A 57,671-nucleotide genomic window follows, 5' to 3' on the forward strand; every position below is an offset into this window, starting at 1 on the left:
CGGCGGGGATAGGCCCGCCGCGACCGTGGCCCCGCGTGGCCGAGACGCCGCGGGGAAACTCACGGAAGGGTTATGCCGCCAGGGCGAGGTCGGTTTCGGTGGCGAAATTGTGGGCCACCAAATCAGCGACGGAGTGAGTAACGAGTTCGTTCCCCAAGGCCGCGAGCAGACCACCATGGGTATCAACACCAGCCTTGGTGTCGTCAATACCATCGACGTGACCGTTCATCAAACCCCAGATAATGTCGTGCACGTCGTTACCTCGCCCTTCAGCAACGTCGCCGAAAATCGGTCCATCGAACGTGAACGTAATCAGCGGGTCCACCATGTGACCTGCCTTGTCCACGCCGGCACCCAGCGTGATCGAGTCCAACTCGCCCCATACCGTATGCGCGGTCGGGCCATCACCCGCGTGGCCGCTGAACGGGGGGAAGAAGTAATGTATGTTTCCCTCGGCCACGAAGGCATAGTTGGGGACCGCTTTGCTGGTGTAGGCGTACTCGGTGCCGTTGAACATGTTGCCGCCGAAGAAGCCTCCCGAATTCGGCATGTTGGTGTGTTCGCCTTCCACACCCGTGCTCTGGAACGCAAGCAGCATGTCCATGAGCGAGCCCTCCATCGTTGCAGCGCTGAGGTGGTCATCGATATAGCTGATGAAAGCAGTCATGGTTGAAATTTCCTATAGGTAAAGATTGCACCGGGAACAGCCTACCCGGCGAGGCCGGCGTCGCAGCCTGCGAACGCCGTACATGCGACAACGCATGTTCCTTGCGCGGGTCGCGATGAGCGGACCCGCAACGATTCCTGTGTTAAAAGCGCACCTCCATCCCCAGCGTCACCGCGCGGCCTGGTGCGAAGGTACGAGCCAGGGCGTCGGAATACCCTTCCACATACATGCGGTTGGTCAGGTTCTCGACCGAGGCCATCAGCTTGACGTTGGCGTTGGCCTGGTAGCTGGCGTACCAATCCCAAGTGGTGTACTTGAACCAGACTTGGGAGCCGCCGGCGTCGCGGTTGTACCAACCTTCACCGCTGTAGTTGAAGCGCACACCGGTATCCAGCTTGCGCTCCAGCAGCCGCACGCCGATTTGGACCATGCCCTTGTCGACCGGCTTGGCGATGGCGCTGTTGAAGACGAAATTGCCGCACTCGACCTGGGCGTCGGCCCACTCCCGCCAGGAGTCATACCCCAGTGCAACGGCGTCGTTATGCTGAGACGGGTAGCTGCCGTCCGCATTGGGCTGGTCATATTTGTTGGGCCCCGACCCCAGGAAGTACAGGTCTTCGCAGAACTTGTTGGCGCCACCCAGGTAATGCGTGTAGCTCACGCCACCGTAGAGCCAGCCGGCGTCATAGCGCCCTTCCAGCTCCAACCCGCGGAACTGGGTGCGGGTGCGATTGTTGACGAAGGCGGTCAGCCCCGGCAGGGGGAGCCTTTCCAGTCCAGCGCCAGGCTGCACCACATCCATCGAGGAGAACATATAGTTGTCGGCTCGCGTGTCGAAATATCCGACCTTGAGCGACAAATTGTCGTCATCCAGCGCGACATCCTTGAATATGGTGTTGACGCCCACCTCCCAGGTTTGGGAGGTCTCGACATCCAACAGGGGATTGGGCAGGATCGTGGCGAATCCCTGCGTGGGATGGCTGCCGACCATCAGCAGTTCATTGATGGCCGGGGGACGCCAGGATTTTCCCCAACTGCCATACAACTCCAGCCAGCGGGCGGGGCGGATGGCGGCGGACAGCGCCGGCAGCAGCTTGCCGGCGCTACGGTCGACGTCGTAATCGTATAGGGCAGGCTGGTCCTCCAGCCATCGGGATGGATAGGCAGTTTCTAGTTCGCGCTTGTGACCGCCAATGCTGCTGAGGTGCTCCACTGAGGTCTTGCCCGTACGTACCCACGTCACCTTGCCGCTAGGGTCGATCTTCCTTTCAAGAGAGTAGAAAAGGTAGGCCGGATCGGCGTCCCACCACGCTTTCAAGGCCGCCAGGTCGCCGGTCCGCGCGATGCGGCAGCCTTCCCTATAAATCTCTCTGTAGTTTTCGTCGCGCGTCAGATTCGTGCCGCCAGCCGCCTGTGCGCACGCCGACTGCTCAACCTTATCCACGGTGCTTTGGTAAATCCGCGTCGTACCCGGCGTCTGAGTCCTGCCCTTGGCCTGGTAGCGCTCATAGCGCAGGCTCGCGGAGATCGTATAGAAATCGTCTTCCAGCTTTAGCTCGGCGAAGAGACTGCCCATGCTGCGGCGGCCTCGCGGATTGAGCGCGTCCTTGCCATCCAGGCCGAAGGGCTGGACCTCACGCCCCTCGACGTGCCAGCGCTGGGTAGAGGTGGTGCGATCCGTGAAGTACTCGATGCCGTAGTTGGCGCTGAGTAGCGCATTCTCTCCCACCGTGAACCGCGACGTGTTGTCCAGTTGAAAGCCAGTGGTTTGGGTGCGCAGGCGGCTGTCCCGATCGAATCCGTACTGTGAACAGATGTCCTTCGCATAAGACGAGAACTTGGTCTTGGTGTTGTCGCACGTGCCGGTGCCGGCGCTGTTCCAGTACTCGGTGTTGATGTTCTCGCGGATCAGCGCTGGATCGGTGACCGAGCCAAATGCGGCGGATTTCGGATAATTCGGTGTCGTGTGGTTCTTGATGCGGGTATCGACGGCATAGAGCTTTACGTTCAAGTCCAGCCACGGGTTGTCGGCCGGTTTGAGCTTGTAGTCCAGCGCGAAGCTGTTGGATTGCGCGTTGGAAGAGCCCAGCTTGCGCCAGGCGGTGCCGCTCTCCTGCACAGCGAGATTGGCGTCCATGGTGTAGGAATAACCCACTTGCGTGCCGACATAGCTGAATTGCAGGGACGAGGCGTCATTCAATTTCCAGCGCGCCTTGAACAGGCTGGAGTCCTGTTCCTGGGCGGCAAACTTCACATCGTTGTATTCGACTTTGCCGATGCCCCTGCCCTCGCTGTCAGTCACCCAGACCGAGTTCTGGCCTGAAGCGCCGCCATATGCGCCAATCCGATAATCCCCAATAGACCGCCGCGACACCGCCGCCATCACTTCCAGGTTCTCGCCTGCGCGCGCCGCGCCCGCCGCGCTGCCGATGAAATTGACGCCGTTCCCCTGATATCCCATCCCGGACGTGCCGCGCAGTTTCAGACCGATTTCCCTACCCTCGCGCAGTACATCCCCGAAATCCAGCGTCCGAAAATCCACGCTCCCCGCCATCGCGCCGGTGCCATGCACCCCATGCACCACGCCTCGCTCCACCACGGCCTCGGACAGGAGTTCCGAATCGACATACATTTCTCCGTTGCGCTGCATGTGTCCGTTCTGCACGAAATCCTGGCGCATGCCGTCGATCATCATGTTGACGCGGCCGAAGTCCTGCATGCCGCGGATGTTGATCGACAGGCCAGGGTTCTGGCGGTTGACGGCGCTGGCGACGCCGGGGGTGTCCTGGATGAGTTCGGCGGCGTGGCGCACCGGCACGCGGTCCATTTCTTCGCGCGTGACGATGCTGACGGCGCGGGGGGCCTGATAGACGCGCTCGTTGACATCGTTGCCGCGCACCACAACGGGCGCCATCGAGTACACCCGCGCACGCGCGCCGGGACCGTTGTCGACCAGTTGCACGTTCGGTCGGACAGCGCCCGCAGTCCGGCGATAGCGGTAGCCGATAGGACTGTTTCCCAGCAACCGGGTCAGGCCGGTCTCGATGCTGAAGCTGCCCTTGAGGGCGACGCTGGTGTAGGCCGACAAATCGACGTCGTTCATGTACAGGTCAACGCCAGCCTGACGCGCGAATGCCAGCACGGCCTGCGCCATCGCTTGAGCCGGGATGTCGAAAACGAACGTCCGCTGACGTTCATCGTCCTGCCGATCGGCGGGCTCCGCCATGCCCGCGGCACGCTCCTGGGTTTGCGCCATGGACACGCACGGTAGCGCCAACGCGCCCGCGGCCAGCATCCGACTCACAATACGGAACGTCACCTGTCTTCTCTTCACTTTCGTCTCTGGTTGTCTCTGATGCAAACGCGCATCATTACCATTAACGTTTGAGAATCGAAGTTCAGTAAAAAAAGTTCGAAAAAGGCAGTTCCCAGAGGGAGGGCGGTGCGGGTACGTCCTGACTTCGTCTTACTCGGGGCCCGACGCTGGCGGCGCGCGCACCGCGATTGGATCGTGCGGTCGGCACGCGAAAGGGTGTCGAATACAAATCAGCGTTTGTTTTTCCGCTTTACCAACCAGGCTTTGTAAAGCCGAACTCGACACTCAAGAAATCGACGCTTTTCAGTACAGCACCGTCACCCCTGGCAGCCGCAGCCGCGCAAGCCGCAGCTCGCTACAGAGCGTGGCCAGCGCGCCGTCGAGGTTATCCAGGTGGAACAGCGCATGCACCGGTCTGTGCGCCGCGGCGCGGTTCGCCAGGATCAACTGGCCCCGCCGGAAATCGCCGATGCGCCGCAGGACCTGCTGCAGGGGTTCGCCGTCGAAGATGAGATAGCCGTCGGCCCAGGCGGCCCCGCGTGCGGGCGCGACGGGGCTGCGCGCGATGCCGGCGGCGTGGCTGAAGGTGGCGCTGTCGCCCGCCGTCAGCGTCGTGTGTGCAATGCCCGCGGTGGGCGGGCGATCCATCAAGAGCGCGACACGATGCTGCAATACGCCCACCCAGCCGTGGCCGGCGTCCTGGCGCCGCACGGCGTAGCGCGTGCCCAGCGCGGTCATGCTGGCGCCCGCGCTTTCCACCACGAACCTGCGCGGCTCTGCCGCCCCCGTAGGCGCCGGCGAGAACACCGCTTCGCCGCGCAGCAGGCGCACCCGGCGGGTCGAGGCGTCGTATTCCACATCGAGCGCGCTGTTGCTGCCCAGCAATACGCGGCTGCCATCTGGCAACGCAAGGGAGCGGATTTCGCCGGCATCGTTGCGATAGTCGGCCAACCAGGGTTCGATGAGGTCCGGCCCATTGATCGTGCCGGCGACGACCAAAGCCGCGCATGCCAGCGCAAACGCGCGCCGGCGGGGCGCCATTGGATACGCTCTGCGCCATGCGGCGGCACAGGCACGCCAGGGGCTGCGCCGTGCCCGCGGCGCCGGCTGCGCAAGCGACGGCGCATCGCGGCAGGCGCCGGCCAGGGCCCAGGTCATTTCGGCATCGGCCAGGGCCGGACCGTGGCGCGCGTCACGCGCCAGCCAATGTTCGAGGCGGCGTTGTTCAACCGGGGTGAGTGCGCCAGCCTCCAGGCGCACGGCCCACAGGCTGGCCTGGCGGCGCAGGCGTCGTTCGCGGTGAATACATGATGGGATCTTCATGCGAGGATTAACGGCCCAGACGCGAAAGACAGTAAAAAAAGTGCCCGAGGCGCGTATTCATTGCGCGGGTTCACGGATCGCGCCCCAGACGTTCACGCATCAGTTCAAGCGCCATGGCCAGGTGCTTCTGCACCGAACTGGGCGAGATATCCAGATAGCGCGCGGCCTCTGCATGGCTCAGGCCCTCGACGCGGCAGAGCCTGAAAATCTGCCGCGTGCGCGGCGGCAGTTCGGCCAGCGTCGCGGCCAGACGCGCCAGTTGCCGGCGCACGTGCGCATGCACGTCAGGCGCGGCGCGCGGATCGCGCACGCCTTCCAGCAGATCGTCCGCCGCCAATTCGGTGCGGGATTGATGGTGATTGCGGCGATGGTCGATGAGCAGGCGATTGACGATGGCGTAGAGGTAGGCCAGCGCGCTGTCGCCCGGCGGGATGTCTTCCTGATGGGCCAGGAGCCGGGCGAAGCAGTCCTGCACCAGATCGGCGCTGAGTTCGGCTTCGCCGGTCTTCAGGAACAGGTAACGGCGCAGCCGCTCGGCATGGGCGGCATACAGGCGCTCGACATCGGGTTGGGGCGCCACTTGCTCGTCGCCGGGAGTCTACTCAGTCGTGATGAGCGTCATTGATGATTGAGCAAGAGACTAGCACCGATAGGGCGCGCTTCCGGCGGCGGTGGCATGAGGACTGGTCGGAGATTTGGCCGAGACCGGCGTTGCGGGCGAACGGCCCGCGCCACGTGCCGAGATCGCCCAATTCTTCGCCTGGACGCCGCGTTACTTGCCGGCGTCGCGCGCCTTGGCGGGCCCGCCCTGCACCTTCCAGCCCAGTTCCGCCGAAATGCGCGCCGCCGCGTCCTTGACCACATCGACCATGTCCCGCATGCGCTCCAGGGACATGTACGGCACGGTGCTGGACACGCTGATGGCGGCGACGATGCCGCTGGATGCGTCACGCACCGGCGCCGCCACGCAACGGATCGACGGTTCGTTGTCTTCCAGGTCGAAGGCGTAGCCATGGGCGGCGTAGTCGCGCATGCGGTCGCGGAACGCTTCCCAGGTCTGGCGGCCGCCGGGCGCGCGCGAGGACACCGGCGCGCCAATGCGATGCATCGCCTTCCATTGCGGCTCTTCGGCGTCGAGCAGTAGCGCCTTGCCCACGCCGGTGGCGGCCAGCGGCATACGGTGGCCGACGCGCGAACGCATCTCCAGCCCCTTCTTGCCGGGGATTTTTTCCAGGTACAGCACTTCGTCGTTGTCGCGCACCGCCAGGTGGATGGTGTCGCCGGTCTCGGCCGCCAGGCTATCCAGGTATGGCCGCGCCAGCGTTGCCATGGGAAAGGCTTCGCGGGCCTGGAAGCCGAGTTCGATCAGCTTGGGGCCCAGCACGTAGCCGACCCCGGCCAGCGAGCGCAGGTAGCGCTCCTGCACCAGGCAACTGGCGAGCCTGTGCGTGGTGCTGCGCGCCACGCCGATGTGGGCGCAGATGTCCTTGAGGTCGCGCGCGCCGGAGGCGACGGCCTGGATCACGCCCAGCCCGCGCATCAGGGTCTGCGTGCCGGCGGGCGCCGCGGCGTCGGGATCGTAGGCGGGAGAGGCGGGCGAGGAATCGGGCATGAGGAAGGAGTGTGAATCGAAACGTGGACCGGGCGGCGAAGACCGGCGGGAGGGCAAGGCAAGCGGTATTACGAGGCAGCGGCAAGGGCAAGCGGCCGGATTGGCTGCGCAAGGCAGCGGCATGCGGAGCTTTTTCAGTCACTGCAATTCCCTATATATGGGATTTAATTCTATATTTTGAGATTTTTCAAGCGCTGATCTAGAATTTTTCGCAGCCCGTCAGCCGCCTTCCCGGCGCGGTCGCGGGCTGACGACAACAAGGCCGGCCAGTCCCTGCATCCCGCGAACGTCGCCCCGCGCGCCCTCGCCCGCAGCGCCGCCGGCCCGAGACGAGACAGATTCTGATGACAACCGGATTACCTGCCCGCGCGGCCTTGATAGCGCTGGACTGGGGCACCTCTTCGCTGCGCGCCTACCGCCTCGATGGCGTCGGCCGCACCCTGGATACCCGCCACTTGCCGTGGGGCATCATGCGCCTGCCGCAGCCCTTGCAGGACGGCGCCGCCACCCCGAGCGGCCAATCGGGTTTCGAACTGGCGTTCGAGCAAGCCTGCGGCGACTGGCTGCGAGCCGAGCCCCACCTGCCCGTGATCGCCTGCGGCATGGTCGGCAGCGCCCAGGGCTGGCAGGAAGCCGCCTACCTGGACGTGCCGGTCGACCTGGCGCGCATCGGCACGCTGCTCACGCGCGTCGAGCGCAGCGGCGCGACGCCGGTGCACATCGTGCCGGGCCTGATCCAGCGCCACGGCCTGCCCAATGTGATGCGCGGCGAAGAGACCCAGGTGTTCGGCGTGCTGTCCGGCCAGGCCGGCGATTGCGCCGACAACGTGCTGATCGGCCTGCCGGGCACCCATTCCAAATGGGTCAACGCGCGCCGCGGCCAGGTCACGCATTTCGATACCTTCATGACCGGCGAGGTCTACGCCGCGCTGCGCGGCCACACCATCCTGGGCCGCACCATGATCGAGGCGCCGGCCGCCGACCTGGCGGCGTTCGAGCGCGGCCTGAAGGTCGCCGGCGTGCCGGCCGGCCGCGCCGGCGTACTGTCGACCATCTTCAGCACCCGCGCGCTGGGGCTGACCGGTCAGTTGGCCGGCGTGTCACAGGCCGACTACCTGTCGGGCCTGTTGATCGGCCATGAGATTGCCGCGCTGGCCGACATGCTGCACCTGCAAGGAGATCTGCCGCGCATCGTGCTGTGCGGCGACGACGCGCTGTGCCAGCGCTACATCATGGCACTGCGGCACTACGGCCTGGGCACGCCGCAACTGGCGCAACGCGCCACCGAGCGCGGCCTGTGGCACCTGGCGGTTTGCGCCGGACTGGTGCCCGCCGCCCCTTCTTCCGAGACCACACCATGACCCATACCGGACTGCAAACCGCCATGGCCCACTGCGGCCTGATCGCCATCCTGCGCGGCATCACGCCCGCCGAGGCCGTGCCCGTCGCGCAAGCGCTGTACGAGGCGGGCTTTCGCCTGATCGAGGTGCCGCTGAATTCGCCGGAACCGCTGGCGAGCATCCGCGCCATGCGCGACGCGCTGCCAGCCGACTGCCTGGTGGGCGCCGGCACGGTGCTGAACCCCGATGACGTGGCCCGCATCAAGGACGCCGGCGGCGAACTGATCGTCATGCCGCACAGCGACCTGGCCGTGGTGCGCGCGGCCAAGGCCGCCGGCCTGGCCTCGTGCCCCGGCGTGGCCACGCCGACCGAAGCCTTCGCCGCGCTGGCCGCCGGCGCCGACGTGCTCAAGATGTTCCCCGCCGAACAGCTCGGCCCGGCCGTGCTCAAGGCCTGGCGCGCGGTGATGCGCCCACCGATCGCGCTGGTGCCGGTGGGCGGCATCACGCCCGACAACCTTTCCACCTACGCCCAGGCGGGCGCCAGCGGCTTCGGCCTGGGCTCCGCCTTGTACAAACCCGGCCTGTCGGCCACCGAAGTCGGCCAGAACGCGCGCGCTTTCATCGCCGCCTGGCAACGCGCCTATCCCGCCCAGGAGACCCAAGCATGAAGATCACCAAGCTCACTACCTACATCGTGCCGCCGCGGTGGTGCTTCTTGAAGATCGAGACCGACGCCGGCATCGTCGGCTGGGGTGAACCGGTGGTGGAAGGCCGCGCCCACTCGGTAGCCGCCGCCGTCGAGGAACTGTCGGACTACCTGGTCGGCAAGGACCCGCGCAACATCGAGGACCACTGGACCGTGCTGTACCGCGGCGGCTTCTACCGCGGCGGCGCCATCCACATGAGCGCGCTGGCCGGCATCGACCAGGCGCTGTGGGACATCAAGGGCAAGGACCTGGGCGTGCCGGTGTCGCAACTGCTGGGCGGCAACGTGCGCGACCGCATCCGCGTGTATTCATGGATTGGCGGCGACCGACCGGCCGACACCGCCGCGGCCGCCAAGGGCGCGGTCGAGCGCGGCTTCACCGCCGTCAAGATGAACGGCACCGAGGAACTGCAGTACATCGATTCGTTCGACAAGGTCGAGAAGTGCCTGGAGAACGTGGCCGCCGTGCGCGACGCGGTCGGCCCCAACGTCGGCATCGGCGTGGACTTCCATGGCCGCGTGCACAAGCCCATGGCCAAGGTGCTGATGAAAGAGCTGGACCCGTTCAAGCTGATGTTCATCGAAGAGCCGGTGCTGAGCGAGCATTACGAGGCGCTGAAGGAACTGGCGCCGCTGACGTCCACGCCGATCGCGCTGGGCGAGCGCCTGTTCTCGCGCTGGGACTTCAAGCGCGTGCTGGCCGACGGCTACGTCGACATCATCCAGCCCGATCCGTCGCACGCCGGCGGCATCACCGAAACGCGCAAGATCGCCGCCATGGCCGAGGCCTACGACGTGGCGCTGGCGCTGCACTGCCCGCTGGGCCCGATCGCGCTGGCCACTTGCCTGCAGATCGACGCCGGTTGCTACAACGCCTTCATCCAGGAACAGAGCCTGGGCATCCACTACAACGCCGCCAACGACCTGCTGGACTACGTCAGCAACCGCGAGGTGTTCGCCTACGAGAACGGCATGGTCGCGATTCCGCAGGGCCCCGGCCTGGGCATCGAGGTCAACGAGGAATACGTGAAAGAACGCGCGGCGGTGGGCCACCGCTGGCGCAATCCCATCTGGCGCCACGCCGACGGCAGCTTCGCCGAGTGGTAGGCCGGTAGAAAAAAGCGAAAGAGGAGCCCCCCTTGACCACCGCCACCCACCCGGGCCTGCAAGACGCCCAACGGCCGACGCGCAGCCGCTATCTCATCATGGTGATGCTGTTCATCACCGTCGTCATCAACTACCTGGACCGCAGCAACCTGTCGATCGCCGCGCCCGCGCTCAAGGACGAATTCGGCCTGGACACGGTGCACGAAGGGCTGATCCTGTCGGCCTTCGGCTGGACCTACGCCGCCATGCAGATCCCCGGCGGCTGGCTGGTGGACCGCGTGTCGCCGCGCGTGCTGTACGCGGCCGCGCTGATCCTGTGGTCGGCGGCGACGTTCTTCATGGGCTTTGCCGGCAGCTTCGTGATCCTGTTCGTGTTGCGCCTGGCCGTGGGCGCGCTGGAAGCGCCCGCCTATCCGATCAACAACCGCGTCGTCACGACCTGGTTCCCGGAAAAGGAACGCGCCACCGCCATCGGCTTCTACACCTCGGGCCAGTTCGTCGGCCTGGCATTCCTGACGCCGGTGCTGGCCTGGCTGCAGCATCACTACGGCTGGCACATGGTGTTCGTCAGCACCGGCCTGCTGGGCATCGTCTGGGGCGTGCTGTGGTACCTGATCTACCGTGAACCGCGTCAGTTCAAGGGCGCCAACGCGGCCGAAATCGAGCTGATCCAGAAAGGCGGCGGCGTCGTGGACCTGGACAAGCGTGTGACCGAGAAGAAGGCCCCCTTCAACTGGAACGACCTGGGCCTGGTGATGAGCCAGCGCAAGCTGTGGGGCGTGTACCTGGGCCAGTTCTGCCTGACCTCGACGCTGTGGTTCTTCCTGACGTGGTTCCCCACCTATCTGGTGAAGTACCGCGGCATGGACTTCATCAAGTCGGGCTTCCTGGCATCGGTGCCGTTCCTGGCGGCGTTCATCGGCGTGCTGTGCTCGGGCGTGCTGTCGGACTTCCTGATCCGCCGCGGCGCCACCGTGGGCCTGGCGCGCAAGCTACCGATCATCCTGGGGCTGCTGATCTCGACCTCGATGATCGGCGCCAACTTCACCGACTCGACGCCGTGGGTGATTTTCTTCCTGGCGGTGGCGTTCTTCGGCAATGGCCTGGCGTCGATCACCTGGTCGCTGGTGTCGGCGCTGGCGCCGGTGCGGCTGCTGGGGCTGACCGGCGGGGTGTTCAACTTCGTCGGCAACCTGTCGTCGATCTGCACGCCGATCGTGATCGGTTTCCTGGTGTCGAAGGACAGTTTCGCGCCGGCCATCGTGTACGTGTCGTCGCTGGCGCTGCTGGGCGCGCTGTCGTACATCCTGCTGGTGGGCAAGGTGGAGCGGATCGAGGCCTGACCGGCAAGCACCGCTGCCGCAATGACGAAGGGCGCCCACGTGGGCGCCCTTCTGCTTTGGATCGTCGTTTTTGCCAGAGTTCCGCGCGAGGGATGGCGATATAATCACGTTATGTTATATCATATCTAACGATAGTCATTCCCAACAGGTCCGGAGGCCCTTCCTTGGCGCCCTCCACTCCCTGCCCCCTCCCCTTGAATTTCCGGCATCTTCGGACGAAGAAGGACTCGCAGTGCTCGAAGCCATCGGCCTGACCAAACGCTACGGCGACCAGATCGCGCTCCACCCGCTGGACCTGCGCATCGAGCCGGGCGAAATCTATTGCCTGCTGGGCGCCAATGGCGCCGGCAAGACCACCACCATCAACCTGTTCCTGAACTTCATCGCGCCAGACGGCGGCCAGGCCCTGATCCACGGTTTGGATGTGGCGCGCGAACCGCTGGCCAGCAAGCGCCACGTGGCCTACATCCCCGAGCAGGTGAACCTGTACGGCACGCTCAGCGGGCTGGAAAACCTGCGCTACTTCGCCGCGCTGGCCCTGGGCGAAGCACCGCCGCGCGCGCGCCTGTTGGAACTGCTGGCCGAGGTCGGCCTCGATCCGGCCGCGGCCGACAAGCGCGTTTCCGCCTATTCCAAGGGCATGCGGCAGAAAGTATGGATCGCCGTCGCGCTGGCCAAGGATGCGCGCGCGCTGCTGCTGGACGAACCCACCTCCGGCCTGGACCCGTCCGCCGCCGCCGAATTCACGCGCCTGCTGCAACGCGCCGCCGAGCGCGGCGTCGCCATTCTCGCCACCACGCACGACCTGTTCCATGCGCGCCAGACCGCCACCCGCGTCGGCATCATGAAACGCGGGCGCCTGATCGAAAACCTGGACGCCCGCCAGCTCGGCGACCTTGACCTGCAGGCCTTGTACCTGGCGCACATGAGGACAGAGGCATGATCCTCCTGATCGCTCTCAAGGATCTGCGCGAACGCCTGCGCGACGGCCGGCTCTACTGGGCCGGCGGCATCGTCGCGGTGCTGTTGCTGACGGCCCTGGCCGTCGGCTACCTGCATCAGCGGGAAGCGCGGGCCGAACAGGCCGCCGCCCAGAACACCGACTACAGCGACTGGCTGCGCCAGGGCGCGCGCCACCCGCACGACGCCGCGCACCAGGGCATGCACGTCTTCAAGCCCGACACCACGCTGGCGCTGCTGGACCCCGGCATCAATCCGTATATCGGCAGCACGGTGTGGCTGCAGGCGCACCGGCAGAGCGAGGTCAAGTTCCGCCCGGCGCAGGACGCCACCGGCCTGCAACGCTTCGGCGACCTGTCGGCGGCGTGGATTCTGCAGGCGCTGGGGCCATTGCTGGTGATCGTGCTGGGCTTCAACGCCTTTTCCGGCGAACGCGAACAAGGCATCCTGCGCCAGACGCTGAGCCTGGGCGTGGCGCCCTGGCGCCTGCTGTGGGGCAAGGCCACGGCGCTGGCCATGAGCCTGGGCCTGCTGTTGGCGCCGGCCGCCCTGGCCGCCATCGCGGCGGTGTGGCTGGCCGGCGGGCGGGCCGATGCGCTGTGGCGCTTCGCCGTGCTGGCGGGCGGCTATGCGCTGTACCTGGCGGCCTTCATCTTCGTGACGTTGGGCGTGTCGGCGGCCGCGCGCTCGTCGCGCGTGGCGATCACCGTGCTGCTGGCGCTGTGGATCGCCAATACCGTGATCGCGCCGCGCGTCATGGCCGAACTGTCGCGCGGCCTGTATCCCAGCCCGACGCGCCTGGAATTCAACCAGGCGCTGCAGGACGACCTCAAGGCCACCTCCGACCGCGTCTGGATGCAGGCCTTCGGCACCACCGAACGCTGGAGCCGCGACGTGCCGCTGAACAAATGGGGCCTGGCGCTCAAGCTCGACGACCAATCCAGCTATGCCGTCTACGACCGCCATTTCGGCCGCCTGTGGGACACCTGGGAGCGGCAGCAGGCCGTGCAGGAAGCGGCCGGCTGGCTGATGCCGCTGCTGGCGGTGCGCGCGCTGTCGGCCGCCATGGCCGGCACCGACTTCGCCCACCACCGCGACTTCACCACCGCCGCCGAACAGCAGCGCCGCGTGATCCAGGACATCGTCAGCGCCGACTTGGTGGCGCACGCCGACACGCTGGAACACCAGCATTTCTCATATCAGGCCAGCCCGTCGCTGTGGGCGCGCGTGCCACCCTTCAAGTACCAGCCGCCCGCGGCCGGCTGGGCCTTGCACCAGGCGCGCCTGAGCCTGTTGATGCTGGGCGCCGCGCTGCTGCTGAGCCTGCTTTTTGCCTGGCGCGCCGTGGCCCGCCAGACCGCCCTGTAGGAGAACACCGGTGCACGATACGCAACTCCGCCGTTTCGGCATGGTCCTGCGGCACGAACTCCGCCTGCTGACGCGCGAGCGCGCGCTGTGGCTGTGCGGCCTGCTGTTCCTGCTGCTGGTGGGCTACGCGGTCTTGAACGGCCTGCTTCAGACGTCGCTGCGCGACGAGGCCCAGGCCGCGCTGGCGCGCGCCGATGCGCAGAACCGCGCCAGCCAGTTGGCGCAGTTGCAGCGCATCATGGACGGCAGCGAAACCCCGACGCCGTTCGGCAACCCGGCCAGCCCCGCCAACATGGGCGGCGGCCTGGGCGCGCACTACGCCATCATGCCCAGCGTGCCGCTGGCGCCGGTGGCGCTGGGCCAGACCGACCTGTTTCCGTCGCAGTTCAAGGTGACCTACGACAGCAAGGTCAACTTCATCCACAACAACGACATCGAGAACCCCTGGCACCTGCTCAGCGGACACTTCGACCTGGCGTTCGTGGTCATCTACCTGCTGCCGCTGCTGATCTTCGCGCTCGGGCACAACCTGCTGTCCGGCGAAAAGGAAGACGGCACGTTGCGCCTGCTGCTGTCGCAGCCGCTGGCGCTGCTGACCCTGATCAGCGGCAAGATCGCCTTGCGCGCCGCAGTGCTGCTGGGCGCGGCGGTGCTGCTGCCGGTGGCCGCGTTGCTGCTGGCCCGCCCCCAGGCGTTGCAGGCCGCCAGCGCCACCCTGTGGTGGGCCCTGCTGGTCGGCGCCTACGCGCTGTTCTGGTTCGCGGCGGTGGTGGCGGTCAACGCCTTCGGCAGATCATCGGCGGCCAACGCCATGATCCTGATGGTCGGCTGGGTCCTGCTGGTGCTGGTGGTGCCAGTGGCCCTGAACCTGGTGGCGGCCTACGCCAGCCCCGCGCCGTCGCGCGCCGAACTGGCCACGCGCACGCGCGTGGCGACGGCGCTGGCAATGCGCGACAACGCCGCGCTGCTCTCGACCGACTACGGCCATATGGACAAGCCGGACGCGCTGATTCCGCGCGACGGCCGCCTGGAAATCACCGGCCGCCCGCTGGGCCATGCCCGCGTCGAGCGCCAGGTGGATGCCGCGATGCAGCCCGCACTGGCGCGCTTCGATGCGCAAATGGCGCGCCAGCAGGCGCTGGTCGCGCGCTACAGCGTGCTGTCGCCGGCGGCGGTGGCCTATGAAGGCATCACCGCGCTGGCCGGCACCGGACAGCGCCGCCACGCGCACTTCATGCGGCAGATCGATGCCTACCACCGGGCCTGGAAGGACTTCTTCCTGCCCCGCATCGAGGCCAGCCGCGCCATCAGCCCCGCGGACTTCCCGGCCATGCCGGTCTTTCATTGGCAAGAAGAAGACCCCGCCACGGTGCGCGCCCGGGCCGCGCACGCACTGCTGCAACTGCTGGCGCCCGCCGCGCTGTTGCTGGCCCTGGCCGGCTGGCGCCTGCGCCGCTACCGCGTCGTCTAGACAGGTTTTTCACCCCCCCCATCGAGTTTCGGGAAAGCGTCATGAAAAGAGTCGTATCCACCGCCGCCCTCGCGGCCTGCACCGCCGTGCCCAACGTCCAGGCCCAGGAGGCCGAACTGCCCGCCATCCGCGTGGAAGCCGCCAGCGATGCGGACAGCCTGCACCTGGACAGCCGCAGCAGCAGCGCCTCGCGGCTGGGCCTGACCCTGCGCGAAACGCCAGCCTCGGTCGAAATCGTGTCGCAACAGGCCATGCGCGAGCGCGGCGCCAGCACGCTCAGCGAAGCCCTGCGCGGGGCCACCGGGCTGGCTGGCGGCGGCCCGCCGTCCTCGCCCACCACGCTGTCCTCGCGCGGCTTCACCGACATCCTGTACCTGTACGACGGCCTGCGCATGTCGGGCGCCGGCTCGACCAACCGGGTCGAGGACACCTGGAACTACGAGCGCATCGAGGTCCTGAAAGGCCCGGCCTCGGTGCTGCAGGGCGACAGCGCCATCGGCGGCATCGTCAACTTCCAGACCAAGCGCCCCGACCGCGACAACCCCTCGCGCGAAGCGATGTTCTCGTATGGCAGCTATGGCAGCACGCGCACCGGCATCGGCCTGGGCGACAACTTCGGCGAGACCGGCGCCTACCGCATCGACTACAGCCACAACGACACCCGCGTCGGCACCATCGACCGCAACGGCAACAAGCTCGACCACCTGACCACCGGCATCGCCTTCGACGTGGCGCCCGCCACCCGCCTGGATCTGTCGTTCGACTACTCGCGCGATACCGGACACGCCTATTGGGGCACGCCGCTGGTCCCGCGCGGCCTGGCCAAGGACCCCACCGGCGTGGTCAGCACGCCCGACGGCCGCGTGCTGGACCGCGCGCTGGCCGGCAAGAACTACAACGTGCTGGACGACCGCAACGAAGCCGAATCCTATTGGGTACGGGCGCGTGTCACGCACCGGCTGACGCCGTCATGGACGCTGCGCAACGAACTGGCGATGAACAAGGTCGACCGTCTCTGGAAAAACTCGGAATCGGCCACCTTCAGCGCCCCCGCCTTCATCGACCGCGACCAGACCATCATCACGCACCACCAGCGCTACCTGATCGACCGCTTCGACGCGACCCATACCGGCACCATCGGCGGCCTGTCGAACAAGTTCGTGATCGGCGGCGAACTGAGCAAGACCACGCTGGACAGCGAACGGCGCTTTTCCAACCGCGCGGCCAGCACCGGCGATGCCCTGCGCGTGTCGCTGTGGAACCCGAACGTGGGCTATTTCAATGACGACCCCGCGCTGATGAGCGGCCCCGGCAATCGCACCAACTACACGACCGAGGTGCGCGGCGCCGCGTTGTTCCTGGAGGATTCGCTCAAGCTGGCCGCCCCCTGGACCGTGGTGGCCGGCTATCGCCATGACCGTATCCGCGTCGAACGCAGCGTCACCGACCTGAACGCGGACACCCACAGCGCCTTCGGCACCCGCTACGCCGCCAACTCCGTCCGCCTGGGCACCGTGTACGACCTGACGCCATCGTCGTCGGTCTACGCCCAGTACACCAACGCCACCATCCCGGTCGGCACGCTGTTCCTGCTATCGCAAGGCAGTTCCTCGTTCCCGCTGGCCAAGGGGCAGCAATGGGAAGCCGGTTTCAAGCAAAGCCTGGGCGACCTGGAGTGGACAGCGGCGGTCTATCACATCAAGCTGGAAAACACGCTTACCCGCGATGCCAACGATCCCCGCGTAACGGTCAACAACGGACGCCAGTCCTCGCGTGGCGTGGAATTGTCCGCCGACTGGCGCATCACGCCGCAGTTGACGCTGTCGGGCAACATCGCGGCGCTGAACGCGCGGTTCGATTCCCTGACCGAGGCCGACGGCACCTCGCGCGTGGGCAACACCCCGCCCAACGTGCCCGAGCGAGTCGCCAACCTGTACGCCAACTACCGGCTCAAGGACCTGCCAATGAATCTCTTCGTCGGCTTGAACCACACCGGCAGGATCTACACCGACAACGCCAACCAGATCCGCATCAACAGCCACACCACGGTGGACGCGGCGATCAGCTACCGCATCCGGCCGGCGCTGATCACCTTCCGCGTGCGCAACCTGACCGACAAGCTCTACGCCTACTACGGCGGCCGCGCCACCAGCCAGGTGCTGCTGGCGCCAGGCCGCACGTACGAGCTGGGCGCCACGTTCGAGTTCTGACGATCAGCAACCCTGAACCGCCAGCTTGCGCTGGCGCTGGTTGGCGGCGCGCTGCCACAGCACCAGCGCCAGCCCGGCGGCGGCGATGGCCGCGCCGGCAACCGGCACCGCGGCATAACCCAGGCCGGCCGAGATCACGCCGCCACCGGCCGCCGCGCCCAGCGCATTGCCCAGGTTGAAGGCGCCCACGTTCACCGACGAAGCCAGGCCGGGCGCGTCGGTGGCGGCGCGCATCACGCGCATCTGCAGGGGCGGCACCACGGCGAAGGTGCCGAAGCCGAAGATCAACAGGCCGATCGCGGCGCCCACGGGGGTCTGCGCCAGCCACGGGAACGCCAGCAGATCGGCGATCACCAGCACCAGGAAGGCGATCAGGCTGCCATCGAGCGAGCGGTCGGCGAAGCGGCCGCCGGCCGTGTTGCCGACGGTGAAGCCGATGCCGACCAGCACCAGCATGGCGGTCACGAAGTTGGGCGACGCGCCGGTCAGTTCGGCCAGCGTCGGCGCCACGTAGGTGTACAGCGTGAACATCGCGCCCGCGCCCAGCACGGTGGTCAACAGCGCCACCAGCACCACCGGGGTCTTGAGCACCGCCAGTTCGTGACGGATGTCCGGGCGCCGCCCGGCTTCGCCCGCCGGCAGCGCGAACCACAGCGACAGCATCGCCACCAGGCCGAGCACCGAGGTCGCGGCGAACGACATGCGCCAGCCGATCACCTGGCCCAGCCAGGTCGCAGCCGGCACGCCGCCGACGTTGGCGATGGTCAGCCCCAGGAACATGGTTGCCACCGCGCTGGCCTGCTTGTGGCGCGGCACCACGCTGGCGGCCACCAGCGAGCCCAGGCCAAAGAAGGCGCCGTGGTTCAGGCTGGTCACCAGGCGCGCCAGCAGCAGCGTGGCATAGTTGGGCGACAGGGCCGACAACAGGTTGCCGAGCGTGAAGATCGCCATCAGCACGATCAGCGCCTTGCGGCGCGACCAGCGCGACAGCGCCAGCGTCATCAGCGGCGCGCCGACCATCACGCCGATGGCGTAGGCGCTGATCAGCATACCGGCGCTAGGGATGGACACCCCCACGCCGTCGGCGATCACGGGCAGCAGACCCATCGGAGAGAATTCGGTGACGCCGATGCCGAAGGCGCCGACGGCCAGCGCCAGCAATGGCAGGCCGGCTTTCACCGGCGGGGTTTCATGGGTGGACATACGGGTTCCTTGGTTGGATGCGCCGACCAGGTCATCCAGAGGCTTCGCGGCAAAGGCCGGGGCGTGGGGCGGGTCTGATCGGAAGACAGGCGGCCAGTATGCCGGGTACACCCTTGCGGAAAAAGCAAGCAAACGTGGAAAGACTTTTGACCTGGAGTCACGAATGACGTGGGGGCCCAGGAAGCGGGCTGGATCAGCCCGGCAATTCCCAGCGCTTGGCGAGCTTGCGGGCATTGGCCCGGATCCACTGGCCCAGACGCTCGATCAAGGTGCTTTCCGTCCCCGCCGAGTTCGGCGGAGGTTTGGATGGCGATGGACGCTCCATCAGCAGAAGATGGCGAGGGCACGGGACAGTCTCCGAATTACCGTACGTTATGTTTATGCGGATATACCGACGAAAGACAGATAAACTTCCCGATCGGTGATTTTTATGACCGAACCGCCGCACTTCCGCTTAAAAATTACCGATCGGGAATTTTTGTGGTCGCTTCCACCCATGCGACAGCGTGGTGCCGCGCATGGCGAAGCCTCGATCTTGCGCCCTCGACAATAAAAAAGGCGCCCTCGCGGGCGCCTTCTCACCTGTCACACCAACCCTTTACTTCAGCAACAGCGCATTCAGCCGCTTGACGAACGCCGCCGGGTCGGCGATCTGCGCGCCTTCGGCCAGCAGGGCCTGGTCGAGCAGCAGGCGGGCCCACTGGTCGAACTCGCCATCGTCGGCGGCGCGGATGCGCGCCAGCAGCGGATGTTCCGGGTTGATCTCCAGCACCGGCTTGACGTTGGGCGCTTCCTGGCCAGCCGCCTTCAGCATGCGCAGCAGGTGCGGGCTGAGTTCGTTCTGGCCCACCACCACGCACGCCGGCGAATCCACCAGGCGCAGCGTCACGCGTACTTCCTTGACCTGGTCTTCCAGGGTCTTCTGCAGGCGCTCGACCAGCGGCTTGAAGTCCTCGGCCACTTCGGCCTGGTGCTTCTTTTCTTCCTCGTCGGCCAGCTCGGCCAGGTCGAGGCCGCCCTTGGCCACCGACACCAGCGACTTGCCGTCGAACTCACGCAGGTACGACAGCATCCATTCGTCGACGCGGTCGGACAGCAGCAGCACCTCGATGCCCTTCTTGCGGAAGATCTCCAGGTGCGGGCTGTTGCTGGCGGCGGCGAAGGTGTCGGCCGTGACGTAGTAGATCTTGTCCTGGCCTTCCTTCATGCGGCCCACGTAGTCGGCAAACGACACGGCCTGGGCCTGGTCGCCGGTGTGGGTCGAGGCGAAGCGCATCAGCTTGGCGATGCGTTCCAGGTTGGCGTGGTCTTCGCCCGCGCCTTCCTTGAGCACCTGGCCGAACTCCGACCAGAACGTGGCGTAGTCTTCCGGCTTGTTCTCGGCCAGGTCTTCCAGCAGCGACAGGATGCGCTTGGCCGAGCCTTCGCGGATGGCGCGCACGTCGCGGCTTTCCTGCAGGATCTCGCGCGACACGTTCAGAGGCAGGTCGGCCGAGTCGATCACGCCGCGCACGAAGCGCAGGTACGACGGCAGCAACTGGTCGGCGTCGTCCATGATGAAGACGCGCTTGACGTACAGCTTGACGCCGCGGCGGCCGTCGCGGTCCCACAGGTCCATCGGCGCGTGCTTGGGCACGTACAGCAACTGGGTGTATTCGCTGCGGCCTTCGACGCGATTGTGGGTCCAGGCCAGCGGGTCGTCGTAGTCGTGCGACACCGTCTTGTAGAACTCGCGGTACTGCTCTTCCGTCACGTCGGCCTTGTTGCGGGCCCACAGCGCGTTGGCCTGGTTGACCGTTTCGAGTTCGTCCTTTTTGACCTGTTCGCCCTTCTCCGCATCCCACTCTTCCTTGGCCATGCGGATCGGCAGCGAGATGTGGTCGGAATAGCGGCGCAGGATCTCGCGCAGCTTCCAGCCGTTGAGAAGATCGTCTTCGTCGGCGCGCAGGTGCAGCGTGACGTCGGTGCCGCGCGCGGCCTTGTCGGCGGCGGCGATGGTGAATTCGCCCTGGCCGTCGGATTCCCAGCGGATCGCGTCGGTGGCGCCGGCGCGGCGGCTGACCACCGTGACCTTGTCGGCCACGATGAACGAGGAATAGAAGCCCACGCCGAACTGGCCGATCAGTTGCGCGTCCTTCTGCTTGTCGCCGGTAAGCTGCGAGAAGAACTCGCGCGTGCCGGAACGGGCGATGGTGCCCAGGTTGGCCACGGCCTCTTCGCGCGACAGGCCGATGCCGTTGTCGGAGATGGTGATCGTGCGCGCTTCCTTGTCATAGCTGACGGTGATGGCCAGCTCGCCATCGCCTTCCAGCAGCGCCGGGTTGTCGATGGCCTCGAAGCGCAGCTTGTCGCAGGCGTCCGACGCGTTCGACACCAGCTCGCGCAGGAAGATTTCCTTGTTGCTGTACAGCGAATGGATCATCAGGTGCAGCAGTTGCTTCACCTCGGCCTGGAATCCCAGGGTTTCGGACGTGGCGTTCTGGCTCATCGTTGTATGAAAAAGTCGGAAAATTAGGGACAAAAGGAAGCCGGATAGCAGGGCACACGGCCCCGGCGTTTTCCGGGAAACCCTATTGTGATGGGGGCCATCTGAAATATTTCAAGGCCGGGTCATGCGGCGGCCGTTCCGATGCCGCGTCTGGCACGCCGGGACACCCCGCCCGGAGCGATCGCAGCCCTGGGGCCAGGGGGCAAGGCAACCAACATTCCACTCACAGGGCGAAAGCGCCGGGCCGGCTCCGCGGACGCAAGAACCGCCCCAGCCTCAATCAAAAATGGACATGATGCCGCTGCGATAACGCGTCTTGGCCTCCAGCACCTCTTCAAATTCCGGCACCGCCAGCTTGCCGCTGCGCACCAGCTTGCGAATGTCGTCCGCCTTGATCTGCCGGGTCTCCTGCGAGCGCAGCAGGAAATCCGCCGCGGCCGGATCCAGGATGCGATAGACCGGGCTGTGGATCAGTTGGGTCGCCCCCAGTTCGTCCAGGTAGTAGAGCGCGTCACCATTGCGCCAGACCGAACCGAAGCCGTGATAGACGTCGCCCAGCTTGGCCCATGGCCCCGTGGGCGCATCCTTGAACCGCAGGATCAGGGTGGACCTGGACAGCAGGCCGCCGCCCCCGCGCGAGCGGTTCCAGACTTCCTTGGTTTTGAAGAACAGCACCTGGCGATCATCCCGGAACACATACGGCGACAGCGCCGTGAAGCCGCCCGCCGCGAAGGGATCGTCGCCGGCCCGCTCGACTACCCGCTTCTCGCTGTTGTAGAAATAGACGCCGTCCTTGCTGGCGAACAGCGCGTGGAGCACATGGCCGCCGGCCTCGTTCAGCAGCCGGTACGGCGCATGCGCGGGGTCGAATGCCAGCGCGCCCAGGTACACCATGCCGTCGCGCGGATCATGCAGATACGGTTGGCGGTACAGGTTGCCGACCGTGAAGGTGTACAGCGCCGGATCGTCCGACAGCGGCAGCAGCGTCTCGCGGTAATAGACCCGGCGGCCATCGGCAAAGAAGTCGTTGCCTGGCCGCGTCTCGCCGCGCAGGATCGCGGCGATGCGACGCAACCGCGCCGGATCCGCCTGCGGCATTTCGCGGCCTTCGTAGAACACGCGCGCGCCGTCGGTGGCCAGTTGGCGGTCGAGCAGCGGCCGGTAGGGTTGCGCGCTGGCCGGCAGGGCCAGGAACGGATACAGGTAGGTCTGCGGCTTGTCGCCCTTGCCGGCGCGGTACAGGATCCGCTGCCAGAGTTCGTCCAGCCGGCCAAGTTCGTGATTGAGCTCGGAGGCGAAGTCGCAAAAGTAGGTGGTTGAGCCGTCGCTGAAGTAACTGTTGCCCAGATAGCGTGTCGATGCGGGCCGCATTCCCGGCAGCACCAGGTTGCCGCAATACACATGGCGGCCGTCGCGCGCCGCCTGCCGGCCGTCATAGCGGCCCGTGTCGAAGGTCTCGAACGCCGCCGGATCCGCTTCGCGCATCCGGTAATAGCCGTTGCTGGGCACGGCCGCGTAGACCTCTCCCTGGTAACGCTTGTAGATACTGCTGCCATAGGACTCGCCATGGTCGATGGCAGCGAAATCGTCGCCGCCATCGATCAGCCAGAACAGCAGCAACAGCGGCAGGATGGCCGTCAACAAGACCAGGACAATCACGATCCCTCGGGTGCGCTTGTGCATCGATTCCCGGGCCGGCGGCCCCTGGTTGGCGGACCAAAATTCTATCAAGCCCCCGGGTCGCGCCACGGCGGACGCACTGCGCCCGGATACCTTCCCCGCTAAAATCCCGCACTTTCCTCCCCTACCCCGCCCTGGCCGACCCTGCCGCCATGCAACCCGCCTCCCTGACCCAACCCGCCCCCCACGGCGCGTCCGACGACGCCAACCCCCGCCACGACCTGGTCTACGGCCCGGACGACCGCCCGGCTCCCCCCGTCGCCTTCGTCGCCGCCCTGCAGCACCTGCTGGCCATCCTGGTGCCCATCGTCACCCCCGGCCTGCTGATCTGCCAGGCCCTGGGCGTGAGCAGCCGCGACACCACCCTGATCGTGTCCATGTCGCTGGTCATCTCCGGCATCGCCACCTACGTGCAGTGCAAGCGCTTCGGCCCCTTGGGCGCGGGGCTGCTGATCGTGCAAGGCACCAGCTTCAACTTCGTCGGCCCGCTGATCGCCGGCGGCTCGGTCATGGTCAAGCAGGGCACCCCGGTCGAAGCCGTCATGGCCACGATCTTCGGCGTGGTCATCGCCGGCTCCTTCGTCGAGATGGGCATCAGCCGCATCCTGCCCTTCGTCAAGCGTCTGATCACCCCGCTGGTCACCGGCATCGTCGTGCTGCTGATCGGCCTGACGCTGATCAAGGTCGGCCTCATCAGCATGGGCGGCGGCTTCGGCGCCATGGCCAACGGCACCTTCGCCAGCGCCGAGAACCTGACGCTGTCCGGCCTGGTGCTGGGCACCATCATCCTGCTGAACCGCGTGCCGGTGGTATGGATCCGCAGCACCGCGCTGGTACTGGCGCTGGCCGTCGGCTACATCGCCGCCGCCTACATGGGCCGCCTGGACTTCACCGGCGCGCGCGAAGCCGCCCTGTTCCAGGTGCCGACGCCGCTGCACTTCGGCCTGGGCTTCTCGTGGGCGCTGTTCGTGCCGATGCTGATCATCTATCTGGTCACCTCGCTGGAGGCCATCGGCGACGTCACCGCCACCAGCAAGGTCTCCAAGCAGCCGGTCGAAGGCCCGCTGTGGATGCAGCGCATCAAGGGCGGCGTGCTGGTCAACGGCGCCAACTCGCTGCTGGCCGGCGTCTTCAACACCTTCCCCAGCTCGGTCTTCGCCCAGAACAACGGCGTCATCCAGTTGACCGGCATCGCCAGCCGCCACGTCGGCGTGTGGATCGCCGGCATGCTGATCCTGCTGGGCCTGTTCCCCACGGTCGCCGGCGTGCTGCAAGCCGTGCCCGAGCCCGTGCTGGGCGGCGCCGCCATGGTCATGTTCGGCGCCGTGGCCGCCTCGGGCATCAACATCCTGGCCGGCATCCACCTGGACCGCCGCGCCCTGCTGATCATCGCCGTGTCGCTGGCCCTGGGCCTGGGCGTGTCGCAAGTGCCCGAGATCCTGTCGCACCTGCCGCACGCAGTGAAAAGCGTGCTGGAATCGGGCGTGGCCACCGGCGGCATCTGCGCCCTGGTGATGAACTGGTTCCTGCCCGAGAAGAAGTGAGCCCCGCCGGCCGGGCGCCCCCCCGCGCCCGGCCCTGCCTGACAATTTTTCCCAGACCGCATATAATCGCGGTCTTCGCTTTACCCGCGACCGTCGCCTGGACGGCCCCGCGACCAGCCTGCCCGGGTGGTGAAATTGGTAGACGCAGGGGACTCAAAATCCCCCGCCGCAAGGCGTGCCGGTTCGATTCCGGCCCCGGGCACCAGATTGAAAAAGCCGCTACTGCAACGCAGGGCGGCTTTTTGTTTGAACTCGGCACTCGCTCCCGCAGCCCCGGTAAAAGAACAGCGCCACAAAAAAACAGCGCAATACAACCCCAGCATCAACTCAGCATTTCCCTGGCCACGAGCACAAGACATACGGCCAGCAGGCCGCAGCCCAGCCACCTCCACCGCCCAATGCCTTGCCACGAGACCGCCCATGGGGACCCGCCCGGGGAATGCTGCGCATCCACTGGCTGCCGTCGCCGTTTGCGCGCGGCCTGCGCCGCTTCCGCTATACGGATGCCGTAGATATAGGCGCCGGTCAACGACAGTGTGGTCAACAGAAGCCCGAAGGCGAACCACAGCAGTCTCACCGGCCAGCCGCCGAAAGTGCCGAAATGGATGGGGTCGGCCATCTCGCCGATGCGCTGGTGCAGGCTCATGTCCCGCCCATCGTTGCGCCCGACAATGGCGCCTGAAGCCAGCTCCACACCGATGACGTTGGCGCGCTCGCGCAACAGCCACCCGTCGGCCTGCCCGGCCAGCAACAAGACCTTGCCATCGGGGCTGGGCCGGACGCTGGATATCCTCAGCCCGGGCCACGCGGCCCGCGCCGCCGATATCGCCCTGTCGACATCGCGCGCGGCCAGCGGCGCGTGTTGCGCCGCGCCCTTGAGCTGCACGACCGCAGGCGGCAGCGGCGCCTTGGCGCCCAGCGATTCGAGCAGATACCAGAAAGCCGTCATGCCGATCAGAAGCATGAAGCCCAGGCTCCAGACGCCCGCCAAACGGTGCACGTCGCCCCACGTCAAGCGCGGCTTGCCTTTGCGTGGCCACACCAGGAAGCCGCGCCACCAGCGCTTGTAGATGAACAGGCTGCTGGCCAGCAGCAATAGCAGCGGGATCGACAGGAGGGTGACTAGCGGCACGCCAAATCGCGTGGGCAGCATGAGGCTGCGATGGATGTCCCGCAACCATCGCTGGGCGTTCCACCAGGAGGATTGCCCGGTCACCTGCGCGGTATGCGGATTTATCCATACGCGTAGCAATTCTCCATTCGCCTGACGCATGAGCGCCTCGGCGGCGAAGCGGTCGCCGTGCGCGGCGGCCAAGCTGCGCAGGCGCAAGTCGGGATGCGCCTGCTCTGCCGCCGCCAGCATTTCGCCCCAACTGGCGTGCCGTTCCTGCGGCGCCACGCGCATAGCGGGCTCGATCAACCAATCTATCTCTGCCGCAACCACCGCCAGCGTGCCGGTGCAGAAAACAAAGCTGAGCAGGATGCACAGCTTCAAACCGATCCAACTGTGCAGCTCGAACCAAAGCCTGCGCGCGGATGAACGCGCCTTGGCCGCGGGCGGCGCGGCAGGGGTGGATGCGACGGACGGTGAGACAGGCGGCGGCATGGACTGGAACGGGGTTGAAAGACGCCCAAAGCAGATGTTTCACGCACATCGCCGGACTCGAACCGCATTGTACGCTTACAATAAATGGTTTCTATTCTCATGAATGCCGCGCGCTTGTGCGTGTCCATTCCCTCAAGTCCTCAGACGCCAACCGTCCCATCATGCCCCTTCGATCCGTTCCGGCATTCGCCGCCACGCTGGCTCTGGCCGCGCCCTTTGCCGCTATGGCTCAAACGTCCGATTCTCCCGTGCAACTGCCTGTGGTACGCGTCACCGGGGAAGCCGACTCCGGCGAAAGCACGCTGTTCAACCCTATCGCGCCGCCCGAAGTCAACAAGTCGTCCGTGCCCCTGGCAAAGACGCCACAGTCGATCACCGTGGTGCCTCGGGCGGTCCTGGATGCGCAGCAGGCGCAGACCCTGGCCGACGCGCTGCATAACGTGCCCGGGGTGGTCGCCAATCAGTTTGGCCGTCGCGGCTGGGACGACCTCATCATCCGCGGTCAGGTGGCCTCGGATTCCCTGTTCCTGGACGGGCTGCGCACTGCGGCAAGCAATCGCATCGCCGAAACGCTTTTCGGCATGGAACAAGTGGAGGTCCTGAAAGGGCCCGCCTCGCTGCTTTACGGCCAGGTGCTGCCTGGCGGCCTGGTCAACATGGTCAGCAAACGCCCGCGCGCCGAGGCCTTTGCGGATGTCGCGACCACCGTGGGCAGCCACGACTTCCGGCAGGCTACGCTGGACATGGGCACGCCGTTGTCGGACAACGGCAAGGCCGCCTTTCGTATCAATGCCCTGGCGATGAACTCGCATGACGAAACCGACCATGTGTGGTTCAAGAACCGGTTCATCGCCCCTTCTCTGTCATTGGACCTGGGACCACGCACGGATTTCACCATCCTGACCAGCTACCAGGAACGCCGCTACATCCGCCAGCAGGGTTTGCCGATCGTGGGATCGGTCAAGTCGAATCCCAATGGCGCGATCCCCCGCGACCGCTTTACCGGCGAGCCCGGGCAGGACCCCTATCGCGGCTACCAAAGCCGCGTGGGCTACGCGTTGACGCATCGTTTCGACAATGGCTGGACGGTCAACCAGAATGTGCGCTGGCAAACGTTCACCCTCAATGGCCAGTTGGTCGCCAACGGCCAATTGCGCGCCGACAATCAAATGCTGCGGCGCACCGCCACGGACCAGCATTGGGACGGCGACACGATCACGCTGGACACCAACGCGCAGCGCAAATTCGCAACGGGATTCGGCAGCCACGAAATCACCGTTGGCCTGGACTACCTGCGCACGCGCGAGAACAGCCTGTCATACAACTGCTCGGTGCGCGACCTCAACGTCTACCAGCCGGCTTACGGCAGCCCCATCAACTGCCCCGCCAAGCCGCGCACCGACAGCAACAGCACCGTTCGCTCGATCGGGCTGTATGCGCGCGACCAGATCGCGCTGGGAGAACGATGGAACGCGGTCTTCGGCCTGCGCCATGACACCGCATCGACCTACTCGACCGACCATCTCACCCAGTCGCGAGACGACAGCAGCGACAACGCCATCACGGGATCGGGCGCATTGATGTACGAGGTCCTGCCAGGCGTGCGGCCCTATGTCAGCTACGCCACGTCGTTCTATCCGAACGGCGGCACCGACGCGAACGGCAATGCATTCAAGCCGGAGAACGGCCGCCAATGGGAAGCCGGCGTGAAGATCGACCTTGACGAGGGCGCAACCAGCCTCACCGTGGCGGCGTTCGATCTCGAGCGCCGAAACGTCCTCCAATCGGACCCGCTGAACGACGGCTACAGCATCGCGGTCGGCAAGCAGCGCACGCGCGGCGCGGAACTGGGATGGGCCTCTGACCTGGGCAATGGCCTGAGCCTGATGGGCGGATACGCGTATCTCTCGGCCATTGTGGTCGACGATGGCGGCCAACAGCCGTCGACCGACAATACCCGCCTGAATAGCGTCCCGCGGCACAGTTTCAACGTGACGGCGCGTTATCGGATGCGTGGCAGCCTGGCCGGCTGGGAACTGACGGGCGGCCTTCGCGGCGAAGGAAGCCGCTATACCTACGGCTACGACCTGCCGGGATATCTCGTGGCGGACGCAGGCGTGGCGTACAACGCGCAACGCTGGCGCGCGGCGCTGACCGTCAACAACCTGCTCGATAAACACTACTACGCGGGAGGGGTGCGCAACGCCGTGGCGCTGGGCGATGGGCGCATCGCCTTGCTTACGCTGTCGTACCGCCATTGAAATCATGGCGCGTTGCCCCGGGGCCGAACTTTTCCCGGTATGCGGTCGGACTGGTCTGTACGATACGCCGGAAATGCCTGCGCAGTGATTCCTCCGAGCCGAATCCGGCCAGTTCGGCAATGCGCCCAATCGGCAGGGGCGTTCTGGCTTCGAGCATTTCCCGGGCCAACGCCACGCGTTCACGCACCAGCCATTCATACGGCGCCATGCCGGTGGCATCGTGAAACTGCCGCTGCAGCGTGCGCGGACTCATGGCCGCGCGCTCCGCGAGTGAGCGCAACGTGTGCGGCGATGCGCAATGTTGGCGCATCCAGTCCATCAGCCTGGCCAGGCGTCCGCTTTCATCGTGCGGCACGGGGCGCGGCACGAATTGCGCCTGGCCGCCCTCTCGATGCGGCGCCACCACGAGCCGCTGCGCGACCCGATTCGCCACCGCCCCGCCGTAATCGTTCCGCACCAGATGGAGCAGCATGTCCAGTCCCGCGGCAGAGCCCGCGGACGTGATGACCTGCCCTTCATCGACATACAGCGCATCCGGCTCGACGCGCACATTGGGATAGCGTTGTTGCAGCTTGGCGGCGTATCGCCAGTGGGTCGTGACCGTCTTCCCATCCAGGACGCCAGCCGCCGCCAGCACGAACACACCGGAACAGATCGAACACAGCCGGGCGCCGCGCCGGTACGCCATGCGCAGCTTTTTCAGCAGTGGTGCGGGCGGCATCTCGTCCGCATCGCGCCAACCGGGCACCACGATCGTATCCGCGCGATCGAGCAGCTTGAGGGTGTAGGGCGCGGCAACGGTGATGCCGCCGGCAGCGCGCAGCGGGCCAGGCTCGCTGGCGCACACCGCGAAGCGATACCAATCCACACCAAGCTCGGGACGCTCGAGCGCGAAAAGCTCGGTGACGCAACCGAATTCGAAAGTGCAGAGCCGGTCATAGGCCAGCGCGACGACGAGATGATGAGCCATGGCGCAATGTTAACGGACATTGTCATTTACGCCACTTACGCCAATTTCGAGGCGCGGCCAGAATGGCGGCTCCTGGACCGATTTTCCAGGCGCTTTTCTTCCTCGTCCCCCATGCAAAGTTCAAACATGCCCATTGCCAACGCCGTCACCGCCGTCCCCGCCGCCGACAGCGCAACCGCGCTCGCCCACTTTCGCGCGGCGCTGCAGTTCGAGACCGATTGTTCCGATGTTTCCAGCGCGCTCGCCAGGGCCACGCCCGGCTTCGTGCTTCTGGATGTGCGCAGTCCCGCGCTGTTCGCGCAGGGCCACGTTCCAGGCGCGCACAACCTGCCGCACGGCAAAATCGTGGAATCGAAACTGGTGAACTATCCCGCAGACACGCTCTTCGTGACGTATTGTGCGGGTCTGCACTGCAACGGCGCCACACGCGGCGCTTTGCGGCTGGCGCAGTTGGGGCGGCCGGTGAAAGTGATGATCGGCGGCATCACGGGGTGGCTGGACGAGGGTTTCACGCTTGCGACAAGCGCCGAGCCGCGCGACTGCGCGCCCGGCCCAGCGTAGCCGCAAGCGCCCCGTCGAGCGCCGGGCCCGGGGGGGATCGCGCGTCATTGACATCCGTCATGATGCCGGCGCTTTCCTCCTCACCATAATATGGCCATCCCTTCGCCCTGCTCTCGCACGGCTGTCGGGGCCAGACGCCAGGCCCGCTCCCCGAACCAGGCGGCGAATTTTCCCAGCGGTTTTCCTTTGTGCTGCAGAGGTGCCCATGAAAAACGTCGACCCCACCGCAAAACTCATCGCACGGCGGCGCTTCATGGCCCTGGCCGGCGGTCTCGCCGCGGCGCCACTTGCCGCCCTGGCTGAAGTCACTGCCGCGCCCCAGGCGGGGGCCCCCGCGTCTGCCGGCCGCCCATCCAGGCGCCAGCGCCAGCCGAATGTGCTTTTCGTTTTCACCGATCAGGAGCGCTATTTCAAGGAATACCCGCCGGGCTTCTCCCTGCCGGGCCATGAGCGCCTGATGCGTCGGGGCGTCAGCTTCACCAACCACTACTGTCCGGCGGTGATGTGTACCAGTTCGCGCGCGGTATTGCTGACCGGTTTGCAGACGCCCGACAACCGGATGTTCGAAAATGCCGACATGCCCTACGTGCAGGCGCTTTCGACCAAGATACCGACCGTCGGCCATATGCTGCGCAAGGCGGGGTACTACACCGCCTACAAGGGAAAATGGCACCTGGACCGGGAATTCGACACCGATACCCCCTCGCGCCTGTTCACCTCCGAGATGGACACCTATGGCTTCTCGGATTTCGCCTGGCCGGGCGATGTCCTCGCCCATTCGCTGGGAGGCTATAAGCATGATCAGATGATCGCCGGCAGCGCTATCTCGTGGCTGCGCGATCGGGGTCAACAACTGCATGCGCAGGGCAAGCCATGGGCGCTTTTCGTCAGCCTCGTGAACCCGCATGACATCATGTACTTCAATACCGATCGGCCGGGCGAGGCGGTGCAGGACACTGGCCACTTGCTCATGCACGCGACGCGTGCCCCGGACCACCCAAGCTATCGCAGGACATGGCATGCGCGCCTGCCGGCCACGCTTGGCCAGCCGCTCGATGCGCCCGGCCGGCCTGGCGCGCACGCGGAATTCAGTCGGGCCTGGGGCTACACCCTTGGAGCGATTCCATTGGAGGAGCAGCGTTGGCAGCGCTTCAGCGACTTCTACCTGAATTCGCTGGTTTCGGTCGACCAGCAATTGGTCAGGATCCTGGATGAGGTCGAGGCGCTTGGCCTTGCCGGCAATACGATCATCGTCTTCACCTCCGATCATGGCGAAATGGGCGGCGCCCACGGCTTGCGCGGCAAAGGGCCATTCGCCTACCAGGAGGCCATCCATCTGCCGCTGTTGATATCCCATCCCGACACCCGGGGCGGCCAGACATGTGGCGCGCTGACCGGCCACATCGACCTGGTGCCGACGCTCCTGGCGATGTGCGGCGCGACCGCCGGCCAGGCCGCCGATTACGCGAACCGGGAACTGCCGGGCAAGGATTTCTCGGGGCTGTTCAGCCGGCTGGCAAACGCGGGCATCAACGACACACGCGAGAGCGTGCTGTTCACCTACAGCGGGCTGGCAACCAACGATAGCGAGCTGATACGGCTGATCGCCCAAGCCAGGGCGACGGGCAAGGATCCGAAGACTGCGATCAAGGCCAGCGGCTACCGGCCGAACCTGCGCAAGCGCGGCAGCCTGCGCACAGTCTTCGATGGCCGCTACAAGTTCACCCGCTATTTCTCGCCGCTACAGCGCAATCGTCCGGCCACGCTCGACGAGATCTATCGCTGGAACGACGTCGAGCTTTTCGATCTGCGGGCGGACCCGGCGGAAACAATCAACCTGGCGGCCGATCAGGCGCGCAATGCGGCGTTGGTTGTCGCGATGAATGCCAAGCTGGAAGCGGAGATCAAGGCGCAGATCGGCGTGGATGACGGGCGCGAAATGCCCGACATCGAAGGCGTCGACTGGCGGATCGATCGGCTCGACCTGTAGCTTCGCCGCGCGGCGGCGGCCACGCGCTCTGCCCGCCCTCGGACAGGGGCAGGCAGACCGCGCGCGCGATCCCATTGACGCCGTAAATTCCGCCCAGTGGATTTAAGGGGAATTCCCTGATTCTCCGCCCCAAGGGCGGTCGATACCATTCGCCGCAATTCCACCGATCGGCGGATACAGACCAATATGTTGCGCCCCCGCGCGGAGACACCATGAAAGCACTGACTACCATCGCGGCCGGCGCCGCGCTCCTTCTCTCGTCGTGGGGCGCCAGCGCGGGCGTGACGTTCGAGAGCGTCAAGAACAAGGGCTTCGTGCAGTGCGGCGTGTCCACCGGCGTGGCCGGCTTTTCGGTGAATGACAGCAAGGGCGGCTGGATGGGACTGGACGTGGACCTGTGCCGCGCCATCGCGGTGACCATGTTCGGCGATGCTTCCAAGGCCAAGATCATGGCCGTCAGCGCGGTGCAGCGCTTCACCGCCCTGCAGTCCGGCGAAGTCGACGTCCTGCCGCGCAACACCACCTTGTCCCTGACGCGCGACACCACGCTGGGCCTGATCGGCGTGGGCGTGAACTACTACGACAGCCAGGGCATCATGGTGAACAAGTCCCTGAACGTGAAAAGCGCCAAGGAACTGGACGGCGCTACCATCTGCGTGCAGCCCGGCACCACCTCCGAACTGAACCTGTCCGATTGGTTCCGTTCGCACAATATCGCCTTCAAGCCCGTGGTGGTCGAACGCCTGGACGAGATCATCCGCGCCTTCGCGGTGGGGCGCTGCGACGCCTTCACCGGCGACAAGTCGCAACTGGCCGCGGCCCGCACCAATCTGGAGAATCCCGAAAAGTACGACATCCTGCCGGAGAACTTCTCCAAGGAGCCGCTGGGCCCGATGGTGCGCCAGGGCGACGAGCAATGGTTCAACGTGGTGCGCTGGTCGCTGAACGCGATGCTGGAGGCCGAGGAATACGGCATCACCTCGAAGAATGTCGACGAGATGCTCAAGAGCACCAATCCCAACATCCAGCGCATCCTGGGCGTGACTCCGGGCATGGGCAAGAACCTGGGCGTGGACGACAAGTGGGCCTATAACATCATCAAGCAGATCGGCAACTACGGCGAAAGCTTCGAGAAGAACCTGGGGGAATCCAGCCCGATGAAGCTGGCGCGGGGGCTGAACGCGTCGTATCGGAATGGCGGGTTGATGTATGGGTGGCCGGTGCGGTGACGCGGCGGCCAGCCTGAAGACAGGAGCGGGCGCGGTGGGCGCCCGTTTTTGTTGCGCGTCCGCTGACACCTATTCCAAGATGTAAGAACGGGCTGTCGCGCGACGGGGGCGCGCACCAACCCCGTTTATGATGGAACGGTAGCGAGTCCGCGCAAATGCGTTACTCTCCCCACCCCAATCATTCCCCCGCAAGGAGCCTCAACATGGCACAAGCCTCCGCCCGCCACATCCTGGTCTCGACCGAAGCCAAGGCCAACGAACTGAAAACCGCCATCGAGAACGGCGCCGACTTCGCCCAACTGGCCAAGGAAAACTCGAGCTGCCCGTCCAGCCGCGACGGCGGCAACCTGGGCACGTTCGGCCCGGGCCAGATGGTCAAGGAATTCGACACCGTGGTGTTCAGCGCCCCGGTCGGCGAAGTCCAGGGTCCGGTCAAGACCCAGTTCGGCTACCACCTGGTCGAAGTGACCAGCCGCAAGGACTGAGTCCCCGCTGACCGCAGGACAAGGCCGCCGCCGGAAATTTCCGGCGGCGGCTTTAATGAGATGGTCTGCCCGATCCCCGCGAAGCGGTACGCTGAGTGGGGATAGTTCTTTCTGGGAGACCTCTCATGAGCACCGTCACGCTGATCGGCGTCGATCTGGGCAAGCATAGTTTCCATCATGAACGCAGCCAGCGGCTCTTGGAGATACCCGGCATCGGGCCGATCACGGCCAGCGTGTTGATGACAGAGCTGGGCGATGCGCGGCAATTCGGTTCGGCGTGCCAGTTTGCCGCTTCGGTGGGCCTGGTGCCACGCCAGTGAAGCACCGGCGGCAAACCCACGCTGCCGGGCATTAGCAAGCGTGGCGACAAGAACCTCAGGCGGCTGCTCCTGGTTTTGCGACGCGAGTACGTGAAGACATAAACGGCTCAACGGCCTAGCAAGATTGCAAAAATCGGGCTGACCATAGATTTTCATGGGCGCGGTCCGGGCGCCGGCGGCGCCGCGGCCCTCGATGGCGGACGGATGATCGCTCGCGCCAGGCGGCGCTGCGCCGCAGCACCGGATTCCCTATCAATTGATAATTTCTGTTCAGGTGACAGCGGCCGGCGGCGTGCGACAGAATGGCCTGCGCCCGGCGGGAGACAGCCGGGTCTCAACATCCAAGAGGTCCAGGCCCATGAAGCCATCCAGGAACAAGGTCATCGTTACCTGCGCCATCACCGGTTCGGTCCATACGCCGTCGATGTCGCCATACCTTTCGGTCACGGCCGACGAGATCGCCCGCTCCGCCATCGAGGCGGCCGAGGCCGGCGCGGCCATCGTGCATCTGCATGCGCGCCAGCCGGACACCGGCCAGCCTACTCAGGATCCGGCGCTGTATGCGCAATTCCTGCCGCGCATCAAGGCGGCGTCCGACGTGGTGATCAACATCACCACGGGCGGCTCGCCGGTGCTGCCGCTGGCCGACCGCATGGCGCCGGCGCTGCGCTTCAAGCCCGAGGTCGCGTCGCTGAACATGGGGTCGATGAACTTCGGCATGTACGAACTGCTGGAACGCTTCAAGACCTTCGCGCACACGTGGGAACGCCCCTACCTGGAAGGCAGCAACGACTTGATCTTCAAGAACACCTTCAAGGACATCGAGCACGTCCTGGCGTCCTGCGGCGACAACGGCACGCGCTTCGAGATCGAGTGCTACGACATCGGCCACCTCTACACCGCGGCCCACTTCGTCGAGCGCAAGCTGCTCAAGCCGCCTTTCCTGATCCAATCCGTGTTCGGCATCCGCGGCGGCATCGGCACGCACCCCGAGGACGTGATGATGATGAAGCGCACCGCCGACCGCCTGTTCGGCGCCGACTATGTCTGGTCGGTACTGGCGGCCGGGCGCAAGCAGACACCGTTGGCGACCATGGCGGCCACGATGGGCGGCAATGTCCGCGTGGGGCTGGAGGATTCGCTGTGGGACGGGCCGGGCGAACTGGCGCGGTCCAACGCCGATCAGGTGCGGCGCATCCGCCGCATCCTGGAAGACTTGTCGCTGCAGATCGCCACGCCGGCCGAGGCGCGCGCGATGCTGCGCCTCAAGGGCGGCAATGAAGTCGCGTTCTGAATGATCGCGCCCCGCGCCCGGCCGCCAATGGCGGCGGCCTGGGCCGCGCGCCCCAAGCCGCTGGGCAGGAATCGCCCGCTGCATCGGGACGCTTGAACATCACGGATCCGCAGGATCGAGGAGACACCCATGAAAAAGACACTGTCTGCGGCCGCGCTGGCCACTGTATTGGCCTGGACGGGCGCGGCCCGCGCCGATGACGGCGTGATCCGCATCGGCTTCATCACCGACATGTCGGGATTGTCGGCCGATGCCGACGGCCCAGGCGGCGCCGAGGCGATCAAGATGGCGGTGGCCGACCTGGGCGGCGCGGTGGCGGGCAAGAAGGTCGAGGTGTTGGTGGCCGACCACCAGAACCGCGCCGACATCGCCTCGTCGCGGGCCCGCGAATGGCTCGACCAGAAAGGCGTGAACATGCTGATCGCCGGCGCCAACTCGGCGGCCGCGCTGGCCATGGCCAAGGTGGCCGAGGAAAAGAAGACGCCGTTCTTCGTGGTGAGCGCGGGCGCCTCGGAACTGACCAACACGCAATGCACGCCCTACACCGTCCACTACGCCTACGATACCGTGTCGCTGGCGCGCGGCACGGCGCGCGCCATGCTCAAGGAAGGCAACAAGGACTGGTTTTTCCTGACGGTTGACCACGCCTTCGGCCAGGCGCTGGAACGCGATGCGTCGACCGTGGTGCAGGCCGAAGGCGGTACGGTCAAGGGGCGCGTGCGCCATCCGCTGAACACGGCCGATTTCTCGTCGTTCATCCTGCAGGCGCAGGCTTCGGGCGCGTCGGTGCTGGGCCTGGCCAACTCCGCCAGCGATACCAGCAACGCCGTCAAGGCGGCCGCCGAGTTCGGCCTGACGCCCCGAATGAAGATCGCCGGCCTGCTGGTGCTGATCACCGACATCCACGCGCTTGGCCTGCCGGCCGCGCAGGGCATGTACCTGACCACGGCCTGGTACTGGGACCAGGACGATGCCTCGCGCCAATGGGCCGCGCGCTTCGAGGAAAAGATGAAGAAGAAGCCGTCGATGCTGCAGGCCGGCGACTACTCGGCCGCGACCACCTACCTGAAGGCGGTCGCGGCCACCGGCAGCACCGATGGCGATACGGTGATGCAATGGCTCAAGGCCAACCCGGTGAACGACTTCTTCGTCAAGGACGGCAGGATCCGCGCCGACGGCCTGATGGTGCATGACATGTTCCTGATGCAAGTGAAAACGCCGGCGGAGTCCAAGGGCCCGTGGGACTACTACAAGCTGGTGGCGCGCGCGCCCGGCGACCAGATCTACACCTCGCCGGCCCAATCCACCTGCCGCCTGATGAAACACTGACCCGGCGCGGACTCGCACCACAAGGAACAAATCATGACAGCCAAGAATCCCGTCCCGGCGGACATCGGCGCCCTGCCCGTGGACCTGAGCGGCAAGCGTGTCATCGTCACGGCGGGCGCGGCCGGCATCGGCGCGGCCATCGCCGGCGCTTTCGGGGCGCGTGGCGCCCACGTGCACGTTTGCGATGTGGACGAAGAAGCGCTGGCCGCCTGCCCGCACGCCTGGGCGCGCGCGGACGTGAGCCGGCGCGACGAAATCGAACGCTACATGGGCGAGGCGCTGGCGCACCTGGGCGGGCTGGACGTGCTGGTGAACAACGCCGGCATCGCCGGCCCGACCGCCGGTATCGGCGACATCACGCCGCAGGATCTGGACGCGACGCTCGATATCAACCTGGCCGCGCAGTTCCATACCGTGCGGCACGCGCTGCCGGCGCTGCGTCAGGCCGGCGGCGGCAGCATCATCAACATCAGTTCGGTCGCCGGCCGCATGGGCGTGCCGATGCGCACCCCTTATGCCGCCACTAAGTGGGGCGTGGTCGGGCTGACCCGTTCGCTGGCGATCGAGCTGGGCGGCCATGGCATCCGCGTCAACGCACTGCTGCCGGGGCTGGTGGCCGGTCCGCGCATCGATCGGGTGATCGAGGCCCGCGCCCGCAACATGGGCCTGACGGTGGCAGAGGAAACGCGGCTCGAACTGGCCGGTGTCAGCCTGGGGCAATTCGTGCGCGCAGCCGACATCGCCAACATGGCGCTGTTCCTGGCCAGCCCTTTCGGCGCCATGATCAGCGGGCAGGCCATCAGCATCGACGGCGACCTGCAATCGCTGCCGTGGCAACCGCCGGCAGGATAAGCCCGGCCCCGCCCGGTGCGCCCCCGTCTTTGGGGCCTGGCGTCTAGGGCAACAGTTGGATGGTGCTGGCGTAGACGCCCTGCTGCCGCGCCCGGGCCGCGGCCCGCAGGGCGTCGAGCAGGCGTTCGGCCGACTCCTGGCTGGCGGCCTCGTTGCGCGCGATCAGCACGAAATCGAACCACTGGCGCGCGGCCAGCGGCAACGCCACCAGCTCGGGATACGCCGACACGATATCGGCCGCCGACAGCGCGTTGATCAGGCTGATGCCGCGCACCGCGCGCACCGTGCCCGGCAACAACGACATGTGCGCGCGCATGCCGGAGCGCAGTTGCAGCGATTCGGCCACGTCGCCCTGCGGCATGACGTAGTCGGACCACAACGGCTGCACATAGCTGTCGGGGCGGATGTCGCCGACCGCCACGACCTCGCCGCGCGCCAGCGGATGCTCGCGATGGACGATGGCCATGACATCGGTGCGCAGGAAGGGCCGGAAGGCCAGCCGCGCGCTTTCCTGCGACACCGCGCCCAGGCCGAAGTCGGCACGCATGGTGTCGACGGCGCTGATCACCTGCACCGAGGATTCCAGGTCGATGGAGAAAGGCTGCGTGCCATTGGCCGCGAGATAACGGCGCACGGCGTCCGGCGCGTAGGACAAGGCCAGCGCCGGCGAGGTGGCGACGCGCAGGCCGCGGCCGCCGAATTGCTCGATGCTGTGCAAGGCCTCGTCGATGCGCACCAGTTCATCGAGCACGAACTTGGCTTCGCCGTACAGGTACTGCCCGGCCTCGGTCGGCCGCAAGGTCTTGTGGGAACGGTCGAACAGCCGCACGCCGGTGGCCTGCTCGAGCCGGGAAATGGCGTGGCTGACGGCCGGTTGTGTCAGGTGCATGGCCTGCGCGGCCTGCCGGGTGGACCCGGTCATGACCACGGTGTAGAAGATACGCAGGTCGTGGATGTTGAAATTGCGCTTCATGCGGTGTCGCGGCGCTCCGGTTGCGGCGGAATCCCGCTCCGCCTGGTTCCTGATTCTAGGTCGAGTTGGCGTCCTGGCGGACTGCGGCGCACGGAAGCGGCCTCAAACTATCGGACGGAAGGGCGCACCTGCGGCGCCGTCACCAGCGCGCGCCGCCGCAAGAGCGGCAGCAACGCCGCCTTGGCCTCCTGGTAGGCTGCGTGCTGCTGCGCGGGCGTAAGGCGCGGATTGCTGAAGACGCGGGCGCCGGCGGCTTTGTTGCCGGCGTGCACGCCAATGGCGGAGCGCTGCTGCCACGGCAGCTCGTCGATACACAGCTCGGTCTGCTCGCCGCGTGTGGCGGCGAGGCGGGCGTCGACGTCTTCGTCGTCATAGGTGTCGTCGGAAGTCATGCCCCGCGCGAAGGCCGAGACCCTGCCCACGCCCAATTGCGGCCGGTAGCCGCGGCTCCAGTGGTACCACTCCATGATCAGCGCTTCGACCTGATCCGATTCCTCTCGCGTCATGTCCTGCCCCTTCTGTTGCTGGCCACGCGCGCCGCTCTGCGGCCCTGCCTGTGGCACGGCAGACCGCGCGGCCATCGAACGCGCGATCGCGGCGCCCGCCTGCGATGCCGCGCCGATCCAGTCCTGCGGGGCCCGCAGGGCCATGTTTCCTGCCTGATTCATTTGCCGCTCCTTGCCATTGGGTTCGGGGGTGGCGCCCGCCGCCTGGGGCGGGAACCGGGAAGGCGCCACGCGGGCACCCGGGCTGCGGACGGGCGTTGCCAGCGTCCGGATGGGTTGTTGGGAGAAGCCCTTCGGTAGCGATACGCTACCCACGCTTCCGTCTGATAACGGCACACGTTTCGTGTAATTCATGGTTGAAATTCTACAAATGTATAATCCCGATTTCAACACTTGTTGTTGCACAATTTTCCACAACTGTTTAGTGTTCCCGCCATGGCTCTCGGAAAACAAATCAGGCGCTACCGCGCCGCCCTCGGTCTCACCCTGGAACAGCTCGAAGCGCGCACCGGCGTGGGGGCCGGCACCATCGCCGCGCTCGAAGGGCGCGACAGCGAGCGCTCCAAATATGCCGCCCGGCTTGCGGCGGGGTTGGGGCTGTCACTGGAACAATTGCTGGACGAAGCCTCGCAATATCCGCCCGACATCGTGTTGGCCGGGGCCGGCGGCGCCAGCCCCGTGGCCGACGACGGCGCCGCCGACGACCTGCGCATACCCCGCTTCGATACGGGCGGCGCCATGGGCCCGGGGGTGGAGTTGCGCGACCAGCCCGGCGTGATCCAGAGCCTGCGCGTGAGCCAGGAATGGCTGCACAAGAACCTGCGGCACTACACCGCGGCCGCCAACCTGTGCGTGGTGACGGGTTTCGGCGACAGCATGCGGCCCATGTACAACCCGGGCGATCCGCTGCTCGTGGACCTGGGCGTGGTCAAGGCCGACGTCGACGGCGTGTTCTTCTTTCGTGTCGGCAACGAGGGCTTCATCAAGCGCTTGCAACGCATCCCCAGCGCCAACGGGCTGCTGATCCGCGCGAAATCCGAGAACACCCGGTACGACGCCTGGGACATCACCGAAGACATGGACCTGCAGATATTCGGCCGCGTGCTGAAGGTCTGGCGCAGCGAGGACCTGTAACGGCCAGCGGCGTTCCGGCCGGGCCAGGCGGCTGCGGCGTCGCCCTGCGACGCAGGTTGCGCCAGGAACGCCGCTACTGCCCGACGCGCTGCGCCTGCGGCGGCTGCCAGGTGCCGTCCAGCAGCGCCGGCTTGGGCCAGTAGTAGCGCAGTGTCAACATGAACGGCCCGGCGGGCGCCGGCAGCCAGTTGGCGTCACCGCCCTTGCCCGGCGCCTGGTGCTGGATGCGCAGCGTCAGCCCGCCATCGCGGTCGCGCTTTAGCGTGGGCAGCATCGCGGCATCGATCACATGGCGCTTGATGGCATTGGGCGCCAATTGTTGTCCGGGCATGCGGTACAGCGTCACCGACCAGAACGCGTTGACCGGCGGCAGGCCGCGCGGCGCGAAGCGCAGGGTGTACGGTTGGGCGCCGTCCAGGGGCCGGCCCGCCGCATCGGTGGCCAGCACGGTGGCCATCGATTCCTCGCGGCTGTCGCCGCCCAGGCCGACCTGGGCGCCGGTGGCGCGCGCCAGGTAGTCATGGCGCAGGGTCTGGCGGTCGCCGAACAACGTGTCGGTCTTGCCGGCCAGCGCCACCCGGAGCTTGTCGATGTCGTTCTGGCCGTCGTGCATGCCTTCCTGCATGACCTGCCGCAACCGCGGGTGCATGGACCCGGTAACGACCGGCGCATCCGGCCGGATGCGCAGGCTGTCCAGGCGCTTGCGCAGCGTGCGCTCGCCATGCTGGACCGGCGCGAATTGCAGCAGGAACCCCAGTTGGTTATAGAACTCGAGCGAACTGCGCATCTGCTCGGGCGGCTCCGGCGCGATCCAGGCCACCGAGGCCGGCGCCGGCGCCGGCCTTTTCCGCTGGTAGGCCGACAGCGGCTGGAGCTTGTAGCCGGCCTGGATGCGCTGGAGCCGGGCCTGGTCCGACGCAGCGAACCGCTGGGTGCGCGCCGTCATGCTGACCAGCTCGGTCTCGGCGCGAATCACCTTGGTGAAGCCCTTGGGCTCGGCGCCGTTCCAGCGCGGGCCAACCACCAGATACCTGCCCCCGCCATTGCCGCTGACGCGGCTGCCGAGGTAGGCGAAATTGAAGCCATACAGGTCACGCAGTTGCACCGAGAAATAGCGTCGGGCTTCCATCGGCGGCACGCTGATGACGACGGGTTCGGCGCGCAGGTCGAGCACGGCAGAGGATACCGGCGCGTCGACGCTGGGCGCCACGGCGGCGGCATCATCTGCCATGGCATGGCTGAGGGTGTTGAACGGCGCCTTGTAGTGCGGATTGCCCACGTCGATGCTGGCGGCGTATATGGCCTGGTAGTTGGCGACCATCGGGTAGCCGTAGACGTAGGCCTCTTTGGCGATGCGCTGCGCTTCGGGCGCCGTGACCCCATCGATGCCGACGTACTGCGAGCCGGTGGCCGCGTCGGGCGAGGTGAAGCTGCAACCGCTGGCGCCTGCGATCAACGCCAGGGCGGCAAGACCTCGCAGACAAAAAGCGACCCCGGCAAAAGGCCGGGGAAGAGATCCGGGGCCGGCGCGGCGTATGCGCATTGCATGCTCCAACTCGGGTAGCGGTTGGCAACGCCCGAATGGCGGCAGCGTCGCGGACAGGACAGACAGGCGCTGAAATTCTGGCACATTTCACCGAGGTAGTGAAACCGCACGGAGATGACAGCACTATCTTTTCGAGGGCAGCGACAGCGGCGATGCAACGCGCCAACACAATGGCGCAGGGCGCGGCGCGCCAGCCCTTCCGCGGAGTCAGTCCGGCAATCGCAGCGGCTCGAGCTGCCGCGCCGGAATCGGCGTGATCGCGCTTTCGCTGGCGGCGGCGTCGGTGGTCAGGTGCTGGATCAGGTCCAGCGTGGTGGAACGGCGCGTCAGCATCAGGCAGGTGACTTCCGCGCCGGCCACGCGCGTGGCGTGCCAACAGCCGGGCCGCATGCACACACCCTGCCCCGGTTCGACGCGGAACGCCGCCAGCGTCTCCAGGTCGGGGCTGCCGTCGGCGGCGCTGCGCGCCACCACCTGGACGATGGCGCCTGTCAACGGCACGATGGCCTGCTGCGTCAGCAGGTGCTTTTCCAGGCTGGCGATCTCGCCCGAGGCACTGCGGTAGTTGACCCACAGCACCTCGGCGTCGCCGCCCGCGCCGGTGTTGAACACATGTTCCTGCCAGAAGTCGGTGGCCTCATTGCTGAACAGGGGCACGCCGTTGCCCAGCGGAATGGGCTTGCCCAGCATCCAGCCATAGGACGTGAAAGCATCGGCGGTCAGGTCGTGCACGGGCAAGGCGGCGGCGAGGGTCATGTCGGATCCTTGGCGGGAGGGAAGGCAGCGGCTCGCCGGGGGAATTCGGCGTCGTAATCGAAGTCGCCGCGATCGATGGCCGCCAGGATGGCTGCGCGGCGCTCGGCGGCGCGCTTGAGATTGGCCGCGGTGGGCTTGACGCGGATGCGCTCGACGCAATGGCGGCCCTGGTAGAAGAAACCGATCTCGATGGACGATTCGGATGCCGGCCTGACGCCGTCGAACCCTTTGCTCATGCCGCCCCCTCGCGCCCCAGGCGCGCTGGCGCCTGCTCGAAAGTTCGGGATTATCGCAGTTTTTGCCCGATACGAAGCGCGCGGCTTCAGCAGTTTTCCGCGGCCTGGCTGGCCGCCGCCAGCCGCCGCCAGTTGCGGCTGGCATAGGCGTGCGCCTGGCGCAGACCGGCCCACAGGCCCAGCCGCTTGGCCCAGCGCATGGCGCCCGCGGCCTCGAACTGCGTGACGCGACGAACCTCGGTGCCCTGTCCCGGCACCGGCCGCAATTCGAAGGTGTCGACCAGGGAGCCGACCCAGTCCGCGCACCACACCGTGCTGCGCTGCATCTGGTAGCGCAGGCGTTCGTCGTGTTGCAGGATCAGGATGCGTTGGTCGATGGTGCCGCGGTCGGTGGTGCATTGCCGCGTGTGGCCCACGGCGGGCGCGCCTTCGAGCACCTTGCAACTGATCGGCTTGGGCACGCCCAGGCGAAACAGCAGCGGCCGGGTGTCGTCCATGCGCGCGTGCAGGAAATGCGGCCAGATATGCCGAGGTTCGCACGGGAACAACCAACGGGATTCGATCTGCATGCGGAATTCCTTGCCAAGATGACGCGTCGCCGACGCGGCCGACGACACTGGACACTGTTATAACGCGTAAAGGCCGCCCCCCCCCCTGGAGAAGCCCCATGCCCACCGATCTATCATCGCATTACATTTTTCTGGATACCGCCGGCCGCGCCGCCACGGTCAAGGGTGGCGACGCCTTCTGGTCCCTGCCGCGCGACGCGCTGGAACCGTACGGCCATGGCTGGCTGCTGTCGGAACACACCTTCAGCACCGATTGGCCGCAATGGGAAATGCATCCGCAGGCAGACGAAATCGTGCGCCTGATGTCAGGCTCGGTCGAGCTGCTGCTGGAATGGCCCACCGGCATCCAGTCCGTGCGGCTGGACGCCGGCAGCGCGTATGTGATTCCCAAGGGCGCCTGGCATACCGTCAAGGTCATCGAGCCCTGTCGCATGCTGCACGTCACGCAGGGCGCGGGAACGCAGCACCGGCCGCTGTAGGGTCGCTCACGCCGCGCGCGAGCCGCATCGGGCCGCTTCAGGCGGCCGCGATAGCGCGCACCCGCGGCAACTCGCGGTCATCGATGGGCCAGTGCAGCGCCGCCGACAACACACCCAGCGCCATCGCGCCCAGCCAGATCAGGTCGTACGAATGAGTCGCCTCGAACACGGCGCCGCCGAGCCAGACACCGAGGAACGAACCAAGCTGGTGGCCGAAAAAGACGAAGCCGAACAACGTCGTGAGGTAGCGCAGGCCGAAGACCTGCGCGATCAGGCCGTTGGTCAATGGCACCGTGCCGAGCCAGACGAAGCCCATGACCGCGGCGAACACATAGACGGACCACGGCGACAGCGGCAGCAGGAAGAACAGCGCCATGGCTGCGGTGCGCAGCAGATAGATGCCGGCCAGCAGGTACTTGCGGCGATGGTGCGCGCCAAGGATGCCGCAGACGTAGGTGCCGGCCACATTGGCGAGCGCGATGATGGCCAGCGCCGCGACGGCATCCGCCGCCCGCATGCCCTTGTCCATCAGGTAGGCCGGCAGGTGCGTGCCGATGAAGGCCAGTTGGAAGCCGCAGGCCAGGAACCCCAGGTTCAGCAGCCAGAAGCCGCGCTGGGAAAACGCTTCGCGGATCGCCGCGCCCAGCGGCTGGTCGGGCTGCGAGGCGCCGGCCTTCGCTGCCGCGCGGGCGGGTTCCTTCAGCGGCCAGGCCAGCGGCGCCAGCACCGCCAGCGCCAGCGCGAAGACCAGCAATGCGCTGACCCAGCCCGCGCCGCCGATCAGCCACTGCGCCGCCGGCACCATGGTGAACTGTCCCAGCCCGCCGACCGCGCCGGCCACGCCCAGGGCCCAGCCGCGCCGCTCGGGCGGCACCAGCCGGCTGAGCGCGCCGTAGATCACGGCGAACGCGGTGCCCGACAGGGCCACACCGATGCAGATACCGGCGCTCCACATGAAGGCGCCCGCGCTGGTGGCGTGCGCCATCCCGGCCAGCCCCAGCGCGTAGAACAGCAGGCCGCCCAGGATCACCTTGGCCGAGCCGCAGCGGTCGGCGATCATGCCGGTGAACGGCTGCGCCACGCCCCAGGTCAGGTTCTGTACCGCCAGGGCCATGGCGAAGGTCTCGCGAGACCAGCCGCGGTCCATGGTGATGGGCAGCAGGAACAGGCCCTGCACATGCCGCACGCCCAGCGCCAGGCCCATGACGATGCCGCCGGCCAACACCATCAGCCAGAGGTTGCGCGACGGCGTGGCGGGACCGGATGAAGCAGCGACGGACGGAACGGCGGCGGACATGGCGACCCTCTGGCGTGATACCTTGCACCCGCGCACGGGCGAATGACGCTATTACAGGGGCGCGGCGGCGGCCGTTCAACTGATTATTTTTCGCTGGCAACATGCGCGGCGCGAATGCCACCGGCGCCCCCGCAACCACCACGCCGCGCCCTTGCCAGCCACAGCACGCGGCACATGTTAACGGTTCGTTCCCTATCGTTACATTTGTCGTTTTTTTTGACCGCCACTGCTGGCTACAGTGCTGTCCTCGTCCCTTTTAAACAGGCTCTCCGATCATGCGGCACGCCCGGTTTCGCTCGTTCCCTCCTGTTGCGCCCACCCGCGCCCTGCCGCAGTCCGCGCGCGCCGCAGCATCATGAGGGGCGTTTTGCATTTGCGGACAGGCTTGCCGCCGGCGTTGCGGCCGCTGGCGCTCGCCGCGGCGCTGGCGGCGCTGGGCAGCGCGCCTGCCAGCGCCGACCAATACGCCGACTGGCAACGCGACTGCGTCGGCCGCACCTACGCCATCACCCCGGACGTCAGTTGCCAGCGTGCGTATGCCGAAGGCCTGGCCGCCGTGATCACCGGCAAGGCCAGCGACACGGCCGGCACCTGGGGTTACGTCGACAAGCAAGGCCGGATGGTCGTCGAGCCGGCGTTCCAGGAAGCGGAGTCGTTCCAGAACGGCCTGGCTGCGGTGCGCCAGGACGGCCTGTGGGGCTATATCGACAAACGCGGCAACTGGGCAGTCAAGCCTCGCTACGCCCGCGCTTCGGGCTTCAATGCCGAAGGCACCGCACTGGTCGAACTGGACGAGCGCGACGTGCTGATCGATCGCCAGGGGCAGGTGGTCAAGACGTTCGAATTGGGCACGCGCTCGTGGGGTTTCGAACGCGGCCAGAAGCTAGCCGAGATGGAAGTGCCACAGCCGCCGCGACTGTTCAACACCGCGACCGGTCGCGCGCTGACATTGCCCGCCGATGTGATGATGCTGGCGCCCTCCGACGACGCCGCCCACCTGCCGGCGCAGCGGCGCAGTTCGCGCTATGGCGGCTGGTGGGGCCTGCTGGATGCCGACGGCCGCTGGGCCATCGCGCCCGAAGTGCTGCGCTCGCAGCAGCCGCCGCTGCGCGACGGCGACACGCTGGCCGTGCAGCGCGAGAACACCTGGCGGTTCGTGCGGCCCGATGGCACGGCCCTGGACCGCGACGGCTATGAGAACGTGACGCGCGTGGCGCCCGGCCTGTGGCTGGTCAAGCCCAAGGGGGACGGCCCCTATGCGCTGCTGGACGCGCGGCTCAAGCCGCTGCGCACCTTCACCAATCAGTATGTCGGCGTCGAGGCGACCGACGGCTGGAAGATTCTGACCGACATCGACGCGGTGATCCTGATACCGCCCGACGGCAAGCCGCAGGTGGTCCGCGCGACCTTCGGCCGCGTCACCATCCAGAACGGCCTGGCCTGGGTCAATGCCCAGCAGCCGGCAGGCCCGGGAACGGCGCCGACCTCCGCGCAGGCCGACGTTGCCGTCAGCGTCGCGGCGCCCGCGGCAACGCCCCTCGACCCATCGCCACCGCTGGCCACGGATGTCGCGACCGAAGCGCCGCAGGCGGTCGACGCCGCCACCGACGCGCCGCAAGCCGTCGAGGCCGCGGCAGCGGCAGACGCCGCCGTGGATGCCGCCGCCGATGCCGCCACGGCAGCCGCCGACGCCGCCGTCAGCGCCGATGCGGGCGGCTACGAAACCGAAGCGACGCTGGCGCAGATCTATCGACCCGACGGCACGCCGCTGCTGGACGCCGACACCGTCGCGCGCCTGGGCCAATACCGCGTCATGCCGTTCAGCGCCAAGCGCGCCACCGGCAAGGCAGGCAACGGCCGGGCGGACGCCGATGCGCTGCCGCTGGCGCTGTTGCATCCCAACGACTACAGCCAGCCGACCGGCATCCTGACGCGTTCGGGCAAGATCGTCACCAATGCGCAATGGGACGACATGACAAGCTATGACGCCACCGCGCCGCTGCTGGTGCAGACCCGCAAGCGCACCGTCGGCGCCATCGACGCCGAAGGCAACTGGATCCTGCCGCCGAAATATGCCGGCATCGGCGGCTTCAACGGCCCCTATTCCTGGGCCCGCACGCCCGACATGGACCGCAATTCCGCCGTGCTGATCGATACCCGTGGCAATCCGCAGAAATTGCCGGCGCGCATCGAGGTCAATGGCGAGAAGCTCGACGGCGACCTGCTGTACTTCTATACGCTGGACGAACGCCGCAACCGTCGCTGGGGCCTGTGGAACGTCCGCACAGGCAGCGAGACCGTAAAGCCGACGCTCGACCGCATCGAGAACTTCACCGACGACTGGGCCAAGGCGCAGGATCACGACCGCTGGGGCGTCATCGACCGCCAGGGCAAGTGGGTGGTGCCCGCCACCTACTCCGGCAGCTACGAACTCGACTACCTGGGCAACGGCTACCTGCTGACGCGCGAGCCCAAGGGCGAGGACAGTTCCGGCTACCGCGACGACTATCGCCTGATCAACCTGCGCACCGGCAAGCGCAGCGTGGTGCTGCACGACCGGCCGCAGGACCTCAAGCAGGGCCGCTATCTGGCGCAAGGCAAGGACGGCGCCACGCTGCTGTTCGATGCCCAGGGCGGCATGACCCGGCTGTTCGAAGGCGAGCCCGAGCGCAAGGAACAGTTCGGCGACTGGATCTACGTGCAGTACCGCTCGCGCAACGGCGCCATCGATGCCCGCGGCAACTTCAAGGTGCCCGCCACCAATGGCGAGTTCAATCCGTTCTTCGTGCAGCCCGAGGGCCTGGCGCGTGTCTATGACGGCCAACGCTACCGGCTGATGGACGAGAATGGCAAGGCGCTGCTGCAAGCGCGTGGCGACGGCACGCCGCTGGCGTCGATGAAGCGCGCGGTGTTCCGCGACAGCAAGAATTCTCAAAGCGTGATGACCGATCTGCAGGGCCGCGAGATTACCCACTTCAAGGGCGAATTCACGCTGGATGAACGCAGCGCCAGCGAAGGCGTGGTGGTCTATCGCGGCCAGGGCGACCGCTATGGCTTCGTCAATGCCAATGGCAAGCGCGTGGTTGGCCCGTACTTCGATAAGCTGGGCCCGTTGCGCGACGGCCTGGCGCTGGCTCGGCGCGAACAGCGCAGCGGCAAGCTGCTCGGCTACATCGACCTGAGCGGCCGCTACGTCATTCCGCCGGAATTCGGCTGGGCCGATGACTTCAGCGAAGGCCGCGCCCTGGTGCGCCGCGAAGGCCTGCTGGAGTTCATCGACACGCGCGGCAAGACGATGACGCTGTTCGGCCTGATCTGCGGCGAAGTCGTCGTGTTCGACCCGCAGGGCCGCCTGACCTGGCCGCGCGAAAAGCTGACCTGCCCCGACGCCGGCGACCTCGAATACGCGCCCGCCCCTGAATCCGCCCAAGCCCAATGACCATGACTTCACGCGCGTTTCACGCCACCCGCCTTGCCTGCGCCCTGGCCGCGCTGGGGCTCTCGCTGTCGGCCCAGGCCCAGTACCGCCAGAACAGCATCCCCTGCGTCGACGGCCTCATGGACGTGACCGCGGTCCGCGACACCCGCCACGGCGACGCCGGCCCCGCCGGCTGCATCGGCCCGCTGTCGGACAATCGCGCCGCGGTGCTGCTGCCCTCCTCGCTCGAAGAGATCGACCGCGTCCCCACCGACGGTTCGCTGCGCCGCCACGCCTGGGGCTTTATCGACGCCAACGGCAAACTGGCCGTCGAGCCGCAGTTCGAGCAGGTGGGCGATTTCCACCACGGCCTGGCCGCGGTGCGCTGGAAAGGCAAGTGGGGCTACATCGACGCCAAGGGCAGAATGGCCGTGCCGCCGCGCTACGACAGCGCCTCCGATTTCGTCGAGGCGGGACTGGCGGTAGTGACGGTGGACGGCCGCTATCAATTGATCGACCGCGCCGGCAAGGCGGTGGGCGACGCCATCGATGCCAGCGTCGACAGCGTGCGCCTGGGCGAAGGCAAGCCGGCCCGGCTGTCGATCACGTATCGCGAGGAATTCCGTTCGACCAGCGGCGAGCGCCGCTACGCCAAGCCCGGCGTGCAGGTGATTTCCAGCTATGGCGATGGCCTGTTCATCGGCGTCGACAACCATGGCATGTCTGGCGTGCTCGATGGCGACTGGAACTGGCGCGTGGCGCCGCAATACAGCGACATTTCGCGGCGCGATGGCGACACCCTGGCGCTGGGCATCGGCGAAGAGGAAGTGGTGCTGATCGATCCCGCCGGCAAGGTGATCGGCGAAGGCAAGCGCTACGAGCGCATCAAGCGCGTGGGCAAGGCCTTCTGGAGTGCCCAACTGCCGCGCGGCAAGGGCTATGCCCTGCTGGACGCGGCGGGCCAACCGCTGGGCACGCTCACCGCCGAGGAGGCGCAGGCTTCGGAGATCTACGACAACACCCTGGTCTATGTGTCCGGCGATAAGCTCAAGGCCTATGTGGCCGGGCGCGCCGAACCGGTGGTGCTGGGCAGCGGCATGCGCCCCGAACAGAACGAGGAAGGCTACCTGCTGTTTCGCGACCAGTCCGGCCAGGTGGCCGGACTGCTGACGCCCAAGGGCGCGTGGCTGCACGGCGACAGCGCGCCGCCGTGGCTGGCCGATGTCGGCCGCATGACGCTGCGGCAGGGCAAGCTGTGGCTGTCCGGCCAGGACGGCCAATTGCTCAACGCGCTGGACGCCGACGGCCGCGCGATCCTGCAACCCGATGCCCTGGCGGCGGCCCAGGGTTCGCAACTGCGCGACCTGCCGCTGAACGTGCCGGGCGGCCCGCTGGGCCTGCTGGGCCAGGGCTACTGCCATTGCAATGACGGCGGCGCCGGCCTGGTGCTGGCGGACGGCAGCGTCGCCACCCACAAGGACTGGACCGAGGTCTTGCCGCTGGATGGGCCGCGTGACGACTACGCCACCGACGACGAGGCCGAGGCCGCGCCGCTCGGCGCCGACGACCTGCGCTTTGCCGCGCAGACCGAGGCGGGCGTGCTGTTGCTCGATGGCCGCGGCAAGCCGATGGATCTGCCGCCGCAGCAGCACATCGGCGCCTTCCGCCAGGGTTATGCGCTGATCTACAACAAGGGCCAGACCCGCCTCATCGACCGCGGCGGCAAGATCCATGCGCTGCCGGACTATTTCGAGGCCGAGGTGGTGGCGCCCGGACTGGTGCGCTACCTGAAGACCGCGGCCGAGGGCGACCCGTGGGGCCTGTACGATTTCATCGCGGGCAAGGAAGTGTCGCAGCCGGCCTTCCAGTACATCGACGAATTCCAGCACGGCCAGGCCGCCGCCTCGCTGGGCGCCGGCAAGGCGGGCGTGATCGACCAGCAGGGCAAGTGGGTGGTGCCGCCGCGCCATCACGCCGTCAAGCGCATCAGCGACAAGCTGTGGCTGGTGCAGCAGCCCGGGCCGCAGGAAAACGACTACCGCCGGCCGACCGCACTGGTCAACCGCGATGGACGCATCCTGACCTCCTTCCAGCCGGCGCTGGAGGTGTCGCGCGAGGCTAACGGCACCTACCTGGCCTACAGCGAAAAACAGCGCTGGCTGGTCTCGCCGGACGCCTCCGGCACGCTTGACCTGGAGGATGCCCGCTATACGCAGATGGGCGACTGGCTGGCGATCCGCCGCGCCGACCGGCACGGCTATGTCGACGGCCAGGGTCGCTGGCAGGTCGCGCCCGGTCCGGTGGCGGGCACGCGCTTCCAGGGCAAACCGGCGCGCGCGCTGGTGAGCGGCGACGACGGCGCGCGCCTGATCGACGAACACGGCAAGACCGTGGTCAACCTGCCGGCCGGCGAATGGTACTGGCCAGCCGGATCGGCCTGGCTGATGCGACACGGCCGCGACGAAGACGGCAAGCCAACCACCACCTACGTCGACACCACGGGCAAGACCCGCCTGACGCTGGCCGGCGACGGCACCGCCTTCTCGGAAGGCCAGGCTGCGCTGGCGCTGCCCAACGGCGGCATGCGCGCGATCAACGACAAGGGAGTCGCCGCCGGGCCGACCTTCTCCCACCTCGGGCCGCGCCGCGATGGCCTGTCGGTCGCGGCCGTGGGCGAACGTTACGGTTATGCCGATGGCCAGGGCAGGATGGCGATCGCGCCGGCCTTCCTGTGGGCTTCGGACTACACAGGCCAGCGCGCCGTGGTATCGACGCTTGAACAGTCGATGATCCTGGACGAGCGTGGCGCGATGGTGGCGCGCATCGCCCTGGAATGCGGCATCCGCACGCTCTATGGCGCCTACAACCAGCGCCTTTGGCCGCTGTCGATGCCGCAGCGCTGCCGCCGCTGACGCCGGGCGGACCGCGCGCGGCCTACTGCTTGTCCAGCGCCAGGTAGCGGCGCGTCTGTACGATCTCTTCGCGTTCCTTGAAGCTGGTCAGGCGGTCGGCCAGCGCGCTGCTGTCGCCGGTCTCGCGGATGGCAGCAAGCGTGGCCTGCATGGCGTGGATGGCGGCGCGCTGCAGGTCCGACGGAATGATCGCCAGGCGATAGCCCATGGCCGCCAGCTCGGGTAGCGGCACCAGCGGCGTCTTGCCGCCATGGAACATGTTGATGAGCTTCAGGCCGGGCAGCCGGTCGGCGATGGCGCGGATCTGCTCGAGCGTTTCCGGGGCCTCGACAAACACCATGTCGGCGCCCGCTTTCACATAGCGCTCGGCGCGCGCGATGGCGGCGTCGAAGCCTTCCACGGCGATGGCGTCGGTGCGCGCGATCACCAGCGTGTCGGCATCGTCCAGCGTCTGGCGCGCGATGTGCACCTTGCGGCACATTTCCGCGGCATCCACCAGGCTCTTGTCATCCAGGTGGCCGCAGCGCTTGGGAAACGACTGGTCCTCGATATGGAAGGCGGCCACGCCGGCGCGCGCCATGACGCGCACGGTGCGTTCGACGTTGGCCGAACCGCCAAACCCGGTGTCGGCGTCGGCGACCACCGGCAGGCCGCCGGCATCCACGATCTTCTCCACCCGGTCCATGACCTCGGTGAAGCTCAGCAGGCCGATGTCGGGATAGCCGGCCGCGCGCGCGATCGCGCCGCCGCTGGCGTAGACCGCGTTGAAGCCGGCGGCCGCCACCAGGCGGGCCGATAGCCCATCGTAGGCGCCGGGCGCCACCACGATGTCCTGGGCGAGATGCTGGCGCAGCCGGGCGCCGGGAGTCAGGGTCGTAGCCATGAAGCATTCCTTTGAAAAACGAAACGTCGATGCACGCATCATCGTTCCGCCAAACTAGAATGTCCAATATATGGAAAATTGATAATCAATACTTGTTGAGTACTAAAATGGAATTGCGCCACTTGCGTTATTTCGTCGCCACGGCCGAGGCCCAGCACTTCACCCGCGCGGCCGAGCAGCTCGGCATGGCGCAGCCGCCGCTGTCGCAGCAGATCCGGCAACTGGAAGAGGAAGTCGGCACGCCGCTGTTCGACCGGCGCGGGCGCGGCGTCAGCCTGAACGATGCCGGACGCGCCTTCCTGGCGTGCGCGCAGGATATCCTGCAACGCGCGCAGGACGCGGTGCAGACGGCGCAACGCGCGGCCCGCGGCGAGGTCGGTGAGCTGTCGCTGGGCTTCACCGAATCGGCCTCGTTCCATCCGGTCGTGACCGAACTGATCCGGCTGTACCGCCAGCAATACCCCGATGTGGAAATGACGCTGTCGCAGGACGACAGCGAAACGCTGGTGGCGCGCCTGCGCGACGGCCTGATCGATGCGGCTTTCGTGCGGCCGCCCTTCGCCATGGATGGCGGCCTGCGCTTTTTGCAATTGACGCAGGAACCCCTGATGGTGGCGCTGCCGCTGGGCCATGCGCTGGCGCGGCGCAAACGGCTGGCGCCGGCCGACCTGGCGCGGGAACGCTTCATCCAGTATTCGCGCAAGTCCGGCTACGGCCTGAGCGCCGACGTCATGGCGGCGTGCCGCCAGCACGGACTGAACCCGCTGCCCGGCCAGCGCGCGCCGCAATTGTCATCGGCGGTGAACCTGGTGGCGGCGGGCATGGGCGTGGCCATCGTGCCCGCGTCATTGCGGCACCTGCGCCCGGACGGCGTGGTCTATCGCCCCTTCGCGCTGGACTGGCCGCGCGCGGTGCTGGGGCTGGCGGTGCGCGAGGACGCGCCCGGCGGGCGCGTGGCCAATCTGCTGGCGCTGGCGCAAGGATAGGCGCGCCAATGGCCGGGCCACGGCCGTCGCCTTCGGGAATCGCGCCCGTGTCGGCGGCGGCGGGCGCCCGGCCTCAGTCTTCGTGCGACTCGTGCACCGCGATGGCGCCGCGCTTCCAGTAGCTGGCGGCGCGGATGCGGCTCTTGTCGACGCCATGCTGCGCCACCATGATCTCGCGCAGCGCCTTGGCCACGGCCGACTCCGCCGCGATCCAACTGTAGCCCTCGCCCGGCGGCAATGCCAGCTCGCGCGCGGCTTCCAGCAACAAGGTGCTGTAGCCGGCCGCGGTGCCGTTGCGATGCAGCCAGCGCACCGAGGCCTGGGCCCGGGTAGCCAGGGCGATCTCGTTGGCGGCGCCCGGCACTTCGATCAGCGCCAGCGCCTGCGCCGTGGCGGGCAATTCCTCCAGGCGGCGGGCGATGGCCGGCAGCGCGGTTTCGTCGCCGATCAGCACATGCCAGTCGAAGCCCGTGGGCACCACGAACGAACCGCGCGGGCCGCCGATGCCCAGGCGCTGGCCGACCGCGGCCTGCGCGGCCCAGGTGCAGGCCGGGCCATCGCCGTGCAGCACGAAGTCGATGTCCAGTTCTTCGCGCTCGGCATCGAAACGGCGCGGCGTGTAGTCGCGCGCGGCCGGGCGCGGCGCGCCCTCGGGGAACTTGATGCCATCGGGACCGACCTCGGGCAACACCAGCGGTTGCGACGGATCGGCGGGAAAGAAGAGTTTTACGTGGTCGTCGAACGACGCGGAGACGAAGTCGCGCAGGTCTTCGCCGCGGAAGGTGACGCGGGCCAGCAGGCCCGCGATGCGTTCGACGCGCGCCACGGTCAGCATGCGCATCTTGAGCGGATGGCGCACGCGTGCGACGGTCAGGCCAGTCTGGGTCATGGGATCTCCAATGAGGGGAACGGGATCAGGCACAGTCCTTGCCCGTGATTTCCTCGGTGGCGCGCCGCAGGATGGCGGCGATGCGGCGCTGCTCGGCCGGCGACGCGTCGGTGTGTTGCAGCAGCGCATGGCGTATCGCCTGGCGCGCATGCACGAATTCGTCGATCCAGCCGGCGGCGTTTTCATCATCGCCACTGGCACGCGGTTCGCCGCTCCAGGCCTGGCGCATCCAGTCCATCTTGCGGGCCACGTGCTTGAGCTTGTTGAACATCACCGACAGGCGCTCGCGGTTGGCGTCCAGGTGCACCCGGCCAGGGTCGGCCAGGTGGTAGCGCTTCTTGCTGCCTTCCTGCTCGACGGTGGCGTAGCCCAATTCTTCCAGATAGGTCAGCGCGGGATAGACCATGCCGGGGCTTGGCGTGTAGAAACCATTGGACATGGCCCCCAGCGCCTTGATGAGTTCGTAGCCGTGGCTGGGGCTCTGCTCCAGCAGGCCGAGCAGCATCAGTTGCAGGTCGTCAGCGGTGACCTTGCGGCCGCGCGCGAAGTGGCGGCCGTCGCCGCCGAAGCTGTCGTCGGCATCGCCGCCGCGGCCGCCCCATGGGCCGCCAAACCAGCCGCCGCCGCCGCTGGCGTGACGTCCGTGACGGCCACGGCCGCCCTCGTGCCAGCCCTCGGCGGCGAAACCCGCCCCATGGCCGCGATGAGCGTGGCAAGCCAGGGGGTCGTGCAGGCCTTGATGGCCATGATAGCCGTCGCGTGGGTGATGATCGTGGCGGTCGTGATGATGGCCGTGGCGATCATGATCGTGGCGATGCGAATGCTCATGGAATTCGTGTTGGTCACGATGCCCGTGGTGGCCATGGCGGCCCGGGTAGGCATCGCGTGATTCGTGGCGGGCGCCACGGGCAAAGGCGGTCAGGAAATGGAAGTGGCGCATGAATGGCCTCGCAGGGTGTCTGACGTATTACTTAAGATGTATCTTACGATATAGATCGTACGATACACAGCCTCGATTGCGGCCGTCAAGGGCCTTTTTTCTCTGCCTTTTTTCTCTGCCTTTTTTGCTCCGCCTATCCGCGCCCCTTGTCCAGCACCCCGGCGGCCAGGCCACCCGCCGCAGCGCCAGGCCCAGCGCCGCGGCGCCGACGACGCTGCGCGCGGCCACCGCCCAGAGCGGGGTCATGTGCTGCAGCAGCAGCTTGCTGACGATCCAGGTGAAGCCCCAGGCCAGCACCACTACGACGAGCAGTGACAGGGCTTGGCGGCGAGGCAGGATTTCAGTGGACATGGCGCGGGCGGAAGTGGCGGATCGCCCCGACTGTAGAAGCGCGCCGCGCCTCCGCCGTAGAACCACGCAGCGCCTAATCTCTGGAGCCACGCGCCGCCACGCGCGGCTTGCGCGCCAGCCAGCGCGCCAAGGCCATGGCCTGCGGCTCGTCGGGCGCGGGCGCGTAGACCACTAGGCGCAGGTGGCGGCTTTCATCGACCGACAGGGTGGAGTGCTCGAACGCCACCTCGCCCAGCGTCGGCAGGCGCAGGCTGCGCACCCCCATGCAGGCGCCGTGCACGTCGTGCTCGCGCCACCAGGCCTTGAATTCGGGCGCGACGCGCTCCAGTTCGTCAACCAGTTCGGTGATGTCCAGCGCGCCCGAGGCCGAGGCGAAATCCCGTCGGAAGGTGGACAGCATGGCCGGCGCCTGAGCCGGCCAATCGACGAACAGCTCGCGCATCGCCGGCTCCACGAACAGCATCCACAGCAGGTTGCGACGCCCCGCCGGCTGCGCGCCGAACCCGAAGACGCGTTCGGCGGCGGCGTTCCACGCCACCACGTCCCAGCGCAGGTTGAGGATGTAGGCGGGCCGCGTGGGCAGGTCGTCCATCAGCCGCCGCACCTGCGGCGGCACCGTGCACCAGGTGCGCCCCGGCTCGGCCGGCGGACGTTGGTGCGCCAGCAGGTAAAGGTGGCGCCGCTCGGCCGCGTCCAGCTTCAGCACGCGCGCCAGGTTTTCCAGGAAGGTGGCCGACACGCTGATGTTGCGGCCCTGCTCGAACCAGGTGTACCAGGCCAGGCCGACGCCGGCCAGCGCCGCCACCTCCTCGCGCCGCAGGCCGGGCGTGCGCCGCCGGCCGCCGGCTGGCAGCCCCAGCGCGGCGGGGCTCAGGCGCTCGCGGCGCAGGCGCAGGAATTCGGCCAGGTCGGCGCGGGTGCGGTCGAGCCGCTGCGCGCCGCGCTCGCGGGCCTCCGCGGACGATGCGGAAACGGCGTCATGCGGCGGAGGATGGGGCATCGCCTATTGCCTTTAGTAATAGCATAAACAGCTAAATTGTATATGGCTGGAACTGCCCGCAGAATAGCGCCACTCTGATCTCTCGCGGCCTGTTCATGTCTTCCATCCCTCTTCCTTCGCCCTGCCCCGCTACGTCCTCCCGCCCCACCACGCCGGGCCCGCTCGGCCTGGCCGTGCTGCTGTCCGGCGGCTTCATCACGATCTTCGACCTGTTCGTGGTCAACGTCGCCATTCCCAGCATGCAGCACACGCTGTCGGCCAGCTTCGCGCAGATCAATTTCATCATCGTCGCATACGAACTGGCCTATGGCGTGCTGTTGATCGCCGGCAGCCGGCTGGGCGACCGCCATGGCCGCCGGCGCCTGTTCATGCTGGGCATGGCCGGCTTCGCGCTGGCCTCCGCGCTGTGCGGCCTGGCGCCCGACGCCAACACGCTGATCGGCGCGCGCGTGCTGCAGGGCGTGGCCGCGGCCATGCTGTTCCCGCAGGTCTACGCGCTGATCCGCGTCAGCTACGACGGCCACGCGCGGCGGCGCGCCTTCGGCCTGCTCGGCATGACGCTGGGGCTGGCGGCTATCGCCGGCCAGGTGCTGGGCGGCTGGATCGTGCACGCCGACCTGTTCGGCCTGGCGTGGCGCACGATCTTCCTGGTGAACGTGCCGCTTGGCGTGCTGGCCTGGCGGCTGGCGCGCCACATCCCCGAATCGCGCGACGCCGCCGGCGCGCCGATGGACTGGGGCGGCTCGGCGCTGCTGGGCGCGGGGCTGGGCCTGTTGCTGCTGGCGCTGGTCGAAGGCCCGGCGCGCCGTTGGCCCGCGTGGACGCTGGCCTGCGGCGCGGCGGCGGTCGCGTTGCTGGCGCTGTTCGTGTGGACGCAGCGACGCGCCGGCGCAGCAGGCCGCGTGCCGCTGGTCGACATGGCGCTGCTGGCGCAGCCGCGCTTTGCCGCCGGCTGCCTGCTGGTGACGCTGGTGTTCTCCACCGCCAGCGCCATGTTCCTGTGCTACGCCCTGTTGCTGCAGACCGGGCTGGGCGTGGACGCGCTGACGGCGGGCACGGTGTTCGCGCCCGCCAGCGTGGGCTTCGTGGCCGGCTCGATGGCGGCGCCGCGGCTGGTGGCGCGCTTCGGCACGCATGCGGTCACCGTGGCCGCGCTGCTTTACGGCGGCGCCACCGCCGCGCTGATGTGGCAGGTGGGCGCGGCCGGCGCCACGCTCGCACCGTGGTCGCTGGTGCCCGCGCTGGTCTGGCTGGGCGCGGCGCAGGGCGCCGTCAATACACCGCTGGTCAACCTCGCGTTGGGATTGGTGCAGGACCATCACGCGGGCATGGCGGCCGGCGTGGTCTCGACGCTGCAGCAGGTCGGCGCGGCGCTGGGCGTGTCCGCCGCCGGCATGCTGTTCAGCGGCGCGCTGGACGCCATGGCGGACGCGGCCAGCGGCGATCGCTACGCCCAGGCCTTCGCCACGGCCATGCGTTTCAACCTGGCGGCCATCGGCGCATCGGTGCTGTTGCTGGGGTGGCTGGGACGGCGCCGCTGATGGCGTCGTCACCGCGC

The 57,671-nt window shown here is 67.2% G+C and carries 45 protein-coding genes, 1 tRNA gene and 1 pseudogene; 25 read left to right on the top strand and 22 right to left on the bottom strand.

The window, feature by feature from the left end; all coding sequences use genetic code 11:
• Positions 1–70 precede the first annotated feature (70 nt).
• The 5 genes from AC6LKG_RS14605 to AC6LKG_RS14625 form a co-directional block, all read right to left on the bottom strand.
• Entirely contained in the window at positions 71–667 is a 597-nt protein-coding gene (locus AC6LKG_RS14605; protein ID WP_498165379.1) for a heme acquisition protein HasA, read from the bottom strand.
• A gap of 142 nt (positions 668–809) precedes the next feature.
• Positions 810–3,986 carry a TonB-dependent hemoglobin/transferrin/lactoferrin family receptor gene (locus AC6LKG_RS14610; RefSeq protein WP_498165381.1) on the bottom strand — a complete coding sequence of 1,059 codons (3,177 nt, stop codon included), beginning with the start codon at positions 3,984–3,986 and terminating at the stop codon, positions 810–812.
• 300 nt (positions 3,987–4,286) lie between these two features.
• Positions 4,287–5,306 carry a FecR family protein gene (locus AC6LKG_RS14615; RefSeq protein ID WP_498165383.1) on the bottom strand — a complete coding sequence of 340 codons (1,020 nt, stop codon included), beginning with the start codon at positions 5,304–5,306 and terminating at the stop codon, positions 4,287–4,289.
• 70 nt (positions 5,307–5,376) lie between these two features.
• A complete protein-coding gene (locus AC6LKG_RS14620; protein WP_498165384.1) occupies positions 5,377–5,886 on the bottom strand; it encodes an RNA polymerase sigma factor in 510 nt (169 codons plus the stop codon).
• A 192-nt stretch (positions 5,887–6,078) separates the two neighbouring features.
• Entirely contained in the window at positions 6,079–6,918 is an 840-nt protein-coding gene (locus AC6LKG_RS14625) for an IclR family transcriptional regulator (RefSeq protein WP_498165386.1), read from the bottom strand.
• 344 nt (positions 6,919–7,262) lie between these two features.
• Between AC6LKG_RS14625 and AC6LKG_RS14630 the strand changes: the two genes are divergently transcribed.
• The 8 genes from AC6LKG_RS14630 to AC6LKG_RS14665 all read left to right on the top strand — a co-directional run bounded on the left by AC6LKG_RS14630 (position 7,263) and on the right by AC6LKG_RS14665 (position 17,426).
• On the top strand, positions 7,263–8,279 hold the full coding sequence (locus tag AC6LKG_RS14630; protein WP_498165387.1) for a 2-dehydro-3-deoxygalactonokinase: 1,017 nt from the start codon (positions 7,263–7,265) through the stop codon (positions 8,277–8,279).
• Complete coding sequence (locus AC6LKG_RS14635) at positions 8,276–8,929, top strand: 2-dehydro-3-deoxy-6-phosphogalactonate aldolase (RefSeq protein ID WP_049076405.1); 654 nt, start codon at positions 8,276–8,278, stop codon at positions 8,927–8,929. Before AC6LKG_RS14630 ends, AC6LKG_RS14635 begins: the two co-directional genes overlap by 4 nt.
• Positions 8,926–10,074, top strand: a complete 1,149-nt coding sequence (dgoD, locus tag AC6LKG_RS14640) for a galactonate dehydratase (RefSeq protein ID WP_498165389.1) — start codon at positions 8,926–8,928, stop codon at positions 10,072–10,074. The genes AC6LKG_RS14635 and dgoD overlap by 4 nt, the downstream gene beginning before the upstream one ends.
• Positions 10,075–10,106: 32 nt before the next feature.
• The gene (locus tag AC6LKG_RS14645) at positions 10,107–11,417 is read left to right on the top strand and encodes an MFS transporter (protein WP_498165391.1); all 1,311 of its coding nucleotides are present in this window, start codon (positions 10,107–10,109) and stop codon (positions 11,415–11,417) included.
• Between the two features lie 232 nt (positions 11,418–11,649).
• Positions 11,650–12,360 carry an ABC transporter ATP-binding protein gene (locus tag AC6LKG_RS14650; RefSeq protein ID WP_498165392.1) on the top strand — a complete coding sequence of 237 codons (711 nt, stop codon included), beginning with the start codon at positions 11,650–11,652 and terminating at the stop codon, positions 12,358–12,360.
• A complete protein-coding gene (locus tag AC6LKG_RS14655) occupies positions 12,357–13,745 on the top strand; it encodes an ABC transporter permease subunit (protein ID WP_498165394.1) in 1,389 nt (462 codons plus the stop codon). The genes AC6LKG_RS14650 and AC6LKG_RS14655 overlap by 4 nt, the downstream gene beginning before the upstream one ends.
• Before the next feature lie 10 nt (positions 13,746–13,755).
• The gene (locus AC6LKG_RS14660; RefSeq protein ID WP_498165395.1) at positions 13,756–15,216 is read left to right on the top strand and encodes an ABC transporter permease subunit; all 1,461 of its coding nucleotides are present in this window, start codon (positions 13,756–13,758) and stop codon (positions 15,214–15,216) included.
• Between the two features lie 41 nt (positions 15,217–15,257).
• The gene (locus AC6LKG_RS14665; protein WP_498165397.1) at positions 15,258–17,426 is read left to right on the top strand and encodes a TonB-dependent receptor; all 2,169 of its coding nucleotides are present in this window, start codon (positions 15,258–15,260) and stop codon (positions 17,424–17,426) included.
• A gap of 3 nt (positions 17,427–17,429) precedes the next feature.
• On the opposite strand, the gene AC6LKG_RS14670 is transcribed toward AC6LKG_RS14665, so the two are convergent.
• From AC6LKG_RS14670 to AC6LKG_RS14680, 3 genes are all read right to left on the bottom strand, one after another.
• Complete coding sequence (locus AC6LKG_RS14670; protein ID WP_498165399.1) at positions 17,430–18,629, bottom strand: MFS transporter; 1,200 nt, start codon at positions 18,627–18,629, stop codon at positions 17,430–17,432.
• A gap of 598 nt (positions 18,630–19,227) precedes the next feature.
• Positions 19,228–21,117 (bottom strand): molecular chaperone HtpG, encoded by a 1,890-nt coding sequence (htpG, locus tag AC6LKG_RS14675; RefSeq protein ID WP_498165400.1) that lies wholly within the window; start codon positions 21,115–21,117, stop codon positions 19,228–19,230.
• A gap of 276 nt (positions 21,118–21,393) precedes the next feature.
• Positions 21,394–22,776, bottom strand: a complete 1,383-nt coding sequence (locus tag AC6LKG_RS14680; protein ID WP_498165402.1) for a DKNYY domain-containing protein — start codon at positions 22,774–22,776, stop codon at positions 21,394–21,396.
• A gap of 173 nt (positions 22,777–22,949) precedes the next feature.
• Between AC6LKG_RS14680 and AC6LKG_RS14685 the strand changes: the two genes are divergently transcribed.
• The gene (locus AC6LKG_RS14685; protein ID WP_498165404.1) at positions 22,950–24,341 is read left to right on the top strand and encodes a uracil-xanthine permease family protein; all 1,392 of its coding nucleotides are present in this window, start codon (positions 22,950–22,952) and stop codon (positions 24,339–24,341) included.
• Positions 24,342–24,461: 120 nt separating this feature from the next.
• Positions 24,462–24,546, top strand: a tRNA-Leu gene (locus AC6LKG_RS14690).
• Positions 24,547–24,663: 117 nt separating this feature from the next.
• Here AC6LKG_RS14690 and AC6LKG_RS14695 read toward each other — a convergent pair.
• Positions 24,664–25,947, bottom strand: coding sequence for a PepSY-associated TM helix domain-containing protein (locus AC6LKG_RS14695; protein ID WP_498165406.1), 1,284 nt, complete (start codon positions 25,945–25,947; stop codon positions 24,664–24,666).
• A gap of 161 nt (positions 25,948–26,108) precedes the next feature.
• Here AC6LKG_RS14695 and AC6LKG_RS14700 point away from each other — a divergent pair, with 161 nt between their 5' ends.
• A complete protein-coding gene (locus tag AC6LKG_RS14700; protein ID WP_498165449.1) occupies positions 26,109–28,208 on the top strand; it encodes a TonB-dependent siderophore receptor in 2,100 nt (699 codons plus the stop codon).
• Here the strand turns inward: AC6LKG_RS14700 and ftrA are convergent.
• On the bottom strand, positions 28,186–29,178 hold the full coding sequence (gene ftrA / locus AC6LKG_RS14705) for a transcriptional regulator FtrA (protein WP_498165407.1): 993 nt from the start codon (positions 29,176–29,178) through the stop codon (positions 28,186–28,188). The two genes, AC6LKG_RS14700 and ftrA, sit on opposite strands and share 23 nt — an antisense overlap.
• Positions 29,179–29,304: 126 nt before the next feature.
• Between ftrA and AC6LKG_RS14710 the strand changes: the two genes are divergently transcribed.
• The 8 genes and pseudogenes from AC6LKG_RS14710 to AC6LKG_RS14745 all read left to right on the top strand — a co-directional run bounded on the left by AC6LKG_RS14710 (position 29,305) and on the right by AC6LKG_RS14745 (position 37,238).
• Positions 29,305–29,739 (top strand): rhodanese-like domain-containing protein, encoded by a 435-nt coding sequence (locus tag AC6LKG_RS14710; protein WP_498165409.1) that lies wholly within the window; start codon positions 29,305–29,307, stop codon positions 29,737–29,739.
• Positions 29,740–29,944: 205 nt separating this feature from the next.
• Positions 29,945–31,729 (top strand): sulfatase family protein, encoded by a 1,785-nt coding sequence (locus tag AC6LKG_RS14715; RefSeq protein ID WP_498165410.1) that lies wholly within the window; start codon positions 29,945–29,947, stop codon positions 31,727–31,729.
• Between the two features lie 212 nt (positions 31,730–31,941).
• On the top strand, positions 31,942–32,958 hold the full coding sequence (locus tag AC6LKG_RS14720; RefSeq protein WP_498165412.1) for an amino acid ABC transporter substrate-binding protein: 1,017 nt from the start codon (positions 31,942–31,944) through the stop codon (positions 32,956–32,958).
• 203 nt (positions 32,959–33,161) lie between these two features.
• Positions 33,162–33,443, top strand: coding sequence for a peptidylprolyl isomerase (locus tag AC6LKG_RS14725; RefSeq protein ID WP_006385706.1), 282 nt, complete (start codon positions 33,162–33,164; stop codon positions 33,441–33,443).
• A gap of 179 nt (positions 33,444–33,622) precedes the next feature.
• A pseudogene (locus AC6LKG_RS14730) lies at positions 33,623–33,847 on the top strand (transposase); the annotation flags it as partial.
• 274 nt (positions 33,848–34,121) lie between these two features.
• A complete protein-coding gene (gene kce / locus AC6LKG_RS14735) occupies positions 34,122–35,057 on the top strand; it encodes a 3,5-dioxohexanoate:acetyl-CoA acetone transferase (RefSeq protein ID WP_498165413.1) in 936 nt (311 codons plus the stop codon).
• 129 nt (positions 35,058–35,186) lie between these two features.
• Positions 35,187–36,386: an ABC transporter substrate-binding protein gene (locus AC6LKG_RS14740; RefSeq protein WP_498165415.1), complete on the top strand. Its 1,200-nt coding sequence runs from the start codon at positions 35,187–35,189 to the stop codon at positions 36,384–36,386.
• A 33-nt stretch (positions 36,387–36,419) separates the two neighbouring features.
• The gene (locus AC6LKG_RS14745; protein WP_498165416.1) at positions 36,420–37,238 is read left to right on the top strand and encodes an SDR family oxidoreductase; all 819 of its coding nucleotides are present in this window, start codon (positions 36,420–36,422) and stop codon (positions 37,236–37,238) included.
• Between the two features lie 43 nt (positions 37,239–37,281).
• On the opposite strand, the gene AC6LKG_RS14750 is transcribed toward AC6LKG_RS14745, so the two are convergent.
• Together AC6LKG_RS14750 and AC6LKG_RS14755 are read right to left on the bottom strand one after the other, a co-directional pair.
• Positions 37,282–38,211 carry a LysR family transcriptional regulator gene (locus AC6LKG_RS14750; RefSeq protein WP_498165417.1) on the bottom strand — a complete coding sequence of 310 codons (930 nt, stop codon included), beginning with the start codon at positions 38,209–38,211 and terminating at the stop codon, positions 37,282–37,284.
• Between the two features lie 107 nt (positions 38,212–38,318).
• Entirely contained in the window at positions 38,319–38,879 is a 561-nt protein-coding gene (locus tag AC6LKG_RS14755; RefSeq protein WP_498165418.1) for a hypothetical protein, read from the bottom strand.
• A 273-nt stretch (positions 38,880–39,152) separates the two neighbouring features.
• Here AC6LKG_RS14755 and AC6LKG_RS14760 point away from each other — a divergent pair, with 273 nt between their 5' ends.
• The gene (locus AC6LKG_RS14760) at positions 39,153–39,851 is read left to right on the top strand and encodes an XRE family transcriptional regulator (protein ID WP_498165419.1); all 699 of its coding nucleotides are present in this window, start codon (positions 39,153–39,155) and stop codon (positions 39,849–39,851) included.
• A 73-nt stretch (positions 39,852–39,924) separates the two neighbouring features.
• On the opposite strand, the gene AC6LKG_RS14765 is transcribed toward AC6LKG_RS14760, so the two are convergent.
• The 4 genes from AC6LKG_RS14765 to AC6LKG_RS14780 form a co-directional block, all read right to left on the bottom strand.
• Positions 39,925–41,307, bottom strand: a complete 1,383-nt coding sequence (locus tag AC6LKG_RS14765; protein WP_498165420.1) for a DUF1254 domain-containing protein — start codon at positions 41,305–41,307, stop codon at positions 39,925–39,927.
• Positions 41,308–41,604: 297 nt separating this feature from the next.
• A complete protein-coding gene (locus AC6LKG_RS14770) occupies positions 41,605–42,153 on the bottom strand; it encodes an ureidoglycolate lyase (RefSeq protein ID WP_498165421.1) in 549 nt (182 codons plus the stop codon).
• Positions 42,150–42,389 carry an Arm DNA-binding domain-containing protein gene (locus AC6LKG_RS14775; RefSeq protein ID WP_498165422.1) on the bottom strand — a complete coding sequence of 80 codons (240 nt, stop codon included), beginning with the start codon at positions 42,387–42,389 and terminating at the stop codon, positions 42,150–42,152. The genes AC6LKG_RS14770 and AC6LKG_RS14775 overlap by 4 nt, the downstream gene beginning before the upstream one ends.
• A gap of 86 nt (positions 42,390–42,475) precedes the next feature.
• A complete protein-coding gene (locus AC6LKG_RS14780; RefSeq protein ID WP_498165423.1) occupies positions 42,476–42,958 on the bottom strand; it encodes an SRPBCC family protein in 483 nt (160 codons plus the stop codon).
• A 98-nt stretch (positions 42,959–43,056) separates the two neighbouring features.
• Here AC6LKG_RS14780 and AC6LKG_RS14785 point away from each other — a divergent pair, with 98 nt between their 5' ends.
• Positions 43,057–43,437 (top strand): cupin domain-containing protein, encoded by a 381-nt coding sequence (locus AC6LKG_RS14785; RefSeq protein ID WP_498165424.1) that lies wholly within the window; start codon positions 43,057–43,059, stop codon positions 43,435–43,437.
• 37 nt (positions 43,438–43,474) lie between these two features.
• Here AC6LKG_RS14785 and AC6LKG_RS14790 read toward each other — a convergent pair whose 3' ends face one another.
• A complete protein-coding gene (locus AC6LKG_RS14790; RefSeq protein ID WP_498165425.1) occupies positions 43,475–44,734 on the bottom strand; it encodes an MFS transporter in 1,260 nt (419 codons plus the stop codon).
• 367 nt (positions 44,735–45,101) lie between these two features.
• On the opposite strand from AC6LKG_RS14790, the gene AC6LKG_RS14795 reads away from it, so the two are divergent.
• Together AC6LKG_RS14795 and AC6LKG_RS14800 are read left to right on the top strand one after the other, a co-directional pair.
• Positions 45,102–48,173: a WG repeat-containing protein gene (locus AC6LKG_RS14795; protein ID WP_498165427.1), complete on the top strand. Its 3,072-nt coding sequence runs from the start codon at positions 45,102–45,104 to the stop codon at positions 48,171–48,173.
• A complete protein-coding gene (locus tag AC6LKG_RS14800) occupies positions 48,170–51,064 on the top strand; it encodes a WG repeat-containing protein (RefSeq protein ID WP_498165429.1) in 2,895 nt (964 codons plus the stop codon). The genes AC6LKG_RS14795 and AC6LKG_RS14800 overlap by 4 nt, the downstream gene beginning before the upstream one ends.
• Positions 51,065–51,086: 22 nt before the next feature.
• Here AC6LKG_RS14800 and AC6LKG_RS14805 read toward each other — a convergent pair whose 3' ends face one another.
• On the bottom strand, positions 51,087–51,947 hold the full coding sequence (locus AC6LKG_RS14805) for an isocitrate lyase/PEP mutase family protein (protein ID WP_498165431.1): 861 nt from the start codon (positions 51,945–51,947) through the stop codon (positions 51,087–51,089).
• Positions 51,948–52,054: 107 nt separating this feature from the next.
• On the opposite strand from AC6LKG_RS14805, the gene AC6LKG_RS14810 reads away from it, so the two are divergent.
• Entirely contained in the window at positions 52,055–52,933 is an 879-nt protein-coding gene (locus tag AC6LKG_RS14810; RefSeq protein ID WP_498165432.1) for a LysR family transcriptional regulator, read from the top strand.
• Between the two features lie 73 nt (positions 52,934–53,006).
• On the opposite strand, the gene AC6LKG_RS14815 is transcribed toward AC6LKG_RS14810, so the two are convergent.
• The 4 genes from AC6LKG_RS14815 to AC6LKG_RS14830 all read right to left on the bottom strand — a co-directional run bounded on the left by AC6LKG_RS14815 (position 53,007) and on the right by AC6LKG_RS14830 (position 56,113).
• A complete protein-coding gene (locus tag AC6LKG_RS14815) occupies positions 53,007–53,822 on the bottom strand; it encodes a siderophore-interacting protein (protein ID WP_498165433.1) in 816 nt (271 codons plus the stop codon).
• A gap of 25 nt (positions 53,823–53,847) precedes the next feature.
• Positions 53,848–54,543, bottom strand: a complete 696-nt coding sequence (locus AC6LKG_RS14820; protein ID WP_498165451.1) for a PadR family transcriptional regulator — start codon at positions 54,541–54,543, stop codon at positions 53,848–53,850.
• A gap of 246 nt (positions 54,544–54,789) precedes the next feature.
• Positions 54,790–55,113, bottom strand: coding sequence for an EamA family transporter (locus AC6LKG_RS14825; RefSeq protein ID WP_498165435.1), 324 nt, complete (start codon positions 55,111–55,113; stop codon positions 54,790–54,792).
• Positions 55,114–55,186: 73 nt separating this feature from the next.
• On the bottom strand, positions 55,187–56,113 hold the full coding sequence (locus tag AC6LKG_RS14830) for a helix-turn-helix transcriptional regulator (RefSeq protein ID WP_498165436.1): 927 nt from the start codon (positions 56,111–56,113) through the stop codon (positions 55,187–55,189).
• Positions 56,114–56,208: 95 nt separating this feature from the next.
• Between AC6LKG_RS14830 and AC6LKG_RS14835 the strand changes: the two genes are divergently transcribed.
• Positions 56,209–57,654: an MFS transporter gene (locus tag AC6LKG_RS14835; RefSeq protein WP_498165438.1), complete on the top strand. Its 1,446-nt coding sequence runs from the start codon at positions 56,209–56,211 to the stop codon at positions 57,652–57,654.
• Positions 57,655–57,671: the final 17 nt, after the last annotated feature.

It is taken from the genome of Achromobacter sp. 46006 (assembly GCF_059761975.1).

Excerpts from the sequence above, each read along its gene's own strand:
- AC6LKG_RS14745 (WP_498165416.1), top strand. The coding sequence starts at position 36,420 with ATGACAGCCAAGAATCCCGTCCCGGCGGACATCGGCGCCCTGCCCGTG.
- AC6LKG_RS14605 (WP_498165379.1), bottom strand. The coding sequence starts at position 667 with ATGACTGCTTTCATCAGCTATATCGATGACCACCTCAGCGCTGCAACG.
- AC6LKG_RS14805 (WP_498165431.1), bottom strand. The coding sequence starts at position 51,947 with ATGGCTACGACCCTGACTCCCGGCGCCCGGCTGCGCCAGCATCTCGCC.
- AC6LKG_RS14780 (WP_498165423.1), bottom strand. The coding sequence starts at position 42,958 with ATGCAGATCGAATCCCGTTGGTTGTTCCCGTGCGAACCTCGGCATATC.
- AC6LKG_RS14630 (WP_498165387.1), top strand. The coding sequence starts at position 7,263 with ATGACAACCGGATTACCTGCCCGCGCGGCCTTGATAGCGCTGGACTGG.
- AC6LKG_RS14800 (WP_498165429.1), top strand. The coding sequence starts at position 48,170 with ATGACCATGACTTCACGCGCGTTTCACGCCACCCGCCTTGCCTGCGCC.
- ftrA (WP_498165407.1), bottom strand. The coding sequence starts at position 29,178 with ATGGCTCATCATCTCGTCGTCGCGCTGGCCTATGACCGGCTCTGCACT.
- htpG (WP_498165400.1), bottom strand. The coding sequence starts at position 21,117 with ATGAGCCAGAACGCCACGTCCGAAACCCTGGGATTCCAGGCCGAGGTG.
- AC6LKG_RS14775 (WP_498165422.1), bottom strand. The coding sequence starts at position 42,389 with ATGAGCAAAGGGTTCGACGGCGTCAGGCCGGCATCCGAATCGTCCATC.
- AC6LKG_RS14740 (WP_498165415.1), top strand. The coding sequence starts at position 35,187 with ATGAAAAAGACACTGTCTGCGGCCGCGCTGGCCACTGTATTGGCCTGG.
- AC6LKG_RS14790 (WP_498165425.1), bottom strand. The coding sequence starts at position 44,734 with ATGTCCGCCGCCGTTCCGTCCGTCGCTGCTTCATCCGGTCCCGCCACG.
- AC6LKG_RS14815 (WP_498165433.1), bottom strand. The coding sequence starts at position 53,822 with ATGACCCAGACTGGCCTGACCGTCGCACGCGTGCGCCATCCGCTCAAG.
- AC6LKG_RS14760 (WP_498165419.1), top strand. The coding sequence starts at position 39,153 with ATGGCTCTCGGAAAACAAATCAGGCGCTACCGCGCCGCCCTCGGTCTC.
- AC6LKG_RS14670 (WP_498165399.1), bottom strand. The coding sequence starts at position 18,629 with ATGTCCACCCATGAAACCCCGCCGGTGAAAGCCGGCCTGCCATTGCTG.
- kce (WP_498165413.1), top strand. The coding sequence starts at position 34,122 with ATGAAGCCATCCAGGAACAAGGTCATCGTTACCTGCGCCATCACCGGT.
- AC6LKG_RS14665 (WP_498165397.1), top strand. The coding sequence starts at position 15,258 with ATGAAAAGAGTCGTATCCACCGCCGCCCTCGCGGCCTGCACCGCCGTG.
- AC6LKG_RS14615 (WP_498165383.1), bottom strand. The coding sequence starts at position 5,306 with ATGAAGATCCCATCATGTATTCACCGCGAACGACGCCTGCGCCGCCAG.
- AC6LKG_RS14810 (WP_498165432.1), top strand. The coding sequence starts at position 52,055 with ATGGAATTGCGCCACTTGCGTTATTTCGTCGCCACGGCCGAGGCCCAG.
- AC6LKG_RS14700 (WP_498165449.1), top strand. The coding sequence starts at position 26,109 with ATGCCCCTTCGATCCGTTCCGGCATTCGCCGCCACGCTGGCTCTGGCC.
- dgoD (WP_498165389.1), top strand. The coding sequence starts at position 8,926 with ATGAAGATCACCAAGCTCACTACCTACATCGTGCCGCCGCGGTGGTGC.
- AC6LKG_RS14750 (WP_498165417.1), bottom strand. The coding sequence starts at position 38,211 with ATGAAGCGCAATTTCAACATCCACGACCTGCGTATCTTCTACACCGTG.
- AC6LKG_RS14715 (WP_498165410.1), top strand. The coding sequence starts at position 29,945 with ATGAAAAACGTCGACCCCACCGCAAAACTCATCGCACGGCGGCGCTTC.
- AC6LKG_RS14635 (WP_049076405.1), top strand. The coding sequence starts at position 8,276 with ATGACCCATACCGGACTGCAAACCGCCATGGCCCACTGCGGCCTGATC.
- AC6LKG_RS14755 (WP_498165418.1), bottom strand. The coding sequence starts at position 38,879 with ATGAATCAGGCAGGAAACATGGCCCTGCGGGCCCCGCAGGACTGGATC.
- AC6LKG_RS14625 (WP_498165386.1), bottom strand. The coding sequence starts at position 6,918 with ATGCCCGATTCCTCGCCCGCCTCTCCCGCCTACGATCCCGACGCCGCG.
- AC6LKG_RS14785 (WP_498165424.1), top strand. The coding sequence starts at position 43,057 with ATGCCCACCGATCTATCATCGCATTACATTTTTCTGGATACCGCCGGC.
- AC6LKG_RS14825 (WP_498165435.1), bottom strand. The coding sequence starts at position 55,113 with ATGTCCACTGAAATCCTGCCTCGCCGCCAAGCCCTGTCACTGCTCGTC.
- AC6LKG_RS14770 (WP_498165421.1), bottom strand. The coding sequence starts at position 42,153 with ATGACCCTCGCCGCCGCCTTGCCCGTGCACGACCTGACCGCCGATGCT.
- AC6LKG_RS14695 (WP_498165406.1), bottom strand. The coding sequence starts at position 25,947 with ATGCCGCCGCCTGTCTCACCGTCCGTCGCATCCACCCCTGCCGCGCCG.
- AC6LKG_RS14830 (WP_498165436.1), bottom strand. The coding sequence starts at position 56,113 with ATGCCCCATCCTCCGCCGCATGACGCCGTTTCCGCATCGTCCGCGGAG.
- AC6LKG_RS14725 (WP_006385706.1), top strand. The coding sequence starts at position 33,162 with ATGGCACAAGCCTCCGCCCGCCACATCCTGGTCTCGACCGAAGCCAAG.
- AC6LKG_RS14710 (WP_498165409.1), top strand. The coding sequence starts at position 29,305 with ATGCCCATTGCCAACGCCGTCACCGCCGTCCCCGCCGCCGACAGCGCA.
- AC6LKG_RS14685 (WP_498165404.1), top strand. The coding sequence starts at position 22,950 with ATGCAACCCGCCTCCCTGACCCAACCCGCCCCCCACGGCGCGTCCGAC.
- AC6LKG_RS14835 (WP_498165438.1), top strand. The coding sequence starts at position 56,209 with ATGTCTTCCATCCCTCTTCCTTCGCCCTGCCCCGCTACGTCCTCCCGC.
- AC6LKG_RS14720 (WP_498165412.1), top strand. The coding sequence starts at position 31,942 with ATGAAAGCACTGACTACCATCGCGGCCGGCGCCGCGCTCCTTCTCTCG.
- AC6LKG_RS14655 (WP_498165394.1), top strand. The coding sequence starts at position 12,357 with ATGATCCTCCTGATCGCTCTCAAGGATCTGCGCGAACGCCTGCGCGAC.